The organism is Micromonospora sp. NPDC023633, from assembly GCF_040640035.1.
In the GTDB taxonomy this organism is placed as follows: Bacteria; Actinomycetota; Actinomycetes; order Mycobacteriales; family Micromonosporaceae; genus Micromonospora.
Genome location: NZ_JBFABB010000007.1, coordinates 57,672 through 104,026 on the forward strand (window position 1 = coordinate 57,672; position 46,355 = coordinate 104,026).

37 protein-coding genes and 1 pseudogene (1 of these 38 only partly in view) are annotated in these 46,355 nt (G+C 73.0%); 20 read left to right on the forward strand and 18 right to left on the reverse strand.

Annotated elements, in window-relative coordinates; all coding sequences use genetic code 11:
• Positions 1-11, reverse strand: partial view of a DUF5987 family protein gene (locus tag AB0G13_RS03820; RefSeq protein ID WP_357868436.1) — the 5' end (the start) only. Its footprint begins 559 nt before the window's first position; the window shows 11 of its 570 coding nt (coding positions 1-11); its start codon is at positions 9-11; the stop codon falls past the left edge of the window.
• 386 nt (positions 12-397) lie between these two features.
• Positions 398-1,459: an SDR family NAD(P)-dependent oxidoreductase gene (locus tag AB0G13_RS03825; RefSeq protein ID WP_357868439.1), complete on the reverse strand. Its 1,062-nt coding sequence runs from the start codon at positions 1,457-1,459 to the stop codon at positions 398-400.
• A 197-nt stretch (positions 1,460-1,656) separates the two neighbouring features.
• On the opposite strand from AB0G13_RS03825, the gene AB0G13_RS03830 reads away from it, so the two are divergent.
• The 9 genes from AB0G13_RS03830 to AB0G13_RS03870 all read left to right on the forward strand — a co-directional run bounded on the left by AB0G13_RS03830 (position 1,657) and on the right by AB0G13_RS03870 (position 14,630).
• Positions 1,657-2,730 carry a carboxymuconolactone decarboxylase family protein gene (locus AB0G13_RS03830; protein WP_357868441.1) on the forward strand — a complete coding sequence of 358 codons (1,074 nt, stop codon included), beginning with the start codon at positions 1,657-1,659 and terminating at the stop codon, positions 2,728-2,730.
• 113 nt (positions 2,731-2,843) lie between these two features.
• A complete protein-coding gene (locus AB0G13_RS03835; protein WP_357868443.1) occupies positions 2,844-3,422 on the forward strand; it encodes a hypothetical protein in 579 nt (192 codons plus the stop codon).
• On the forward strand, positions 3,419-4,024 hold the full coding sequence (locus AB0G13_RS03840; RefSeq protein ID WP_357868446.1) for a copper resistance CopC family protein: 606 nt from the start codon (positions 3,419-3,421) through the stop codon (positions 4,022-4,024). Before AB0G13_RS03835 ends, AB0G13_RS03840 begins: the two co-directional genes overlap by 4 nt.
• 192 nt (positions 4,025-4,216) lie before the next feature.
• Positions 4,217-5,212, forward strand: coding sequence for a DUF1702 family protein (locus AB0G13_RS03845; RefSeq protein ID WP_357868449.1), 996 nt, complete (start codon positions 4,217-4,219; stop codon positions 5,210-5,212).
• Positions 5,213-5,412: 200 nt separating this feature from the next.
• Entirely contained in the window at positions 5,413-6,375 is a 963-nt protein-coding gene (locus AB0G13_RS03850; protein WP_357868451.1) for a DUF1702 family protein, read from the forward strand.
• A 73-nt stretch (positions 6,376-6,448) separates the two neighbouring features.
• The gene (locus AB0G13_RS03855; RefSeq protein WP_357868454.1) at positions 6,449-12,274 is read left to right on the forward strand and encodes a type I polyketide synthase; all 5,826 of its coding nucleotides are present in this window, start codon (positions 6,449-6,451) and stop codon (positions 12,272-12,274) included.
• A 3-nt stretch (positions 12,275-12,277) separates the two neighbouring features.
• Positions 12,278-12,718 carry an acyl-CoA thioesterase gene (locus tag AB0G13_RS03860; protein WP_121401404.1) on the forward strand — a complete coding sequence of 147 codons (441 nt, stop codon included), beginning with the start codon at positions 12,278-12,280 and terminating at the stop codon, positions 12,716-12,718.
• 59 nt (positions 12,719-12,777) lie between these two features.
• Positions 12,778-13,272, forward strand: coding sequence for a flavin reductase family protein (locus AB0G13_RS03865; protein WP_357868528.1), 495 nt, complete (start codon positions 12,778-12,780; stop codon positions 13,270-13,272).
• The gene (locus AB0G13_RS03870) at positions 13,269-14,630 is read left to right on the forward strand and encodes a cytochrome P450 (protein WP_357868456.1); all 1,362 of its coding nucleotides are present in this window, start codon (positions 13,269-13,271) and stop codon (positions 14,628-14,630) included. Before AB0G13_RS03865 ends, AB0G13_RS03870 begins: the two co-directional genes overlap by 4 nt.
• A 221-nt stretch (positions 14,631-14,851) precedes the next feature.
• On the opposite strand, the gene AB0G13_RS03875 is transcribed toward AB0G13_RS03870, so the two are convergent.
• A complete protein-coding gene (locus AB0G13_RS03875) occupies positions 14,852-15,616 on the reverse strand; it encodes an AraC family transcriptional regulator (protein WP_357868459.1) in 765 nt (254 codons plus the stop codon).
• Between the two features lie 463 nt (positions 15,617-16,079).
• Here AB0G13_RS03875 and AB0G13_RS03880 point away from each other — a divergent pair, with 463 nt between their 5' ends.
• From AB0G13_RS03880 to AB0G13_RS03895, 4 genes are all read left to right on the forward strand, one after another.
• Positions 16,080-16,706: a MerR family transcriptional regulator gene (locus AB0G13_RS03880; protein ID WP_357868461.1), complete on the forward strand. Its 627-nt coding sequence runs from the start codon at positions 16,080-16,082 to the stop codon at positions 16,704-16,706.
• Positions 16,707-17,146: 440 nt separating this feature from the next.
• Positions 17,147-19,054 (forward strand): CRTAC1 family protein, encoded by a 1,908-nt coding sequence (locus AB0G13_RS03885; protein WP_357868531.1) that lies wholly within the window; start codon positions 17,147-17,149, stop codon positions 19,052-19,054.
• Positions 19,051-20,106 carry an enediyne biosynthesis protein gene (locus AB0G13_RS03890; RefSeq protein WP_357868464.1) on the forward strand — a complete coding sequence of 352 codons (1,056 nt, stop codon included), beginning with the start codon at positions 19,051-19,053 and terminating at the stop codon, positions 20,104-20,106. Before AB0G13_RS03885 ends, AB0G13_RS03890 begins: the two co-directional genes overlap by 4 nt.
• A gap of 138 nt (positions 20,107-20,244) precedes the next feature.
• Complete coding sequence (locus tag AB0G13_RS03895; RefSeq protein ID WP_357868467.1) at positions 20,245-21,141, forward strand: hypothetical protein; 897 nt, start codon at positions 20,245-20,247, stop codon at positions 21,139-21,141.
• Between the two features lie 65 nt (positions 21,142-21,206).
• Here the strand turns inward: AB0G13_RS03895 and AB0G13_RS03900 are convergent, their stop codons facing one another.
• From AB0G13_RS03900 to AB0G13_RS03925, 6 genes and pseudogenes are all read right to left on the reverse strand, one after another.
• Entirely contained in the window at positions 21,207-21,875 is a 669-nt protein-coding gene (locus tag AB0G13_RS03900; RefSeq protein ID WP_357868470.1) for a lysoplasmalogenase, read from the reverse strand.
• On the reverse strand, positions 21,872-22,723 hold the full coding sequence (locus tag AB0G13_RS03905; RefSeq protein WP_357868473.1) for a sterol desaturase family protein: 852 nt from the start codon (positions 22,721-22,723) through the stop codon (positions 21,872-21,874). The genes AB0G13_RS03900 and AB0G13_RS03905 overlap by 4 nt, the downstream gene beginning before the upstream one ends.
• Positions 22,720-23,445 (reverse strand): GntR family transcriptional regulator, encoded by a 726-nt coding sequence (locus AB0G13_RS03910; protein ID WP_357868476.1) that lies wholly within the window; start codon positions 23,443-23,445, stop codon positions 22,720-22,722. Before AB0G13_RS03910 ends, AB0G13_RS03905 begins: the two co-directional genes overlap by 4 nt.
• Positions 23,446-23,558: 113 nt before the next feature.
• Positions 23,559-23,909: a VWA-like domain-containing protein gene (locus AB0G13_RS03915; protein ID WP_357868533.1), complete on the reverse strand. Its 351-nt coding sequence runs from the start codon at positions 23,907-23,909 to the stop codon at positions 23,559-23,561.
• A 108-nt stretch (positions 23,910-24,017) separates the two neighbouring features.
• Positions 24,018-24,739, reverse strand: a pseudogene (locus AB0G13_RS03920) (hypothetical protein); the annotation flags it as partial.
• Positions 24,736-24,888: a hypothetical protein gene (locus tag AB0G13_RS03925; protein WP_357868478.1), complete on the reverse strand. Its 153-nt coding sequence runs from the start codon at positions 24,886-24,888 to the stop codon at positions 24,736-24,738. The gene AB0G13_RS03925 and the pseudogene AB0G13_RS03920, both read right to left, overlap by 4 nt.
• Between AB0G13_RS03925 and AB0G13_RS03930 the strand changes: the two genes are divergently transcribed.
• The gene (locus AB0G13_RS03930; protein ID WP_357868481.1) at positions 24,878-25,267 is read left to right on the forward strand and encodes a hypothetical protein; all 390 of its coding nucleotides are present in this window, start codon (positions 24,878-24,880) and stop codon (positions 25,265-25,267) included. The two genes, AB0G13_RS03925 and AB0G13_RS03930, sit on opposite strands and share 11 nt — an antisense overlap.
• A gap of 62 nt (positions 25,268-25,329) precedes the next feature.
• Here AB0G13_RS03930 and AB0G13_RS03935 read toward each other — a convergent pair whose 3' ends face one another.
• The 9 genes from AB0G13_RS03935 to AB0G13_RS03975 all read right to left on the reverse strand — a co-directional run bounded on the left by AB0G13_RS03935 (position 25,330) and on the right by AB0G13_RS03975 (position 39,782).
• On the reverse strand, positions 25,330-26,772 hold the full coding sequence (locus AB0G13_RS03935; protein ID WP_357868484.1) for a hypothetical protein: 1,443 nt from the start codon (positions 26,770-26,772) through the stop codon (positions 25,330-25,332).
• A gap of 230 nt (positions 26,773-27,002) precedes the next feature.
• On the reverse strand, positions 27,003-29,543 hold the full coding sequence (locus AB0G13_RS03940; RefSeq protein WP_357868486.1) for a right-handed parallel beta-helix repeat-containing protein: 2,541 nt from the start codon (positions 29,541-29,543) through the stop codon (positions 27,003-27,005).
• Positions 29,544-29,664: 121 nt separating this feature from the next.
• Positions 29,665-31,293, reverse strand: coding sequence for a pectate lyase (locus AB0G13_RS03945; protein ID WP_357868488.1), 1,629 nt, complete (start codon positions 31,291-31,293; stop codon positions 29,665-29,667).
• Positions 31,294-31,405: 112 nt separating this feature from the next.
• Positions 31,406-32,794, reverse strand: a complete 1,389-nt coding sequence (locus AB0G13_RS03950; protein ID WP_357868491.1) for a polysaccharide lyase family 1 protein — start codon at positions 32,792-32,794, stop codon at positions 31,406-31,408.
• A 184-nt stretch (positions 32,795-32,978) separates the two neighbouring features.
• Positions 32,979-34,220 (reverse strand): Gfo/Idh/MocA family oxidoreductase, encoded by a 1,242-nt coding sequence (locus AB0G13_RS03955; RefSeq protein ID WP_357868494.1) that lies wholly within the window; start codon positions 34,218-34,220, stop codon positions 32,979-32,981.
• Positions 34,217-35,707 carry a mannitol dehydrogenase family protein gene (locus AB0G13_RS03960; RefSeq protein ID WP_357868497.1) on the reverse strand — a complete coding sequence of 497 codons (1,491 nt, stop codon included), beginning with the start codon at positions 35,705-35,707 and terminating at the stop codon, positions 34,217-34,219. Before AB0G13_RS03960 ends, AB0G13_RS03955 begins: the two co-directional genes overlap by 4 nt.
• On the reverse strand, positions 35,698-37,002 hold the full coding sequence (locus tag AB0G13_RS03965) for an enolase C-terminal domain-like protein (protein WP_357868500.1): 1,305 nt from the start codon (positions 37,000-37,002) through the stop codon (positions 35,698-35,700). The genes AB0G13_RS03960 and AB0G13_RS03965 overlap by 10 nt, the downstream gene beginning before the upstream one ends.
• Positions 36,999-38,423: a glucuronate isomerase gene (uxaC, locus tag AB0G13_RS03970; protein ID WP_357868503.1), complete on the reverse strand. Its 1,425-nt coding sequence runs from the start codon at positions 38,421-38,423 to the stop codon at positions 36,999-37,001. Before uxaC ends, AB0G13_RS03965 begins: the two co-directional genes overlap by 4 nt.
• A 30-nt stretch (positions 38,424-38,453) precedes the next feature.
• Positions 38,454-39,782 (reverse strand): Gfo/Idh/MocA family oxidoreductase, encoded by a 1,329-nt coding sequence (locus tag AB0G13_RS03975; RefSeq protein ID WP_357868505.1) that lies wholly within the window; start codon positions 39,780-39,782, stop codon positions 38,454-38,456.
• A 238-nt stretch (positions 39,783-40,020) separates the two neighbouring features.
• Between AB0G13_RS03975 and AB0G13_RS03980 the strand changes: the two genes are divergently transcribed.
• From AB0G13_RS03980 to AB0G13_RS04005, 6 genes are all read left to right on the forward strand, one after another.
• Entirely contained in the window at positions 40,021-41,148 is a 1,128-nt protein-coding gene (locus AB0G13_RS03980; RefSeq protein ID WP_357868508.1) for a LacI family DNA-binding transcriptional regulator, read from the forward strand.
• A 19-nt stretch (positions 41,149-41,167) separates the two neighbouring features.
• Positions 41,168-42,514 (forward strand): extracellular solute-binding protein, encoded by a 1,347-nt coding sequence (locus AB0G13_RS03985; RefSeq protein ID WP_357868510.1) that lies wholly within the window; start codon positions 41,168-41,170, stop codon positions 42,512-42,514.
• Between the two features lie 28 nt (positions 42,515-42,542).
• Entirely contained in the window at positions 42,543-43,526 is a 984-nt protein-coding gene (locus AB0G13_RS03990) for a sugar ABC transporter permease (protein WP_357868512.1), read from the forward strand.
• Positions 43,527-43,660: 134 nt separating this feature from the next.
• The gene (locus AB0G13_RS03995) at positions 43,661-44,422 is read left to right on the forward strand and encodes a carbohydrate ABC transporter permease (RefSeq protein WP_357868536.1); all 762 of its coding nucleotides are present in this window, start codon (positions 43,661-43,663) and stop codon (positions 44,420-44,422) included.
• Complete coding sequence (locus AB0G13_RS04000) at positions 44,419-45,057, forward strand: hypothetical protein (RefSeq protein ID WP_357868515.1); 639 nt, start codon at positions 44,419-44,421, stop codon at positions 45,055-45,057. The genes AB0G13_RS03995 and AB0G13_RS04000 overlap by 4 nt, the downstream gene beginning before the upstream one ends.
• Complete coding sequence (locus AB0G13_RS04005) at positions 45,054-45,929, forward strand: PmoA family protein (protein WP_357868518.1); 876 nt, start codon at positions 45,054-45,056, stop codon at positions 45,927-45,929. The genes AB0G13_RS04000 and AB0G13_RS04005 overlap by 4 nt, the downstream gene beginning before the upstream one ends.
• Positions 45,930-46,355 lie beyond the last annotated feature (426 nt).

Consider the following 46,355-nt stretch of genomic DNA (forward strand, 5'->3'; position numbering starts at 1 on the left):
TCCGGTTGCACGGCGCTACCTCCTTCTGGGGCGGGCGCGTCGGTCTCTAGTCCCGCCGATTCGTTTTCGGGCAGCCTTTGCCAGCGCCGGTAAAGGCGACGGAAGCAAGGGGTGAAATGGTGGTCGCCCGGAATTACTCCGTGCGGCGCGGATGGTGCGCGAAGTTCGGCATAATCCTGGCTACCGACGCAGCTGGGACGCATCTCCTGTTTTGCTGAGACTATTACCGGGCGGCCGGGAAAGGTCAGCGAAAACTGCGCGCGGTAGCGCGTCACACAAATGTGCGGACCACGTCGACCGGCGCCCGGGTCACCCCGAGCTCCTTCTCCGGCGACGCCGGCCGCGCCGACCGGTCCGCCCGACGGGTCCGACGGGGCCATCGCCGGTCGCGGTCGGGTCAGCCCGGGTCGGCGGCCCGGCGCGGCGCGGCGGTCGCCGGGAGCGCGGCGAGCCCGGCCTGGCGCCGGCTCAGCCGCCCGGTCCGGTGCAGCCAGCGCACGGTGTCGGTCATCGTCTCGTCCAGCGACCGGCTCGCCGGCCCGATCAGCTCGTCGGTGGGTGTTGCGTCCATCGGGCGGGCGGTGGCGCAGAGGTAGATGGCGCCGTGCTCGGCGGGCAGGTGCATGGGCGACAGCCGCTGCGCCGCGCTGACCAGGTGGCCCATCGGCAGCAGAGCCGACGCCGGCAGCCGCAGGGTGGGCAGGGTCCGCCCGGTGACCCGGCGCAGCGCGTCGACGAACTCGCGGGTCGTGACGTAGCGGCCGGGGGCCGGGAAGCGGCGGGGACCGCGCCCGGGTTCGAGCACCGCCGCGTGCAGCCGGGCCACGTCCCGCACGTCGCCGACGGGGAAGCCTCCGGTCGGCCACAGCGGCATGAGCCCGCGCAGCACGTTGCGTACCCGCGTCGTCTGGTCGCCCAGGTGGGGGTCGTCGGGCCCGAGCGAGGCCAGCGGGTAGGTGACGACCACCGGCGCGCCGTCGTCCTGGTGGCGGCGTGCGACGTGCTCGGCGGCGGCCTTGCTGCGCAGGTACGCCTCCCGTGGCGCGCCGACCGGCGAGTCGACGGTCAGCGGCGACCGTGCGGCCGGCAACAGCGCCCCGAAGGTGGAGACGTGCACGATCGGGTCGAGGCCCGCCGTCCGCGCGGCCCCGAGCACCACCTCGGTGCCGCGGAGGTTGACCGCCGCCATCCGCGCCCGGTCCCGGGAGTCGAAGCTGTAGACGCCCGCGGCGTGCAGCGCGGCGGCGCAGCCGTCGGCGGCCCGGGCCACGGCGGCGGGATCGGTGACGTCGCCGGTGACCAGCTCGACCCGCTCGGCGTGGGCGCCCAGCGCGGTCAGCATCCGGCGGGCGCGGGACGGGTCACGCACGAGCATCCGGACGCGGTGACCACCACCGAGGATGGCGGCCGTCGAGTGGGAGCCGATGAATCCGGTGCCACCGGTTATCAGGACCAGCATCGCGACTCCCGCGGGTGGGGGACTGGGGTCGTCGCCCATCATCGGCAGGCCCCGCCGGCGGGGCCGTCTCCGAAGGTGCTCAACCGGTGCCGACCGCGTTGTCCGGGCCGCCGGACTCCCAATACTGGCATTGCCGCAGTCGTCGGGAGCCGTCGCCGTGCCCCGTCCGACGGGGTGGCGCAGAGCAGGAGGCAGTCATGATCGCTCGTCGGGTGGCCTCGTCGGTGGTCCAGCGTCAGGTCAGCTACGTCACGCCGGTCCCGCCGGGAGCCGCACGAGGGCTGGTGGAAACGGTCTACACGCAGGTTGCGCAGGAGATGCAGCTTGTCGTGCCGCCCGCGCAGCTGCACTCCCCGTCGCCGGAGGTGCTGGCCGCGTACTGGATGGTCATGCGGGAGCCGCTGCTGCCGACGGAGCCCCTGGACCGGGCGACCAAGGAGGCGGTGGCCGCCGCCGTGTCGGTGGCGAACATCTGCCCGTACTGCGTGGACATGCACAGCGTCGGGCTCTACGAGCTGTCGACCGAGCACGACGCGGAGGCGATCGTGGCCGACCGGCTATCCGAGATCACCGACCGGCGCATCCGCGAGGCGGCCGAGTGGGCCCGTACGGCGCACCAGCCGCAGACCCAGCGGCCGGTCCCGCCGTTTCCGGAGCGTGACCGCCCGGAGCTGGTCGGCGTGGTCGTGGGCTTCCACTACGTCGCCCGCGTGGTCAACGTGTTCCTCCCCAACTTCCTGCTCCCCCCGGGGCTGACGCCACGGGCACGGCGGCGCCTGAAGCGTGGCATCGGCTGGATCCTGCAGGGCACGCTGCGTGACCCCCGGGCGCCGGGCCGCTCGGTGCGGCTGCTGCCGCCGGCGCCGCTGCCGGCGGAGGCCGGCTGGGCGGCCGGAAGCCCGCACGTTGCCGGGGCGATGGCCCGCGCCTACGCGGCGTTCGAGGCGGCCGGCGAGCGGGCGGTCCCGCCAGCGGTTCGGGAACTGGTCGCGGAACGTCTCGACGCCTGGCGGGGGGAGGAGACCGGCCTGAGTCGACAGTGGTGCGAACGGCTGATCGCGCCGCTGCCCGAGGCGGAGCGGGCCGCCGGTCGCCTCGCCTTGCTGACCGCGTTCGCCTCCTACCAGGTCGACGAGGAAGTGGTCACGGAGTTCCGCCGTTACCAGCCGGGCGACGCGGCCCTGGTCGACGCGGTCGCCTGGGCCAGCTTCGCGGCGGCCCGCCGGGTCGGCGCGTGGTACGCCCCCGCCAGCTCGCCGGAGCCGGTCTGACGGATTCCCGACCCCGAAGTGAGCAACATCGGAGACGTGTCCGCGTGGCCGAGTCGACACGCTGAGTCAAGGTGAGGCGCTCTCACGCGCCCGTCACCCCTCGAGGAGGAAACGTGACCAGCAACCAGACGACCCTGCCCGGCGCGTCCGGGCGTTGGGCGGCCCTGAACGGAGCGCACCACCGGACGGCGCTGAACCTCTTTCTCCTGGTCGTGTTGGCGCACTGGGCCGAGCACCTGGTGCAGGCGTACCAGATCTGGGGTCTGGGCTGGTCGCGGCCGGAGGCGCGCGGGGTGCTCGGCATGCCCTTCCCGTGGCTCGTCAGCTCCGAGTGGCTGCACTACGGCTACGCGATCGTGATGCTCGTGGGGATGTGGATGCTGCGACCCGGCTTCGTCGGGCGTAGCCGGGGCTGGTGGACCACCGCCCTGGCGATCCAGTTCTGGCACCACATCGAACACCTGCTGCTGCTGTTGCAGGCGCAGACCGGCCGGCACCTGTTCGACAGCCCCGTGCCCACCAGCCTGCTGCAGGTCGTGATTCCCCGGGTCGAGTTGCACCTGTTCTACAACACGGTCGTCTTCGTGCCGATGGTGATCGCGATGTACCTGCACCTGCGGCCCTCCGCGGCGGAGGCGGAGCGGATGTGGTGCAGCTGCCGGCAGCCCGAAGCCGCCGCGCAGCCGTCGTGACCACAGTGGACGACGCCCGCCCGTCCGGACCGCCGATGTCGGTCGGGGCGGTGCAGCGGGCGGCGATCGTCGTGGCGGCCGGTGTCGTGCTGTCGGTCCTGGTGCTGCTCGCCTTCGGCAGCCCGGCCGCGAGGCGGGAACTGGTGCTGGACCCGGGCGACGGGTCGGTCGTCGGGGCCGCGCCCGCCGAGGTGACGCTCACGCTCGGCGGCGCCGAGTCGGCCGAGAACGTGCACCTGGCCGTCACGGGACCGACCGGGGCGACCGTCTCGACCGGGAGACCGGCCGTCCGCGACGGCCGCCTGGTCGTGCCGGTGCGCGACGCCGGCCCGGGCACCTACCGGGTGGCCTACCGCGCCGGGCTGCCCGACGGTCGGCAGGTCGCCGGCCTGGCCGGCTTCACCGTGACCCCCGGCGCCGTACCGGCCGGGCCCGTCGCCGCGCCGATCGACGACACGGCGGCGAGCGCCGGGCACGACCATGCGCGCATCGACGGCATCAACGGCGTGCTCCTCCTGCTGGACCTGGGTCTCGTCGGGGTGGCCCTGCTGTTGATGTTCCTGCGGCCACGGCGCGGGGCGGGCCCCGTCGAGGGCCCGTGATCCGGCCCGGACGGCGACCACGTCGGCGGCGTCGGCAGCGGCTGGCGGCGGCCAGGGCGGCAGCCCCGACCCCCCGCTGCGGCGGCGGCGGATGAGCGCACAGCGGAAGAGGCGGCCCCGGCCGGCGCGCGGCGACGATGAAGTCACCCGCCGGCCGGGGCCGGCGTCGTCGTACCGACAGGGGGATCTGCCATGCCGACGCTACTGGGCTCCGTACGTCGACTGCTGATGGCGCCGACGCTCGCGGATGTGACCTTCGCGCGTCGGGGTTTCCCCGGCCCCGCCACGGAGGTCACCCGCATGCTGGAGGCGGTTCCGCAGTCGGTGGTCTGCGGGTTCGAGTGGGGGATCGACACTCGCGACCCGTGGGAGCTGGAGCGCCGGCTCGCGCTCGTGGACCGGGAACTGCTCGGCTTCGCCTACGAGGGCGCCACGATGGCCTGCACCATCCTCGATGTCATGGGGCCCCGGCGCGGCACCCGCACCCGCGACCTGCTCCGGGGACCTGGCGCGCCCCACCTGTTCCTCGCCTACATCGGCATCGGGTTCGCCATGGCGCGCCTGCCGCGGCCCCTCTGGCGGCACGTGGTGCCCGACCTCACGGGCTCCCCGTACCACCCGACGATGACCTGGCTGGCCGTGGACGGCTACGGGTTCGACCGCGCCTACTTCGACCTCGACCGGTGGGTGACCCGGCAGGAGCGGCTGGCGGCGTACCCGTGGCAGGGGCACGGGGACTACTTCGCACGGGCCACCGACCAGGGCCTCGGGCGGGCGCTGTGGTTCATCCACGGCGGCCGCACCGCGGAGGTGGCCGGGGCCGTGCGGGCCTTTGCCGCCGACCGGCACGGCGACCTGTGGAGCGGGGTGGGGCTCGCCGCCACCTTCGCCGGAGGCGCCGACGCCGAAGCGCTCGTGGCACTGCGCGCCGAGGCCGGCCCGTGCGCGCCGGACCTGGCCCAGGGCGCGGTCTTCGCCGCCAAGGCCCGCAGCCACGCCGGGCACGTGCCGGCGCACAGCGAGGCGGCCACGCACGCGCTCGGCGGGTGCTCCGTGGCCGCCGCCGCGGCCCTCGCCGACGACGTGGCGGTCCGCGCGGAGGCGGCCGGGCGGCTGCCGGCGTACGAGATCTGGCGGCGCAACGTACGCGCGCACTTCGAGCCGGCCGGCGTCGGTCGCGACCACTGAGAGCCGCCTGCGTCGTCCACGGTGGTGGCGCCGTGCGCCCGTGCACGCCATGGGCCCACGGAGTCCTTCCGACGTGAACGTTTCGAATAGTTGCGATGGATGCGCAAGGTTGAAGAAATCAACCCATCACGCTCTTGTCATCATCGAAATAGATGTCATCCCTGTTCGACGGAAACACCGACCCTTTGGGGGAACATGCGATGCAGAGCCTGCGTGATCTGCGGCGCAGAATCCTGACGCCAGATATCTCCGACACCAAAATGGACGTACGCGGATTCCACGTCAAGGACGAGGAATCGAAGGCGCTGCTCGAAACCGTCGGCGCCTCATTTCTCACCGGTTACGGATACGCCGCCGAGGCCCCGACCGTGGCGGCCGCCGAACGCCGCCTGGAAACGGTGCCGACGCGTTTTCGTGGCTTCGCGTACGAGGGCGCCGGGATGGGCTTCGCCGTCCGGGACGCGCTGCGTCCGGGCCGCCCCCGGCACGTGGCGAACCTGCTCGCGGGCCTGGGTGACGCGCACGTCTACATGATCTACGTGGGCGTGGGCTGGGCGATGGCCCGGGTGCCCCGGTTGCGCTGGGGCCGGCTGCACGCCCCGGATCCGCTGCTGCGCTGGCTGGTGCTCGACGGCTACGGCTTCCACCAGGCGTACTTCCACACCGACCGGTACGTGTACGGGCAGTACCGCCACCCGCGGTTCCCCTGGCCGGCCGACGGTCCGCGCGGGTACGCCGACCGGGTCATCGACCAGGGCATCGGTCGGGCCACCTGGTTCGTCGGCGGCACCGACGTGGACCGGGTCACGGAGATCTTCAGCGCGTTTCCGGCGCACCGGCGGGCCGACCTGTACGCCGGGGCCGGCCTGGCCGCCACCTATGCCGGGGGGGCCACCGAAGCGGACCTGCGCCGCTTCCGCGACCGCGCCGGCGACTACCGCGTGGACCTCGCCCAGGGCAGTGCCTTCGCGGCCGGGGCCCGGGTACGAGCGGGTCTGGTCGTTCCGCACAACGAGATCGCCACCCAGGTGTTCTGCGGCGTGTCCACCGCCGAGGCGGCGAAGGCCACCGACGTCACCGTGCCCGCCGAACCGCAGGGCGCGGAAACCGCCTACGAGCGATGGCGACGTGCCATCGCCGCGGAATTCGAGGGGTGGTGCTGAGCGTGGCGCCCCGAGCCCCGATCGAGTCCATGCCCCGGCGATCCACCATTACGCGCGACAACGGAGAAACCTCGTGACCAGGATCGCTGTCGTGGGGATGGCATGCCGCTACCCGGATGCCACATCCCCGCGGGAACTGTGGGAGAACGCCGTCGCCGGTCGCCGCGCCTTCCGGCGACTGCCCGATGAACGGATGCGACTGGACGACTACTTCGATCCCGACCCCGCCACGTCCGACCGTTTCTACGCCCGCAACGCGGCGGTGATCGAGGGCTACGAGTTCGACCGGATCGCGTACAAGGTCGCCGGTAGCACCTACCGATCCACCGACCTCACCCACTGGCTCGCCCTCGACATGGCGGCCATGGCGCTGGCCGACGCCGGGTTCCCGATGGCGGAGGGACTGCCCCGCGAGCGCACCGGCGTGGTCGTCGGCAACACGCTGACCGGCGAGTTCTCCCGGGCCAACCAGCTGCGGTTGCGCTGGCCGTACGTGCGCCGCATGGTCGTCGCCGCGCTCAAGGAACAGGATTGGGACGACGACCAGCTCGCCGGCTTCCTCGACGACTTCGAGGCGACGTTCAAGGGCCCGTTCCCGGAGGTCGACGAGGACACCCTCGCCGGTGGCCTCTCCAACACCATCGCCGGGCGCATCTGCAACCACTTCGACTTCAAGGGCGGCGGCTACACCGTCGACGGCGCCTGCTCCTCGTCCCTGCTCTCCGTCGCCACCGCGTGCAAGGCCCTCTCCGACGGCGAGGTCGACGTGGCGATCGCCGGCGGCGTGGACCTCTCCATCGACCCCTTCGAGATCATCGGCTTCGCCAAGACCGGCGCGCTGGCGCGGGGCGAGATGCGGGTCTACGACCGCGGCTCGAACGGCTTCTGGCCGGGCGAGGGCTGCGGCATGGTGGTCCTGATGCGTGATGCGGAGGCCCGCCAGGCGGGACACCGCATCTACGCCACCATCGCCGGCTGGGGCATCTCCTCCGACGGCAAGGGTGGGATCACCCGACCGGAGGTCGCCGGCTACCAGCTCGCCCTGCGCCGCGCGTACGACCGGGCCGGGTTCGGCATCGAGACCGTCGGGCTCTTCGAGGGCCACGGCACCGGCACGGCGGTGGGCGACGCCACCGAGCTGCAGGCGTTGTCGCTGGCCCGGCGCAGCGCCGACGGGAACTCCCCGCAGGCCGCGATCAGCTCGATCAAGGGCATGATCGGGCACACCAAGGCGGCAGCCGGCGTCGCCGGCCTGATCAAGGCGGCGATGGCGGTCCACCACGAGGTGCTGCCGCCCACCATCGGCTGCGTCGACCCGCACGAGATCCTCACCGCCGAGCAGTCCGCGCTGCGGGCCCTGCGCAAGGCCGAACCGTGGCCGCGCGACGTGCCGGTGCGCGCCGGCGTGACGGCGATGGGCTTCGGCGGCATCAACACCCACATCGTGTTGGAGAACGAGCACCCTCGGCGGACCCCCCGGCTGGACAGCCGTTTCCGCAACCTCGCGGCGTCCATGCAGGACGCCGAACTCCTCCTCGTCGACGGCGGCAGCCCGCAGGAGCTGCGCGAGCGGCTGCAACGCCTGGTCGAGTTCGCGCCGACCGTGTCGTACGCCCAGCTCGGCGACCTCGCCGCCACCCTGCACCGCGAGCTGCGTGACCTGCCGTACCGCGCGGGCGTGGTGATCTCCTCACCCGAGGAGGCCGAGCGGCAGTTGCGCCGGGTCTGCGACGCCCTCGACGCCGGTGAGGTGCGCCTGTTCTCCTCCGACGGCCGCTGCTTCCTGGGCCACGTGAGCGGTCCGGGCCGCATCGGCTTCCTCTTCCCCGGGCAGGGGTCCGGCCGGGGCACCTCCGGCGGCGCGCTGCGCCGCCGCTTCGCCGACGTGGAGGAGGTGTACCAGCGGGCCGCGCTGCCGCTCAGCGGTGACATGGTCGCCACCGCGGTGGCCCAGCCGCGGATCGTCACCGGCTCGCTGGCGGGCCTGCGTGCCCTGTCGTTGCTCAACCTCGACGCGACCGTCGCGGTCGGGCACAGCCTCGGTGAGATCGCCGCCCTGCACTGGGCCGGTGCGTTCGACGAGGAGGCGCTGCTCCGGATCGCCGGCGTGCGCGGGCGGACCATGGGGGAGCACAGCGCCTCCGGCACGATGGCCAACATCAGCGCGCCGCCCGAGCGGGTCGCCGGGCTGATCGCCGGCCTCCCCGTGGTGATCGCGGCGTACAACGGGCCGGAGCAGACCGTGATCGCCGGGTCGGAGACCGCGGTGCAGGACGCCTGCGAGCGGGCCCGCTCCGCCGGCCTGCGCACCACCCGGCTCTCGGTGTCGCACGCCTTCCACTCCCCGCTGGTCGAGCCGGCCGCGGACGCCTTCGGCGAGGCGTTGGCCGGGGAGCGGTTCGGGCCGGTGTCCCGGCGGGTCATCTCCACCGTCACCGGCGAGCCGCTCCCCCCGGACACCGACGTCTCGGCCCTCCTGCACCGCCAGATCACCGATCCGGTGCTGTTCAGCCAGGCTGTCGCGTTGGCGGCCAAGGAGGTCGACCTGTTCGTCGAGGTCGGTCCGGGGCAGGTGCTCTCCGGCCTCGCGTCGGCCGGCACCGACCTGCCGGCGGTGGCGCTCGACACCGACGACGAGTCGCTGGCGGGCCTGCTGCGGGTCGCGGCGGCCGCCTACGTCGTGGGCGCCGGCGGCGTGGAGGGCGGTCTCTTCCACGACCGGTTGGTCCGGCCGCTGGAGGTGGGACAGAACTTCCGCTTCTTCGCCAGCCCCTGCGAGTCCGCCCCGGTGGTGGACCTGCCCGGGGGCGCCAGCGTCCGGACGGCAAGGCCCCCGTCGACGGTGGACGGGGGGCGGCCGGAGTCGGCGCAACCGGTCGGCGAGTCGAGCCTGCAGCTGCTGCGCCGGTTGGCCGCCGAGCGGGCCGAGCTGCCGCTGGAGATGGTGCACGACGGCAGCCACCTCCTCGACGACCTGCACCTGAGCTCGATCACCGTCGGGCAGCTGGTCAACCAGGCAGCCCAGCTCCTCGGCGTGCCGGCCGCGCAGACCCCGACGAACTTCGCGACGGCCACCGTCGGGCAGCTCGCCGAGGCCCTGGAGCAGCTCGCCGGCACCGGTCGGGACGCCGACACGGCCGGCCCGGCCTTCGTGCACGGCGTCGCCGACTGGTGCCGGGCCTGGTCGGTCGAGCTCGACGACGCGCCGTCGCCGGTCGTCGCCGGGGCGGAGGCCGACGGTGCCTGGCAGTTGTTCGCCCCTGCCGGGCACCTCATCGCCGAGCCGCTGCGCGCTTCCCTGCAGAGCGCCGGCGTCGGCGCGGGGGTGCTGGTGTGCCTGCCGGAGCGGTGTGCGGAAGCCGATCTCGAACTGGCCCTGCGCGGCGCGCAGGCGGCGGCCGCCGCCGCCCCCGGCACCCGCTTCGTCCTCGTCCAGCAGGGCCCCGGCGCGGCCGGGCTGGCCAAGACGCTACGACTGGAGGCGCCGCACCTGCGGACCACCATCGTGCACACCCCGCCCGTGCCGGAGGCCGTGGCTCGGGTGACGGCGGAGGTCGCGGCCACCGACGGTTTCGTCGAGGTTCACCACGACGCCGCCGGGCGGCGGCGGGTGCCCACCCTGCGCGGGCTGCCGGTGCGCCCGGCCGAGACCCGCCAGCCGTTGGGTGCCGAGGACCTGCTGCTGGTCACGGGTGGCGGCAAGGGCATCACCGCGGAGTGCGCCCTGGCGATGGCCGTGGACAGCGGTGCGGGACTCGCCGTGCTGGGCCGCTCGGATCCCGCCCAGGACGACGAGCTGGCGGCCAACCTCAAGCGGATGGCGGACGCCGGGGTGCGGGTGCGCTACGCCCGGGCCGACGTGGCCGACCCGGAGCAGGTACGGCAGGCCGTCGACGGGCTCGTCGCCGAACTGGGGCCGGTCACGGCGCTGCTGCACGGCGCGGGCCGCAACGAGCCGGCGGCCCTGACGGGCCTGACCATGGACGCCTTCCGCCGCACCTTCGCGCCGAAGGTCGACGGCCTGCGGGCCGTGCTCGACGCGGTGGACCCCGAGCGGCTGCGCCTGCTGGTGACGTTCGGCAGCATCATCGGCCGGGCCGGCCTGCGCGGCGAGGCCCACTACGCGACGGCGAACGACTGGCTGGCCGAGTTGACCGTCGACTTCGGCCGGCGCCACCCGCACTGCCGCAGCCTCTGCCTCGAGTGGTCCGTGTGGTCCGGTGTCGGCATGGGTGAGCGGTTGTCCGTGGTCGAGGCGCTCACCCGCGACGGGATCACCCCGGTCACCCCCGACCAGGGGGTGGCGATGCTCCGACGCCTGCTCGCCGATCCGCAGGCACCGTCCGTCGTGGTGGTCAGCGGGCGGACCGAGGGCATCGACACGGTCCGGATGGACCTTCCGGAGCTGCCGCTGCTGCGGTTCGTGGACCGGCCGCTCGTGCGCTACCACGGTGTCGAGCTGGTCACCGAGGCCGAACTCAAGCCGGTCACCGACCTCTACCTGGACCACCACCGGCTGGACGGCAACCTGCTGTTCCCGGCGGTGTTCGGGATGGAGGCGATGGCCCAGGTCGCCGCCGCGCTGACCGGACGGACCGACACGCCGGTGGTCGAGCGGGCCGAGTTCCTGCGGCCCGTCGTGGTGCCGCCGGACGGCAGCACCACCATCCGGGTCGCCACCCTCGTTGTCGACGACGGGGTCGTGGACGCGGTCATCTACAGCGCCGAGACGGAGTTCAGCGCCGCGCACTTCCGGGCGCGGCTGCACTTCACCGGGGCGCGACCGCCGGCGGGCCCGCCCGAACAGGTGCCCGCCGGGCTGCCGAGCGTGCCGCTGGAGCCCGCCACCGACCTGTACGGCGACATCCTGTTCCAGGGCGGACGGTTCCAGCGGCTGCGCCGCTACCACCGTTCGGCCGCCCGGCACGTCGACGCCGACGTCGTCACGGCGCCGCAGACCCGGTGGTTCGCCGACTACCTGCCGGCCACCCTGCTCCTCGGCGACCCCGGCGTACGGGACGCCCTCATGCACGGCAACCAGGTCTGCGTCCCCGACGCGACGCTGCTGCCGGCCGGGATCGAACGGCTGCACCCGGCGGGGAGCCGGCTGACCGAGGCGGAGGAGCTGCGCTACTGCGCCGAGGAGCGCAGCCGTGACGGCGACACCTACGTGTACGACATCGCGCTGCGCGCCGCCGACGGTGCGGTCGTGGAGCGGTGGGAGGGCCTGCGGTTGCGGGCGGTGCGCAAGAGGGACGGCCGCGGACCGTGGGCGGCACCGCTGCTCGGGTCGTACCTGGAGCGGGCCGTCGGCGACCTGGTCGGCGGTGCCGTGGCGGTCGCGGTCGAGCCGAGCCCGGCGGAGCCGTCCGGGCCCGGCGGGCAGGCCGGGCAGAGCACGGCGGACGAGACCCGCAGGCGGCGGGCACGCACGGCCCTGGCTGCCGGCCGGGCGGCGGGCGGGCCGGTCGAGGTGGCGTACCGGCCGGACGGCCGCCCCGAGCTGGCAGACGGGCGGTCCCTGTCGGCCGCGCACAGCGAGAACCTGACGCTGTGCGTGGTGGGGACCGGACCGCTCGCCTGCGACGTGGAGGCGGTACGGGCCCGGGAGGAGTCGGTCTGGCACGGGCTTCTCGGCGCGCACGTCGACCTCGCCCGGCTCTGCGCCGCCGACGGCGGTGAGTCCCTGGACGCGGCGGCCACGCGGGTGTGGGCGGCGATCGAGTGCCTGCGCAAGGCGGGGCTGTCGCACCGGGCGCCGCTGGTCGTGGTGCCTTCGGACCGGGCCGGGTGGCTGGTCTTCGCCTCCGGCGACCTACGGATCGCCACGCTCGTTGCGACCGTGCGGGACCTGCCTGAGCCGATGGCGTTCGCGATCCTCACGGAAGGACGGGCCTAGTCGATGGACAAGTACTTCGAGTACCTGCACACGGTGGGTTTCGAGGAGACCAACCTCGTCGGCAACGTGTACTACGTCAACTACCTGCGCTGGCAGGGGCGCTGCCGGGAGATGTTCCTCAAGGAGCGGGCCCCGGACGTGCTGGCCGACGTACGCGACGACCTGAAGCTGTTCACCCTGCGCGTCGACTGCGAGTTCTTCGCCGAGATCACGGCATTCGACGAGTTGTCCATCCGGATGCGCCTGGAGGAGCTGGCGCAGACCCAGCTCGAGTTCAGCTTCGACTACGTCAAGCTCGACCGGGACGGCGGCGAGACGCTGGTGGCCCGGGGCCGGCAGCGCATTGCCTGCATGCGCGGCCCGAACACCCGCACCGCGCCGGCGAGGGTGCCGGAGGCGCTGGTGACGGCGCTCGCGCCGTACACCTCGGCGCGGCGCTCCTGACGGCGCGAGAAGGAGACGTCGTGGACGTACAGCGAACACTCACCGTCGAGACCGCCGACGTGACGGCACTGCGGCGGGCGTACGGCGCCTTCGCCACCGGCGTCACGGTGGTGACCGTCGGCGGCGCCACCCCGCACGGGATGACCGCCAACTCGTTCACCTCGGTGTCGCTCGATCCGCCGCTGGTGCTGGTGTGCGTCGACCGGAACGCGTTGATGCACGCCTGTCTCTCCGAGACCCGGGAGTTCGCGGTCTCGGTGCTGACCGACGACCAGGAGACGGTGGCCCGCTACTTCGCCGACGGGCGGCGGCCGCTCGGCGGTGAGCAGTTCGACCAGGTCGACTGGCGGCCGGGCGCGACGACGGGTGCGCCGCTGATCAGCGGCGCACTCGCCCACTTCGAGTGCGAGGTGTGGCAGTCGTACGACGGCGGCGACCACACCATCTTCCTCGGCCGGCTGCTCTCCCTGGAGCGCCGGGCGGACGGGGAGGCACTGCTCTTCCTCTCCGGGCGGTTCCGTCAGGTCGAGCGGGAGCGGAGTGAGGCGGCATGACCACGATCGAGGGCGCGGCCCGGCGCACGCCGCCGGGCCCGCCCCGCCCCGCCGGCCTGCCCATGCTGGTCCTGATGGGCCGGGACCGGCTGCGGATGATGACGCTGGCGGCGGAGCGGTACGGCGACGCCGCGCGGCTGCCGGTCGCCCACAAGCAGCTCTACTTCTTCAACCACCCCGACCACGCCAAGCACGTCCTGTCCGACAACAGCGCCAACTACCAGAAGGGCATCGGCCTGGTGCACGCCCGCCGGGCGCTCGGCGACGGCCTGCTCACCAGCGAGGGTGAGCTGTGGCGCAAGCAACGTAAGGTGATCCAGCCGGCGTTCCAGAACCGACGGCTCGCCCACTACGCGGGGGTGATCGGCGAGGAGGCCGCGCTGCTGGTCGAGCGGCTGGTGGCGCGGGCCGACGGCCCTCCGGTCGACGTGCTGGAGGAGATGACGACGCTGACCCTCGGGGTGCTCGGGCGGACCCTGCTCGACGCCGAGCTCAGCGGCTTCCACGGTGTCGGCGGGTCGTTCGCCGCCGTGCAGGACCAGGCGATGTTCGAGCTGGAGACGCTCAGTGCCGTGCCGACGTGGATCCCGCTGCCCCGGCAGCTACGGTTCCGGCGCGCCCGCCGGCACCTCCAGCAGGTCGTCGACGAGCTCGTCGCCGGCCGGGGCCGGGACGTGGACGGGCGCGACGACGTCCTCTCCCGCCTGATCGTCTCGACCCGGCTGGAGAAGGACCCGCGGGTGGCCCGGCAGCGGCTGCGCGACGAGCTGGTCACGCTGCTGCTGGCCGGGCACGAGACGACCGCCAGCACGCTGGGCTGGAGCCTGCACCTGCTCGATCGGCACCCCGCGATCCGGCAGCGGGTCCGCGAGGAGGCCGTGTCCGTGCTCGGCGACCGGCTGCCGGTCTACGAGGACCTGCACCGGCTGCGGTACACGGCGATGGTGGTGGAGGAGGCCATCCGGCTCTACCCGCCGGTCTGGCTCCTGCCCCGCAAGGCCCAGGAGGCCGACGAGATCGGCGGGTACCACGTGCCGGCGGGGGCCGACATCCTCATCTCTCCGTACACCCTGCACCGGCATCCCCGGTTCTGGGACGAGCCGGAGCGGTTCGACCCGGACCGCTTCGACCCGGCGCGCAGCACGGAGCGCCCCCGGTACGCGTACATCCCGTTCGGCGCCGGCCCCCGGTTCTGCGTGGGCAACCACCTGGGGATGATGGAGGCCACCCTCGTCCTGGCCATGCTGATCAGGGACGTGCGCCTGGTCGGGGTGCCCGGTCGGCCGGTGGTGCCCGAGCCGATGCTGTCGCTGCGGGTGCGCGGCGGCCTGCCGATGACGGTCCACAAGGTCAGCTGATCCGCGTCCACCGGTCCCGCGGACGCCCTGGCGTCCGCGGGACCTGCGCTGTCCGTCCAGCCCCGGGAGCCAGCCCGCCTACCCGCGCCCGTCCGTGGTCTGTCCTGCCCGTACCCAACGCGCGGCGACGGGGCAGGCAACGTGCGAGGGCCGCCGACGCCTGTCGGCGCCGGCGGCCCGGTGTGGAAGGCTACCGAAAGCTGTTCGTGCCCTCGGGCGGGTCAGGCGGCGTGCACCTTGGCCTGGTCCTGCCGCTCGAACGCCGCCTTCCGGCTGTCGAGCAGGGCCAGGAGCACCGGTGGATCGATCTTGGACATCTGCTTGAGGTGGACGTCCGCGGTCAGGGTCAGCTGTCCGCGGACGGTCAGCGGGCCCACCGAGGACACCATCACCCTGCCCTGCTGGAGGCGCAGCACGTCTCCCGAGACCGAATGGCACAGCAGGTGCCAGGTGCCGTCGGGCACGTTCGCGAAACGGTAGACGCCGGGCGACTCCAGGATGGCGCACCGCACCGGCGGGCCCTCGGGGATACGGTGCGGAAACAGGCCCATGAAGATGAGCCCCGGTACGGGCCCGTCGAGGGGTGCGGTGATCCGTCCGGTGATGACGCCCTGCGATACGCCCGTCGGGCGTTGCGTGGGAATGCGGGGAGCGAAGCCTCCCATGCGTCGGTAGATGGTGGGAGGCAGGCCGACGCTCTTGGTGAAGCGGGTGCTGAACGTTCCGACGCTGTTGTAGCCCACCCGGAGGCTGATGTCGGTGACGTTGAGCCTTGTCGTGGTGAGTAGCCGTTTGGCCTCCTGCAGGCGGATCGCGGACAGGAATCGGCCTGGGGAGATTCCGGTGACCCGCTGGAAGATGCGCGTGAAGTGGAACTTGCTGAACATGGCCGCTCGCGCCATGTCATCCACCGTCAACTGCTCGGATAAATTGCTCCGCATGGTGTCGATGGCTCGTTCCACTGCCTGCTCTGCTGTGTCGTGCATTTGTCTCCCCCGGATTGCGGACAATCACATTGTGTGGATGTGGCGAATTCGGCCTAATGATTCTTGGGTCTCGACTGCCACCATTCCCCGCTAACCGTAATCGATGCTAGCCGAGGCCGGCCGCCCGGTCAACACTTTCTGCGTTCGAAGCGTAGCCAGGAGTGACGGCCTGGGCTTATCATTTCTTGCCCGAAATTGGCACGTTCCACTGTACGTTCGAGGCGAAGATCGCTAGAATTGCTTATTGTATTGTGGAACTTGCCAGTATCCGTGCTGCTGCTGATTATCAATCTTTAGCATAATTTTCCGGACATCCGGGGCGTGTTCTGGTCTGAGGTGATCGGGCGTCCATGTGGTCCGGTCCGCGTCGTGTCTGCCGCCGCCAGGGGTCGCTATCAATCAATGGCTACCGATCGATCTCTATGGCAAGATTGCCCAAACGTTCGCCAGGGGCGGAGGACGCGTGCGTATCTCGGAACTCAGTCGACAGAGTGGCGTGTCGGTCCCGACGATCAAGTTCTACCTGCGTGAGGGCTTGCTCCCGGCCGGCCTGCCCACCGGCCGCAACCAAGCCGACTACGGCGATCGGCACCTGCGGCGGATCCGCCTGATCCGGACCCTGACCGGGATAGGGGGACTCGACCTGTCCTCTGTCCGGGAGATCCTGGCCGCCATCGACGACGACGACGCCACGTTGCGGGACGCGTACAAGGTCCTGGACCGGACCCTCTACCTGGAAGGCCCGACGACCCTGGGCCAGGCCGCCGTGGACTGCGCACGCACGGAGGTGGCGGACCTCGCCGAGGCTCTCGGCTGGTCCACCGAGGCCACCCCCGCCGGCGAGGTGTTGGCCCATGTCCTGGCGGGGCTGCGCAGCCTCGGTTGCGCGGCCGAGGTGACCTTCTTCGTCCCCTACGCCCGCGCCGCCGAACAGCTCGTCATGACGGAACTCGACCTGGCCGCCGACGAGGGTGGTGTCGAGAAGGGCCCGGCACTCCTCCGCAGCGTCCTGTTCGGCGTCGCCCTGTCCGCCCTGCGTCGCATGGCGCACGAGCGCCACGTCGCGATGCGATTTCCCGATCACGATTGAGTGCGGCGCCTAACGGGTGACGGTCTGATCCCTGAGGTGGTCGCACATCCGGCGCAGTCGGCCACTGAGCAACTTTTGAGAAGAACTCGGGCCGTGCTCCCGCGACCATAAGTGGGTCGGCCGGCGACTTTCGCATACGGTTCGCCAGGCATCGTGAAGGGACCGCACGTCATGCCTCGACTGGTGGAGAATTGGCAGCGCTGACCACGTGAACCGTAGCTCCCCGCGTGGTGGAAGTCCTGATCCGGCGGCAGCAACTGCTGGCGGATGATGGCAGGAAAATCGCGTCACTCTTCAGTCGCCGACAACTGTCCGTCGCCAAACCCGGCCGCACGGCACATCAGCCGCTGCACGAATCCGGGTGGTGGCCGAATCTGAAGGGAAAGCCCTTGCCATCCCAACCCGTCGGCGCGATCCGCCGAATCATTCCCGCCGTCTTCGTGCTGGTCCTCGTGGCCGCGTTCTTCGTCGTCGCCCGACTGCCCAGCGCGTCGGCGGAGGAGCGGCAGACGCTGGCGTCGCGGTTCGGGTTCACCGAGCTGCCGATCGCGCTGCCGCCCGGCCTGCCGGAGCGCACCGTACGCACGGTGAACCCCGAGTACGAGCACATCCGCGCCTGGGTGTCGTCCGTCGGCGCCGCCGTCGCGGCGAACGACCTCGACGGCGACATGATCGCCAATGACCTCTGCCTCGTCGACACCCGCAGCGACAGCGTGGTCGTCACGCCGTCGCCCGACGGGCCCGCCCGTTACGCGCCCTTCGTGCTGGACCCGGCACCGCTGCCCACCCACAAGGCCATGGCCCCGATGGGCTGTGTGCCCGGCGACTTCAACGGCGACGGTCTGACCGACCTGCTGGTCTACTACTGGGGTCGCACGCCGGTGGTGTTCCTGCACCGGGCGTCCGCGAGGGCGCCGCTGACCAAGGGGACCTTCCTGCCCACCGAGCTCGTCGGCCGGCCGTCCGCCTCCTCGGGCGGTGAGTACCAGGGCAAGCTCTGGAACACCAACGCGGTCGCGGTCGCCGACTTCGACGGCGACGGCCGCCCGGACATCGGCGTCTTCAACTACTTCCCCGACAGTCAGGTGCTCGACCCGGCCGGCCAACCGAACGTCGAGATGAACCACTCGCTGTCCCGGGCGCAGAACGCGGGCGGCGCGCACGTGCTGCGCTGGACCGCCGCCACCAGCGGCGACAACCCCACCGTGACGTACGTCGAACAGGCGGCGATCCCGCCGGAGTTCTCCACCGGCTGGACTCTCGGCGCCGGCTCCGCCGACATCGACGGTGACCTGCTGCCGGAGCTGTACCTCGCCAACGACTTCGGGCGGGACCGCTTCTTCCACAACGTCTCCCGCCCTGGCGAGATCAAGTTCGCCCTGGCGGAAGGGCGCCGCGGCGCCCTCACTCCGAAGTCCCTGGTGGTCGGTCACGACTCGTTCAAGGGCATGTCCATCGAGTTCGGCGACCTCGCCGGCTCCGGCAAGTTCGACATCTTCGTCAGCAACATCACCACCTCCTGGGGCCTGGAGGAGAGCAACTTCGTCTGGCGCAACAACTCGTCGAGCATGGCCGACGCCCGCAAGCGGCTGAGCGAGGGCAAGGCCGTCTTCGACAACAAGGCCGCCGAACTCAACATGGCCTGGGTCGGCTGGGGCTGGGACGCCAAGATGGCGGACTTCGACAACAGCGGCGAGATGTCGGTCGTCCAGACCGCCGGGTTCGTCAAGGGCGACATCAACCGGTGGTCGTGGCTGCAGGAGTTGGCCATGAGCAACGACCTGATGCTCCGCAATCCGGCCATGTGGCCCAAGGCCGGGCCGGGCGACGACATCGCCGGCTCCGAACCCTTCGCCTTCTGGGTCCGGGAGAAGAACGGGCGCTACGCCAACATCGCCGCCGAGCTCGGCATGACCGACGGCACCCCGAGCCGCGGCGTGGCCGTCGCGGACACCAACGGCGACGGGGGCCAGGACTTCGCGGTGGCCCGCCAGTGGGCCGCTCCCTCGTACTACCGCAACGACAAGCCCGGCCGCGGTAACTTCCTCGGCCTGCGCCTGTGCCGTCCGGCGGAGGACGGCCGCGGCACGCCCGCCTACGGCGCCCAGGTGCGGGTGAAGACCGCCGACGGTCGTACCCGGATCGCCCAGCTCGACGGAGGCAGCGGCCACTCGGGCAAGCGCAGCTTCGACGTCTTCTTCGGCCTCGGCGACGCCGGCGACAAGCCGGTCTCGGCGGAGATCGCCTGGCGCGACCTCTCCGGTGGCGTACACAAGCAGACCCTCGACCTCGCCGCGGGCTGGCACACGATCATGCTCACGGACAAAGCCCAGGAGATGCCCAAATGACCGACGTCCGAGACAGCGCCCGTACCGGTAGTGACGCGCGGGGGGTGGGGGGCACCGCGGTCGCCGACGCGCCGGTCAGCCCGGTGCCGGCCGTCACCTTCGACCGCAACGCGGCGGTGGCGGCCACGCCCGGAGCGCCCCCGCGGGTCGACCGGCGGGACCCCCGCTACCTGGCCCTGCGCAACTTCGCCATCTCCATGAGCGTCTTCAACATCCTCGGGTACACGGTGCTCGGCTTCGAGCAGCCCTGGACCTGGCCGCTGCTCGCCCTGGCGGTCGGCTACGCCACGGAGATCGCGGTCGAGCTGGTCACCGCGCGGGCGAACAAGCGCCCGCCCGCCTTCGCCGGCAACGGCGCCTGGGGCATGTACACGTTCCTGCTGCCCACCCACATCACCGCGCTCGCCGCGAACATGCTGCTCTACGCCAACGACAACTTCTGGCCGATCGCCTTCGCGGTGGTCGTCGCCATCGGCCAGAAGGCGATCTTCCTGGCGCCGATCAAGGGGCGCATGCGGCACTTCATGAACCCGTCCAACTTCGGCATCACGGTGACGCTGGTCGCGTTCTCCTGGGTCAACATCGCCCCGCCGTACCACTTCACCGAGGACGTCCCGGACATGATCCGGATCCTCGTGCCGTTGGTCATCCTGACGGCCGGCACGGTGCTCAACGGAGTGCTGACCAAGAAGATCCCGCTGGTCGTGGGCTGGGTCGGCGGCTTCGTGATCCAGGCGCTGGTGCGCCACTTCATCTGGGACGTCGCGCTCTGGGCGGCCCTGCTGCCGATCACCGGTGTCGCGTTCGTGCTGTTCACCAACTACATGATCACCGACCCGGGCACGACCCCCAGCTCAGGGCGGGCCCAGTTCATGTTCGGCGCGAGCGTCGCGGCCGTGTACGGCGTGCTGATCACCTTCAACGTCGTCTACACGCTCTTCTTCGCCGTGACGATCGTCTGTCTCGCCCGGGGTCTGCTCTGGTGGGGCATCTGGCTGCGCGACCGCTCCCGGAGTGCGAACACGCCGGCGGCGCGGCCCGCCGTCACCTGATCCACCGTCGGTCCGTCGCCGGCGCGGCCCCGGGTGGGTCCGCCGGCGACGGACCTCGTCCCCACGGCCCGTGTCAGAGACGGAAGCGAGGCGATGAGCGTGCACCCCACCCCCGAGGCCCCACCGCGAGGTGCGTCGGTGACATCCGTACCCCCGCCGGCGGCACGCCCCAGACGGACGGCGGTGATCAGCGCCGCGGCGGGCGTGCTGCTCGCCGTGCTCTGGTCGTTCCACCTGGTCGACTCGGTCATCGGCGACACGGTCGCCGACGCCCTCCTCGGCCACGACGCGAAGGGCACCGCCATCAGCGGTACGGCGGCGGGGCTGCTGTTCGCCTTCGTGTCCGGCTTCGCCGGGACCTTCACCGCCTGCAACATCGCGATGGCGGCCTCGGTCGGCCCGATGAGCCAGGCTGGCGCCACCGGCCGCCGCCACGGCGTGCGGTCGCTGCTGCGGCCCGTCGCCTGGTTGAGCGTCGGCATGCTGGCGGTGTCGGCGACCTACGGCGCCCTGGGGGTGCTGCTCGGCGAGCGTCTGCCGCAGCTCTCCACGGACACCGTCGGCGGGATGCCCGTACGCCTGATCCAGTCCTCGGTGGTCTTCGGCCTGATCGGCCTCGCGCTGACCTACCTCGGGCTGGCGGCCCTCGGCCTGCTGCCGGACGTCTTCGCGAGCCGCCCGGTGGCGCGGGTGGTCGTCATGGGCGCCCTGGTCGGGGGCTTCCTGGTCGGTCGGCCGTACCCGCTGTTCAACAAGCTGTTCCACTGGGCGGTCGACACGGGCAACCCCGGGTACGGCGCCCTCGCCTTCGCCCTGCAGTCGCTGGGCAACGTCCTCATCGTCGCGGCGCTCTTCGCGGTCCTCATCCTGGTCAGCCGGGGGCGGTTCCTCGCCTGGATGGCGTCCCCGCGCCGCGCCGCGACCGTCACCGGCTCCCTGCTGGTCGCGCTGGGCGTCTTCACCGTCGTGTACTGGGACCTGCGGGTGCCGGCCATCTTCGGCATCGGCTGGTTCCCGACGATGCCGTACACCTGACGAGGGCGGCGGACGCGACGACGACGCCCCCGCTCCGGCCTGGACCGGGGGCGTCGTCGGTTCGGCTAGCGAGCGGTGCCGGGCACGGGCCCCGGGGCGGGCGCGGGACTGTCGCCGCCGGCCGCGGGCCGGGCGCGCCCGGCGGTGGCGGCCACCCATCCGGTGGTGATGAGCAGCAGGGCCGCGATGTAGGTGGTCATCACCGCCAGGCCGTGGCCGGGGATCCGGGAGCCGGCGGCGTCCATCCCGATCAGCAGGTCGGAGATCAGGAACAGCCCTCCGCCCAGGGCGACCCGACGGGAGACGCCGGCCGCGGCGGCGGCCATCAGGCTGAGCGCGAGGCTGTAGCCGAGCACCGGCACCCTCAGCGGGCCGAGGGAGTTCCACAGCACCAGGTTGGCCACCGCCCAGCAGGCGAGGTAGCTGGCGACCGCGACGACCGGCGGCCGCCGGTGGCGCAGGAAGGCGGTCAGGAAGGCCACCTGGGTGCCGAGGAAGCACCCCATGCCGACGAGGAACGCCGTCTCGCCCGACACCAGCAGCGCGACGTCGCCGCCGGTCGCGAAGACCAGCCCGACGGCGACGGGGTCGACGCGCCGGCGCGCCCGCAGCAGGTGGACCAGCAGCACCGGTGCGAGCAGGGGCTTGGCCAGCCACTGCAGGACGGTCGAGTCGACCGCGACGCCGATCAGCTCGACGACGGCCACCACGCCGAACGGCCAGAGGCGCCTCACCGGGCCACCGCCGGCTGCGCGTGCGGGGCGGGCTGCCAGCCCGGCCGGCCGAGCACGTAGCCGAGGCGGTGCCGCCAGGACGAGGCGGCCCGGGCGTCGGCCCAGATCGCCCGGTACTCGTGGGTCGCCACCCGCAGCGGGTTGTACGTGTCGATGTTCTTGGTTAGCCCGTAGCGGACGGTGGCCCGCTCGGGCTCGAAGGTGCCGAACAGCCGGTCCCAGACGATCAGGATGCCGCCGTAGTTGCGGTCGAGGTACTCGGCGTTGGCGCCGTGGTGGACACGATGGTGCGAGGGCGTGTTGAAGATCCACTCGACGGGGCGGGGCAGCAGGTTGATCCGCTCGGTGTGCAGGAAGAACTGGTACAGCAGGCTGATCGACTGCTGGAGGAAGATCATCCACGGCGGGATGCCGAGCAGCGCCAGGCCCAGCCAGAACGGTATGGACGTCATCGGGGTCCAGCTCTGCCGCAGGGCCGTGGAGAGGTTGAAGAAGACGCTGGAGTGGTGCACCACGTGCCCGGCCCAGAGCAGCCGCACCTCGTGGTGGGAGCGGTGGAACCAGTAGTAGGCGAGGTCGTCGGCGAAGAACAGCAGCACCCACGTCCAGACGCTGGTGGGGGAGAGCTGGATCGGCGTGACGGTGTACGCGGCGGCGTAGAGGCCGATCGTCGCCAGCTTCCACGGCACGCCGATGACCTGGCTGCCGGCGCCCATGGTCAGGCTGGTGGCGGTGTCGCGCAGCTCGTACCCGCGTTCGTCGTCGTCGGGGGCGAACCGGTAGGAGAGTGCCTCGACGACGATGAGCAGCAGAAACGCCGGTACGGCGTAGAGCACGGCGGGGATCATGCCCGGGCTTCCCTTCTCGGTGCTGCGACGGGGGTGGTGAGGGGGGCGGTGAGCAGGGCCCGTGCCTCGCGGGCGGCGTCGGCGGCCCGGCCGGTCACGACGGCGTCGGCGAGCCGGCGGTGGCCCGCGACGTCGAGCAGTTCCGCGGCGCGCCGCTCCGGGGGCACCTCGCCGACGGCGAGCGCGCCGGCCACGAGGCTGTTGAAGGCCAGCAGGTAGGCGGTGTTGCCGGAGCCGGCGACGATGTGCCGCCAGAGCACGATGGTGGCCTCGCCCATCCCGGGCAGGTCCGGTTCCAGGCCCGCGTACTCCTCGACGGCCCGCAGGATCGCGGCCCGGACGTCCGGGCCGCCGCGCTGCGCGCAGAGCCGGGCCGCGTCGACGCCGATGCAGGCCCGCATCTCCAGCATGTCGCGGACCAGGGTGTCCACCGGGAGGGTGTCGTGGAAGCGGGTGAGGGAGAGGGCGAGGTCGAGCCCGGCGTGCACCCGCCAGTCCAGCACCCGGGTGGCGCCGCCCTGGCTGACCCGCACCAGGCCGAGCTGCTGCAACCGGCGCAGGGCCTCCCGGACGGCGTGCCGGTTGACCCCGAAGGTGGCGGCCAGCTCCCGCTCGCCGGGCAGCGCCTCGTCCGGGCGGTAGACGCCGCTGACGATGGCGTCGCGGATCTGGCCGAAGACGTGGTCGGAGACCGAGGAGCGGGGGACGGGAGCGAAGGCCATGCCGAGGAGTGTGGCGCAGCACACATCAACCCGTCAACTGGTTGGACCAGTGGATGTCGGGGCCGCCGCCCGGTCCGGCGACCGCCGCCCCGGCCAGCGTGAGCGGCCCCCGGTCAGTCGTCGATCGTGACGCTGGTGATCCAGGACGGAGGCTGCGGCGCACCGGCACCGATCAGCCCCGCGACCACCCGGGCCGACTCCGGCGGCGCGGCCGGCCACGGCGTCAACCCGTCGGTCAGCACCACCACGACGTGTGGACGACCCGTCAACGCGGCCTCGATCCCGACCCGCATGTCGGTGCCGCCGCCGCCGGCCAGCCGCACCTCGCCCACGGTGTGCACCCGCCGTACGACGTGCACGGCCGCGTCGCAGGAGAGCACGGTGACCCGGTTGCCGCCGACGCCGACGGCCCGCAGCACCCCGGCGACCTCGGTCAGCGCCGCGGCGAGCTGCGCGTCACCCATCGAGCCCGACGTGTCCACCACGATCGCCACCCGGGGTACCGGCCGACGCAGGCTGGGCAGGACCACCCCGCGCGTGGCGGCGGACCGGCGCGACGGTCTCCGGTAGGTGTAGTCGACCGCGCCGCCGGCCCAGGCAGCGGCCTCGCGTACCGCGCCGGTCAGCGCCCGCCGCCAGTCCACCCGGGGTTCGAGCACCTGGGCGGCCCACCGTTGCCAGCCGGCCGCGACGGTGCCCCGGCTGCGGGCGTGGGCGCGTACCGCGTGTGCCGTCTCCCGGCGGATCGCCCCCGCCTCGACCGCGCTGACCCGCCCGTGCCGCCGCTCTCCCAAGGCCGGTCGAGGCCGTGCGCCCCGGAACCGCAGTCGGGCCCCTCGTGGCCCCGCACCCGCGCGGGCAGCAGCGGCAGGTACGCCTCGAACAGCAGGCCCGCCGGGAGCCCGAAGGTCGCCGGCTCGACCCGGTCGGCCGGCAGCGGCAGCCGGTCCGCGACCAGGTCGTCGTTGATCTCGCAGTCCTGGGCGACGTTGACGCGGTGCCGGTCGCGTTGCTGCCCCGCGGGCAGGCGGTCGGCGCGGCCGTGGTGGTCGCGGAGCAGGTGGGCGACCTCGTGGATCCAGACCGCCGCGAGCTGCGGCACCGGCAGCCGGTCGACGAAGTCCGGTGCGACGTGGCAGCGCCACCGCCGGTCCACCCCCATCGTGGGCACGTCCCGGGACTCCACCACCGTCAGGCTGTACAGCGCGGTGGCCAGGTAGGGCCGGTCCTGCGCCGCCCGGAACCGGGCCGCGAGCAGCTTCGTCCGGTCCAGCCGTCGGCCCTCGGGGCTCATCCGCTCAGGCGCCCCGAGAGCCCCAGCACCTCGGCGAAGGCGTGGATGGCCGGAGGCACCGGCCAGGAGGTGTCGCGCAGCGCCGCGAGGTCCATCGCGGCGCGCGCCGCGACGTCCGGCACCCCGGCCTCGACCTCCTTGCTGGCCAACGTCGCCCGCTTCCGCGAGCAGGCCGACGGCTTCTGCGCGCTGCTGGCCGCCCACGCCCCGGGCGAGGAGCAGCAGCGGGACCTCGACTTCCTGCTCACCCTCGGCCAGCTCTTCGCGTTGGTCGTCTACGGCCACCTGATCCTGGAGCAGGCCGAGCTGACCGGCCTGGACCGCGACGTGCTCGACGAGATCTTCGGCTTCCTGGTCCGCGACTTCTCCGCGTACGCCACCGAGCTGCACGGCCGGGCGGCAACCACCGGGGAGCAGGCCGCCTGGGCGCTGGCGCACGTCCGCCGGCCCGTGGCGGACCCGGAGCGGACGGCGCGGATGTGGGCGCGGGTGGCGGCGCTCAGCGGCGCGTACGAGATGCGCCCCTGACCGGTGCGGGCCGTGGCGGCCGGGCGTCGCGTGCCCGGTGCGGACGGTTGGCCGCCGTCGGCTCAGCCGGCGGCCAGCACCTGGTTCGCCGGCTGCGGTGCCGGCGCCTCGGCCGGGGCGCCCTCGCCGTCGCCGGGCCCGGTCGCCGCCGCGTCGTCGGTCCCGCCCGGCACCGCGTCGTCGGCGGCGCGCTGCACCGCCGCCGGCGCCGGTCGGTCGAGCCGGGACCGGGCCGCGACCTGCGGGTACTCCGCGGTCTCCGCGCCGCCCGTGGCGGCCGCCATGACCGCTGCCGCCGCCAGGTCGGCCACCCGCTTCGCCTCCCGCTTGACCCGGGCGCGGACTTCCTTGGCGTGCTGCTCGGCCGAGTCCGCGGCCCGGCGCGCCTCGTCGAGGCGGTGCAGCTCGTCGGTCAGCTCCTGCCGGGTCTCGGCGAGACGCTGCTGCACCTCGGCGAACTCGCGCTCGATGCTCCCGCTCTCCTGCCGCGCCTGGGCCAGCTGCTGCTGCGCGGTGTCCAGTTCGGACTGCATCCGGGCCAGCGCCTCCCGCCGGTCCCGGATGCCCTGCTGCGCCGCGGCGAGCTGCTGCTGGTGGGTCGCGGCCTGCTCGTCCACGTGCTGGCGCACCTTGGCCGCGTACTGCTGGGCCTCCGCGATCAGCGTCGCGATCTCCTGCTCGGCCGCCGTACGCTGGGCGCCGAGCTCCCGCTCGGCGGACGCGAGCTGCTCGGCGATCTCCTGCTCGGCGGCGGCCCGCCGCTCGTTGATCTCCCGTTCGACGCCGGCCTGCCACTGGCCGAGTTCCTGCTGGGTCTTCGCGCGCGCCGCCTGCACCTCCTGCTGGATCTGGGTGCGGGCCGAGGCCAGGAACGCCTCGGACTCGGCGCGGGCCTGCTCGACCTGCTGGGCGGTCTGCTCGTCGATCCGCTTCGCCTCCTGCAGCGCGTGGTCGTGGGCCGCCTCGCCGGCCGCCCGCAGCCGTTCCGCCGCCTCCCGGATCCGGGTGAGCTCGGCCTGGGCGCCGGCGCGGCGCTCCTCGTGTTCCCGGTCGTGCTCGTCGCGCCGCGCGGCCGCCTCCTCCGTCAGCTCCCGCAGCGTCGTGGCGGCCTGCTCGCGGGCCTCGGTGAGCACCCGCTCCGCCTCGGCCTCCAGCTCGGCGGCCCGCTGCCCGGCGGCGTCGGTGATGGCTGCGGCCTGCTTCTCGGCCAGGGCCAGGATCTGGTCGACCATCGGGCCGAGGTCGCGGAAGGACGCCCGGTCCGGCTGGGCCGGCCGGTCCCGCAGCTCGGTCGCCTCCGCCCGCAGCCGGTGCACCTCGACGGTCAGCTCGCGGAGCTGGGCCGAGGCCCGGTTGCGCTCGGCGGCCCGGGCCGACCGCTCGCCGTCGACCTGCTCGACGAAGCGGTCCACCTGCCGCTTGTCGTAGCCGCGCAGCGCGAGGTCGAAGCTCGGCCGCGAGGCCGCGTCCTCGCGTGCCGCGAACGGGTCGTCGCCGTGGGACATGCATCCTCCTCCGTACGATCGCGAGCGCCACGCCGGCGGGAAGTCCGCGCCACGGGCCGTGCTGTGGCGCCACGCTACCGTCGTGGCCGCGCCCGCCCGCGTAAAGGGTGACCCCACGCGGCGGCCCCGCGGACCGGGGTGGTCCGCGGGGCCGCCGTCGCCCGCCCGTGGCGGTGCCCCGCCCGGGGGGGCGGCGGTCGGGCCGCCCGACCGCCGCCCCCCGGGTCGCCTCAGGGGTTGATCCGACCGGCGCCGGCCCCGGCGGTCACGGCCGCCTTGACCCCGCTCGCGTCGTCGAGCCGGTACGGGTAGGGGATGGGGGCGACGTCCCCGGCGCTCTCCGGCGCGCCGGAGTTGGTGAAGATGTTGTTGCGCTGGACCAGGTCACCCGGGTCCGACTCGGCGTAGCCGACGGCGGTGGGGCGGGTGACGTTCTCGAAGTGGTTGCCCTCGACCAGCACCCCGGCGCCCATGGTGGACGCCACGCCGTAGTCCGCGCCGAAGTAGTAGTTGTTGAACACGTGCACCGGGTCACCGAACCGGACGCGCGGGTGGCGCTCCTTGCTCCCGTCGAACCAGTTGTGGTGGTAGGTGACCCGCAGGTGGCCGATGTCGGCGGTGTGCCCGTCGTCGTGGCCGAGCAGCATGCTCTTGGTGTGGTTCGTGACCCGGTTCCACGAGACGGTCACGAAGTCGGAGGCCCGCTTGACGTCGACCGCGCCGTCGTAGCCGCCGTCGAAGGTGTTGTGGTCGATCCAGACGTTGCGCGAGCCCTGCACGTTGATCGCGTCGTCGTCCCAGCCCCGGAAGGTGAGGTTGCGGACGATGACGTTGCTCGCGCCGCTGATGTTCAGCCCGTTGTCCAGGGTCGCGCCGCCCACGCCGAGCACGGTCTTGTTGCTGCGCACGTCGTTCATCGCGTCGGGCATGGTCAGCGACCCCGTGACCCGGATGACCAGCGGCGACGAGGACTCCAGGGCGTCGGCGAGCGCCTGGCCGTCGGAGACGGTGACCGTCTGGCCGCCGGCGCCGCCGGTGGTGCCGCCGTTCTGGGTGGCCCAGCCGACCAGGTCGCCGGCCGGCGGCGCGGTCGGCGTCGGGGTCGGCGTGGTGCTCGGCGGCGGGGTGGTGGCCGGCGGAGGGGTCGGGTTGCCGGGCGAACCCACCCGGCCGACGCCGGCCTGCGCGGTGACCACGGCCTTGGTGTCGCAGGCCGTGCCCACGGTGTACGCGTACGGCGGGTTGGTCACGCTGCCGCCGGTCTGCCCGGCGCCGGAGTTGACCAGGCAGTTGTTCCGGGCGACCAGCCGGCCGTCGCCGGAGGAGCCCTCCGCCAGGTGGTACGGGTCGTCCACGTTCTCGAAGTGGTTGCCCTCGACGATGACCCCGGCGTTCTGGGTGGACGCGACGCCGTAGTTGCCGGTGTTCAGGTAGTAGTTGTTGTAGACGTGCACCTGGTCGCCGAAGCGCACGCGCGGGTTGCGCTGGTTGGTGTTGTCGAAGAAGTTGTGGTGGTAGGTGACCTTCAGCCGGCCGGTGTCCTGGGCGGCGTTGCCGTCGTCGTGGCCGAGCAGCATGTTCTTGTCGGTGCCGTCGGCGTGGTTGTAGGAGACCGTCACGTACGACGAGCCGCGCTTGATGTCGACGCCGCCGTCCGCCCCGGTGGTCCAGGTGTTGTGGTCGATCCAGACGTGGTGGGTGAACATCTGCACGTTGATCGCGTCGTCCGCCCAGTTCCGGAAGTTCAGGTTCCGGATGATCACGTTGTGCACGGCGTTGGCCGGCGGCGCGGCGACCGCGTTGTCGATCGGCAGGCCGATGTTGAGGCCGCCGCCGGTGAACCCGGAGTTGGCGCCGACGCCGACGATCGTCTTGTCCGAGGCGACCTCGTGCATCGGGCCGGGCAGCGCGATCATCCCGCTGACCTGGATGACCTTCGGACCGCTCGACGCCGCCTCGGTGATGAACTGGCTGGCGGTCGTGACCGTGACGGTCGGGCCGCCGGCGCCGCCGGTGGTGCCGTTCTGACCCCACGCGTCGACCGAGGCCCAACCGTCGGCCACGTTGGGGCCGGGGTTGCCCGGGTCGCCGGTCGGCGTGGGCGTCGGGCCGGTCGGCGTCGGCGTGGGTCCGCCCCCGCCCGAGCTGACCTGCACGTTGTCGAAGTCCGCGCTGGCGTAGTAGGTCGCCACGCCGACCCGGCCGCTGGCGTACTGGGTGTCGGTCGCCTCGGTGAGCGGGGTGCCGTCGACGTAACCCTTGAGCGACCCGCCGGCCACGTCGAGCCGCAGGGTGTAGGTGGTGCCGGCGGCGACCGGCACGGACGCGGTGTCCAGCGTCGTCGAGGAGCCACCGGTCAGCCGCTTGAGCTCGACGGTGTTGTTGCTGCGCAGCGCCAGGTAGTAGTAGCTGGTGCTGCTCTGCACCCGGGCGAGCAGCGCGACGAACCGGTTCGACCCGTTGAACGCGGTCGGCCGGACGGTCGCCTGGACGGAGTAGTCGGTCCAGCTCGACGTGCCCGCCAGCGAGCGGGCGTCGCTGCTGGTGCTGCTCTGCCGCAGTGCCCGCGCGCTGTCGCCGGTCACCGACCAGCTTCCGCCGGAGGCCGTCCAGCCGGACGAGTTGCCGTCGGAGAAGTCGTCGGAGAAGAGCGTGTCGGCGTAGGCCGTGGTGGTCATGCCGACGGCGAGGGCGACCGCGAAAAGCGCGGCCCCGATCGCGGTGAGGAACCCTCGGCGATGCCTCCGCCGACGGGTGTCGGAGTGGTGCACGGGACCTCCCTGGTGGTGATCAAATAATCGATGAACATCGATGCCTTGGGGTGCGGTGCGCCGCGGACCGCCGGGCCGGTGCCCGGCGCCGAACCGGGTCCGGCGGCCCGCGCGGGGCGGGTCAGTAGGGGAGTCTGCCGGTGCCGGCGCCGGCCGTGACGACGGACTTCACGGTGGCCGGATCGGTCAGGGTGTACGGGTAGAACGTGCGCGGCTCCTGGACGGTGCCGCCCGCGTCGCCGGGCTCGCTGGTGCCGGCGAGCACGTTGTCGCGGGCGATCATCCGGCCCCGGTCTCCCGAGTAGCTGATCGACCAGGGCACCTCGACGTCCTCGAAGTAGTTGCCCTCGACCACGCAGCCGGAGTCGAGCTGGCAGGCCACCCCGACGTCGGTGTTGTAGACGAAGTAGTTGTTGAACACGTGCACGGGGTCGCCGTAGCGGACCCGGGGGTTGCGCTGGGGCGTGCGGTCGAACCAGTTGTGGTGGTAGGTGACCTTCAGGTTGCCGACGTCCTGGGCGGCGTTGCGGTCGTCGTGCCCGAGCAGCATGTTCTTCGTGTGGTGGTGGGTGTGGTTCCAGGACACGGTGACGTAGCTGGAGCCGCGCTTGACGTCGATCAGCCCGTCGTAGCCGTACGCCAGGTCGTTGTGGTCGATCCACACGTGGTGCGAGAACATCTGCACGTTGATCGCGTCGTCGACGGTGTTGCGGAAGTTCAGGTTCCGGATGATGACGTTGTGCACGGCGTTCGCCGGCGGGCTGGTCGCGTCGCTGACCGGCAGGCCGATGTTGAGGCCGCCGCCGGTGATGCCGGAGTTGGCGCCGACGCCGACGATCGTCTTGTCCGAGGTGACGTCGTGCATCGGGCCGGGCAGGGCGATCATCCCGTCCACCCGCACGGCCAGTGGGCCGGCCGTGCCGATCGCGGTGAGCAGCTCCGCGGCCGTGTCCACGGTGACGGTCGGGCCGCCCGCCCCGCCGGTGGTGCCGTTCTGGCCCAGCGCGTTCACCGAGGCGAACCCGACCGGCGGGGCGCCCGGGTCGATCGGCGGCCCCGTCGGCGGCAGGGTGGGCGTGGGCCCGCCGGTCGGCGTGCCGGTGGGCGGCGCCCCGGTGGCCGTGTCCACTGCGACGTCGTCGAAGGTGGCGCTGGCGTACGAGGTGGCCAGGCCGACCCGCCCGGCGGCGAACGCCCCGTCGGTGGCCTGCACCCGCAGCGTGCCGTCGACGTAGCCGCGCAGCGAGTTGCCGACCGCCTCCAGCCGCAGCGTCGCCCAGCTGCCGACGGTGATCCCGGCCGGGGCGGAGCCGAGCGACACCGGGTCGCCGCCGGAGCGGCGGACCAGCTGCACCCCGCCGCTCGCGGTCACCGCCAGCGCGTAGTAGCTGCTGCTGCTCTGCGCCCGGGCGATCACGCCGACGTGCCGGTTCGCCCCGGCGAAGCCGGTCGGCCGGACCCGGGCCTGCACCCCGTAGTCGGTCCAGGTGCCGGCGCCGGCCAGGGCGCGGGCGTCGCTGCTGGTGCCGGACTGCCGGTAGGCGTACGAGCCGTCGGTCACCACCGACCAGCTTCCGCCGGAGCGGGACCACCCGTCGGCCGCGCCGTCGGAGAATGTGTCGCTGAACAGGGTGTCGGCGTGCGCCGACGAGGTGGTCGCGAGCACCGTGCCGACGGCCAGGGCGGCGGCGGTGAGCGCCGCGCCGAGCAGTCTCGGTGTACGCGTCCGGGGACGGGGTGTCCGGTTCATGGTGGACCTCCTGGTGGTGGGGTGGGCACCGGTGGGTCGCCGTGCTGAGCGCCGGACACGGCGACCCACCGGCCGTCCGGCCGCCGCGCGGGACGACGCGGCGGCCGGCGTCCTACAGGGGCAGCCGGTCCGCGCCGGCCAGCGTCCCCACGACCGCCGGCACCGCGGGTGCCGGCAGCACGGGGCCGCGTCGCAGGGTCGGCGTCCAGCCGGCGTCCGGGGCCAGGTCCGGCTCATGCGTGGCGTTGTACGCGGCCACCAGGTCGACCGGGCGGGCCGGTTCTCCGGCGGCGCGGACCCAGTTGCCCCGGGTGGTGACGGCGGTGCCGCCCCAGTCGTAGAGCAGGTCGTCGGCCACGACGCCGGCGGCGAGGCTGAAGAAGTTGTTCTCGGCGACCACGGCGGACTGCACCCCGACGCCGATCGCGTACTGGAACCCGTCGCCGGTCAGCCGGTAGTGGTTGTTCCACACGTCGACCTGGCCGAACCGCACCCGGGGCAGCCGCTGGAGCACCCCGTCGAAGAGGTTGTGGTGCAGGCTCACCTTCAGCCGCCCGACGTCCGGGCCGACGGTGTTGGACGAGCCGATCAGCATGACCTTGTCCCGTCCGACGAACCGGTTCCAGGAGAGGGTCACCAGGCTCGCGGTGTGCGTGACGTCCACCGACCCGTCGTGCACCTGGTACGGCCGGCCGAGGTGCACCGGCTGGGCGCCGTCCGGGTTGTCGCCGTCGGTGAAGGTGTTGTGGTCGATCCAGACGTGCTCGCTGCGGCGCACCGAGATCTGGTCGTACTGGGAGTTCCAGTTGCCGGCGGCGCCGTCGGTGGGGGACCAGGCGGGGAAGCAGTCCCGGGCGTCGTCGAAGGTCAGGTTCCGCACGATCGTGTTGTGCGCGCCGTCGAGCATCAGCGTCAGGCCGGTCAGCCGCGCGTCGCGCAGGCCGACGATGGTGGTGTTCGGGCCGACGTTGATCTGGGTCTGCCGGGTCTGGTTCGTCACGGACCGCGCCCGCGCCGCCTCCAGCGGCCCGCTCGGCGCCACCCGCCCCCAGACCGCCGGGTCGTACGCCGCGAGGTACGCCGCCAGCGAGTACTCCGGGTCGGCGAGGTCGGCGCAGTCGAGCGGGGTCCCGTCGGGCCCCTCGAAGCCGTCGACCACGCCCCTGACGTAGATGATCTTCGGGGTGGCGTTGCCCCGGTTGGTGGCGTTGTCGCCGCCGAGGGCCGCGACCAGCTCGGCCCGGCTGGAGACCACGTGCACCTGCTCCGGCGTCGCCGCCGCGCCGCCGGTGGTGCCGGTGCCCTCAGCCGCCCAGCCGTCCCCGGCCGGCAGTGCCTGCCGGCCCAGGTGCCGGGCGGCCCAGGAGAGCCCGCCTCCGGTCGCGGCGGCCGTGCCGTCCGGAACCGGAGCGGCCCCGCCGTCCGGGGTCGCCGCCGCGCTCCCGGATGTCGCCGCGAGCGCGACGACGATCGTCGCCGCGCCCAGTGTCTGCTTCCACATCTATCGGACCACCTGTTCGTCGCCTGTTTGATATGTGGCAACGGTAGGTTTCGCGATTTATGCGAGTCAATGACAAACGTGTGCAGAAGTGTTGCAATTGATCAAATCGGCCGGTACCGTCCCGACCGCTCTCGGTCGGGATGACGCCGCTATGTCCGGTATGGACCCGCGCCAGGCGGGTGGTTCAGTTGCAGTGCGTTGCGGTCCCCTCCTGCCCGGTCAGGTCCGTGCGGTGCGGCGCCACCGCCCACGGCACCGCCAGCTCCGACAGCAGCGCGCCCTCGTCGGCCGCCCGGCGCAGCAGCCGGTTGATCCCGCGCACGGTCAGCACCCGCTGCGGGCCGTCGCCCGTGGCGGTGACGAGGTCGCCGCCCAGCGGCGCCGGCTCAGGCGCGGTCGTGACCGCCTCCAGCACCGCGGTGAACCCGGCGGTGCGCGCCAGGGACGCGAGCAGCGGCACCGCCGGGTCGGCCCGGTGGTCGAGGAGGTTCTCCAGCAGCCCGCGCCGGCCCGGCACCTCGCGCGGGTCGGCGTCGCCGGGCAGCAGCAACCGGTCGGTCGGGTACTCCAGCACGGCCCGGCCGGCGGTGCCGGTCACGATCACCTCCCCGGCGACGAAGTCCTCGCCCGCCAGGGTCACCGCCGCGACGATCGGCGGCCCCGAGCGGGACAGCACCCGCAGGGTCGCCGTGTCGTCCACCTCGATCGGCCGGACCCGGTAGCGCTCCACCTCGATCCGCGCGGGCTCCACCGGCCCGTCCCCGGCGGCCTCCGCGACCGCCAGGCACTGCATGACGGCGTGCGCCAACGGGTTGGCCAGCGCGCCGTCCAGCACCGGCCGGCCGTGCAGCGTCCGCCGCCCGGCCCACGGCGCCCGCGCGTAGTAGGCGTCGGAGCGCTGCCAGGCCGCCACCGTTGCGATGCCGGTGACGGTCCCGAGCCGCCCGGCCCGGACCGCGTCGGTCAGCTCCGTCAGCGCCGCCGAGCCGAGCGCCTGGAAGCCCACCTGGCAGGCCCGGCCCGTCGAGGCGAGGGCGGCGGCCAGCGCCCGGTGCTCGGCGGTGGACAGCACCGGGGGCTTCTCCAGCAGCAGGTCGGCGCCCGAGGAGAGCACGTCCAGGGCGATCGGCAGGTGGGTGTGCGGCGGGGTGCAGACCACCACCACGTCCGGCCGGGCCGTCCGCAGCATCTCCCGGTGGTCGGTGTGGACCAGCGTGCCGTCCGGCACCGGCGCCGCCGGGTCGTCCTCGACCGGGCGTACGTCGACCAGGGCGACCAGCCGCAGTCGCCCGGCGGCGTGCAGCGGGGCGACGACCCGCCGGTGCCAGCGCCCGTGCCCGTTGGCCCCGACGACCGCGACCCGGGGCCCGGCGCCGGGCGGGAGCGACCCGGCCCGTCCCGCCGCGGCCTGTGCGGCGGCCGTCACCGGGCACCCGCCAACGTCGCGGCCGCCCCGTGCCGTTGCAGGGCGGCCAGCCACCCGGTCACCTCGGCGCGCACGTCGTCGTCCTCGGCCACCTCGGCGGGGAAGACCTCGCGCAGCGCGAACACCGCGTCGACCGCCCCCGCCGGGGTCCCCGGGCCGGCGGCGAGCGCCGCCCGGATCTCCTCGGCGAGCGGATCGGCCAGCGGCAGGAGACTCCCGTCGTCGGCGTGGCCCTGGGCGAAGCGCAGCCAGGCGGCCACCACCAGCGTGGCCCAGTGCGCCGGCCGCCCTGCCGCCCGCAGGTCGGCGATGGTGTGCAGGATCCGCTGCGGCAGCTTCTGCGAGCCGTCCATCGCCACCTGGAGGGTGCGGTGGTGGATCGCCGGGTTGGCGAACCGGGTCAGCACCTCCTCGCCGTACGCGACGACCGAGACGCCCTCGGGCGGGCTGAAGCTGGCCGCCACGTCCTCGGCGACCAGGTGCCGCAACACCGTCGTCAGGTGCGGCAGGGCCAGCGCGTCGGCGATGGTCTCCCGGCCGGCCAGCGCGCCCAGGTAGGCGGCGGCCGAGTGCACGCCGTTGAGGGCGCGCAGCTTCAGCCGCTCCCAGGGCCCCGCGTCGGCGGTGAGCACCGCGCCGGCCCGCTCCCAGGCCGGCCGGCCGCCCGGGAAGTCGTCCTCGACCACCCACTGCCGGTACGGCTCGGCGACCACCGCCGCCAGGTCGGCCACGCCCAGGGCCCGCTGGGCGTCGGCGAGGGTCTGCGCCGTGCTGGCCGGCACGATCCGGTCGACCATGGTGCCGGGGAAGCTGACGCACTCCCGCACCCAGCCGGCCAGCGGCTCCGGCACCCCCGCGTACGCCACCGACTGCTCGACCAGGCCGCGCAGCCGGCGGCCGTTCGCGGGCAGGTTGTCGCAGCTGACGAGGGCCAGCGGCGGGCCCTGCGCGGCGGCGCGGGCGAGCAGCCCGCGCAGCAGCAGGCCGGGTACGGTGACCGGCGCCCGGTCGGTGCGCAGGTCGGCGGCGACCTCCGGGTCCGGCCGCAGCCGCCCGGTCACCGGGTCGAGCTGGTACGCCTTCTCCGTCACGGTGAGGGTGACCACCCGGATCGCCGGGTCGGCCAGCAGCGCCACCACGCCGGCGGGGTCCCCCGCGGCGTGCCGCGTGCCCGCCAGCGCGCCGACCACCCGGGTGTGGCACCCCTCGGCGCTGGTGGTGGTGACGCTGAACAGATTGTCCTGCGCGGCCAGCGTCGTCACCACGTCGGGGTTGCGCGGCGCCACGCCGACGATGCCCCAGTCACCCCCGGCGCGCGCCATCGCCTCCTCGGTGTACACCGCCTGGTGGGCGCGGTGGAACGCGCCCAGTCCGAGGTGGACGATGCCCGCCGGCACGCTGCCGGGGCGCAGCAGCGGGCGGCTGTCGGTCGGCAGCCGGCGCAGTGTCGCGAGACCGAGCCGCGCGGCGCCGACGGTCACCGCCACACCGGCCCGTCCGGGAAGCGGAACTCGGCGATCGACTCCGCCTTCATCGTGGAGCTGTAGCCGGGGGCCTCCGGCAGCAGGTAGCGCCCCTCGCGGGTGCGCACCGGGTCGACGAAGTGCTCGTGCAGGTGGTCGACGTACTCCACCATCCGGCCGTCGAGGCTGGTGCCGACCCGCAGGTAGTCGAAGACGGCCAGGTGCTGGACGTACTCGCACAGGCCCACGCCGCCGGAGTGCGGGCAGATCGGCACCCCGAACTTCGCCGCCATCAGGATCTCGGCGAGGACCTCGTTGACGCCGCCGACCCGGCAGGCGTCGATCTGCATCACGCCGATCGCCTCGGCCTGGAGCAGCTGCTTGAAGATGACCCGGTTGGCGGCCACCTCGCCGGTGGCGACCCGGCACCGGCCGTCGGTCAGCCCGGTCACCGCCCGCGCGATGCGGGCGTGCCCGAGGATGTCGTCGGCGTGTGTCGGCTCCTCGATCCAGTACGGGTCCACCTCCGCCAGGGCGGTCATGTTGGTGATCGCCTCGTCGACGTCCCAGACCTGGTTGGCGTCCATCATCAGCAGCGCGTCCGGCCCGATCACCTCCCGGATGATCCGCGCCCGCCGCAGGTCGTCGGCCGGCGGCCCGCCGACCTTCATCTTCATCGCCCGCCACCCGTCGGCGTACGCCTGCCGGGTCAGCGCCCGGACCTTGTCGTCGGGGTAGCCCAGCCACCCCACCGAGGTGGTGTACGACGGGAACCCGTCGCGCTCCAGTTCGGCGCGGCGCTCGTCCAGCCCGACCAGCCCCTTGTCGAGGATGGCCGCCGCCTCGTCCGGCGTGATGGCGTCGGTGATGTGGTGGAAGTCGACGCTGGCCACCAGCTCCTCGGTGGGCAGCTCGGCGAGCAGCTGCCACATCGGCTTGCCGGCCAGCTTGGCCCGCAGGTCCCAGACCGCGTTGACCAGCGCGCCGGTGGCCATGTGGATGACCCCCTTCTCCGGGCCCAGCCAGCGCAGCTGCACGTCGGCGCTGAGCGAGCGCCAGAACGCCACCGGGTCGGCGAAGATCTCCTCGACGGTGCGGCCGGTCACGTGGTGGGCGAGGGCGTGGATCGCCGCGCAGGTCAGCTCGTTGCCGCGACCGTTGGTGAAGGTGAACCCGGCCCCGGTGACGCCGGCGTCGGTGCGCAGCTCGACGTAGCTGGCCGAGTAGTCGCCCCGGTTGATCGCGTCCGAGCCGTCGCCGGCCGCGGCCGTCGGGAACCGCACGTCGTGCACGTCGACGGCGGTGACGGTGACAGTCACAGGACATTCTCTCCGATCTTGAAGACCTTCTTCGGGAGCCGGTACGCCAGGTCGACGATGGTCTCGGCGGCCTCGTCCTCGCCAAGGCGGTGCTCGGTGACCAGCCGGGCCAGGTAGGCGGCGTCGACCCGGCGGGCCACGTCGTGGCGTACCGGGATGGAGCAGAACGCGCGGGTGTCGTCGACGAACCCGGCGGTGTTGTAGAAGCCCGCGGACTCGGTGACCGACTCGCGGAACCGGCGCAGGACCTCCGGCGAGTCCAGGAACCACCACGGCGCGCCGAGGTAGAGGGCGGCGTACCCGCCGGCCAGCGGCGCGAGTTCCCGGCTGAAGGTGTACTCGTCGAGGGTGTAGAGCACCACCCGCAGCCGCGGGTCGTTGCCGTACGCGTCCAGCAGCGGGGTCAGCGCGTGCAGGTACTCGGTGGCCTGCGGCAGGTCGCCGCCGACGTCCCGGCCGTGCCGCGCGTACAGCCAGCGGTTGTGGTTGCGCACCGCGCCGGGGTGCAGCTGCATGACGAGGCCGTCGTCCAGCGACATCCGGGCGAACTCCAGCAGCATGTGTGCCCGGAACGTCTCCGCGTCGGCCGCGTCGGCGACCCCCCGCAGGCCCTTGTCGTAGAGGCGCGCCGCCTCGTCCGCGCCGAGCGCCAGCGTGCGCGCCGTCGGGTGGCCGTGGTCGGTGCAGGTGGCGCCGGCCGCGATGAAGGCCGCCCGCCGCTGGCGCAGCGCCGCCAGGTAGCCGGCGTACGTGCCGGTGTCCTCGCCGGTGATCTCGCCGAGCCGCGCGACGTTCCCCGCCCAGCCGTCGAACTCCATGTCGGCCACGTTGTCCGGCCGGAACGTGGTGATCACCCGGCCGCCCGGCCCGCCCCAGCCGTCGGCGGCGAGCTTGGCGTGCTGCCCCAGGTCGTCCAGGGGCGACTCGGTGGTGGCGAGCACCTCGATGCCGAACCGCTCGAACAGCGCCCGGGGCCGGAACTCCGGCTCGGCGAGCCGGGCCGCGAGCTCGTCGTAGACGGTGTCGGCGGTGGCCGGCGAGAGCGGGGTCCGCACCCCGAACACGTCGGTGAAGGTCTGCTCCAGCCAGAGCCGGGAGGGGGTGCCGCGGAACAGGTGCCAGTGCGCGGCGAAGCGCCGCCAGATGGTGCGCCCGTCGGCCTCGGAGGGGCTGCCGTCGACGGTGGGCACGCCCAGGTCGGCCGGGGGGACGCCCTGGCTGAGCAGCATCCGGGTGAGGTAGTGGTCGGGCACGATGAGCAGCCGCGCCGGGTCGGGGAACGGGCGGTCCTCGGCCAGGATCGCCGGGTCGACGTGCCCGTGCGGGGAGATGATCGGCTGGGGCGCGGCCAGCGCGTACAGCCGACGCGCCACCGCGCGCTGCGCGGGGTCGGCGGGGAAGAGCAGGTCGGTCGTGGGCACGGATGGGGCTCCTCGGAAGGTGTTCGCGGCTCAGGGGAGGTCGAGCAGGTCGGCGACCCGGACCGGGGCACCGGTGGTGAAGGACCGGTTCGCGGCCAGCCCGGTGAGCAGGGCGAGGGCGCCGTCGCGGGCGGTCGCCGCCCGCCCCATCGGGTCCGGCTCGCCGCCGATCAGGACCCGGGCCATCCGGGCGTCGGCGCCGCCGTGCCCGGAGCGGGTGTGCCCGGACACGGGTACGACCTGCGGCGGCGCCCAGAACGGCCGCAGGGTCAGCGTGGCGGAGCCGGCCTCGGCGGCGGCCTCGTCGCCGTGCAGCGCCGCGCCCTTCAGCGCGCCGGCGGACGCGGGGCTGACGTGGTCGCTCTCCACGACCTCCAGCTCCAGCCGGCCCCGGCTGCCGTTGACCATGACCCGGTAGCCCTCGTACGGGGCGTACGCGGTGAGGTGGTAGGTCATCGTCGCGCCGCTGGAGTAGCGGGCCAGCACCGCCATGTCGTCCTCGATGTCCACGCCGGGGGCGAAGACGTTGCGGTCGCGCTGGTAGCCGTCCTCGGCCTCGGCGTCGAGGTAGAGCTCGCGCAGTTTCGGGTGCGCGTCGAGCCGCAGCGCGAACGGGTCGTCGTCGGCGGCGGGGGAGCCGTGCGCCCGGTCGTAGTCGCGGGCGTAGCCGTGCCGGCGGCCGGCCTCGCCGTAGAAGAACAACCGGCCGGTGGCGTACACCTCGACGGGGGTGGCGTCCAGCCACCAGTTGACCAGGTCGAAGTGGTGCCCGGCCTTGTGCACCATCAGCCCGCCGGAGTGCGCCTTGTCGCGGTGCCAGCGGCGGAAGTAGTCGGCGCCGTGCCGCACGTCGAGCAGCCACTCGAAGTGCACCGAACCCACCTCGCCGGCGGCGCCGTCGGCGAGCAGCTCGCGCAGCTTCTCGTGCAGGGGGTTGTAGCGGTAGTTGAACGCCACCCGCACCTGCCGGCCGGTGTCGGCGACCGCGTCGAGGATCTGCCGGCAGCCGGCGGCGTCGACGGTCATCGGCTTCTCGGTGATGACGTCGCAGCCGGCCCGCAGCGCCGTGTCGACGTGCGCGGCGTGGGTGTCGTCCACGCTGGTCACCACCAGCACGTCGACGCGCTCCTTGCCGAGCATGGCGGCCAGGTCGTCGGCCCGGTACGTCGGCACCGGCGGGTGCCCCAGCTCGCCGAGCCACCGGTTGTGGGCGTCCATGCGGGCCTGGTTGACGTCGGCGAACGCGACGAGTTCGGCGGTGTCGGCGTGGTCGCGCACCAGCGCCCGGACGAACATCTCGGCCCGGGACCCGGTGCCCACGAGGGCGTGGCGGACCCGCTGACCGGTGCTGGACGACATGGCGACCGCCTCTCGGTTGCTGCAAAGGTTTGCAGCGAAATAACCACGAGCCGCGCGGCGTCGTCAACGATCGATGCCAAACCGGCGGCATAGATCCGTTTTGATGCGTATTTGAGCACATGATGGGAGCGTGGCCGAAACGCATCTGTAACCATCGACCGTTGACACCGGCACAACCGTTTGCATTAATTGGCGACACCTGACGTGACCCCAGCCACACTGGACGAAGGGCCCCGCCGTGCCAGCCACCATCCGAGACGTCGCCCGGGCCTCCGGCGTGCACATCTCCACGGTCTCCCGCACGTTCTCGGCCCCGCACCTGGTCAACCCGGAGACCCGGGGCCGGGTGCTGGCCTGCGCCGAGGAGCTCGGCTACCGGCCCAACCGCGCCGCCCGCGCCCTGATCACCGGCCGTACGCACAACATCGGCCTGATCATCGCGGACATCGCCAACCCGTTCTTCCCGCCGCTGATCAAGGCGGCGGAGAGCCAGGCCCGGCAGCGCGACTACCACGTGTTCGTGGCCGACACCAACGAGGACCCGATCGCCGAGGAGGAGCTGGTCCACGCGCTGGCCAAGCAGGTGGACGGGGTGCTGCTGTGCAGCCCGCGGATGAGCAACAGCATGATCGAGCAGCTCAGCCGCGAAGTGCCGCTGGTGGTGATAAACCGGCAGGTCGCCGGCCTGCCGTGCGTCACCATGGACGTCGGGCAGGGCGCCCGGTCGGCCATCGAGCACCTGCTCGGCCTCGGGCACCGGCGGATCGCGTTGCTCAGCGGGCCGCGCGGCTCGTGGACCAGCCGGGAGATCCGCCGGGCGGCCGGCGTCGCGGCACGGGCCGGCGGCGCCGAGTTCACGGTGCTCGGGCCCAACCAGCCCACCGAGACCGGCGGCGCGGCCCTCGCCGAGCAGGTCCGCCGCAGCGAGGCCACGGCGGTCCTCGCCTACAACGACCTGATGGCGATCGGCCTGATCGAAGGGCTCGACGCCGTCGGGGTGCGCGTCCCGCAGGACGTGAGCGTCGTCGGCATCGACGACATCGCCCTGAGCCGGCTCACCCGGCCCAAGTTGACGACGGTGGCCACGCCCAACGCGGCCGCCGGCCGGACGGCCGTCGACATGCTCCTGCAACACGACACCGTCGCCGCCCGTGGCTCACGTGGCGGCCGGGGTGTCACGAGTGACGACCGTCGTACCACCGCACAGGTAATGCTCCAGACCGAACTGGTCATCCGCGACTCGACCGCCGCCGCGCCGGCGGACGGTCGGAACCGCCCCGACGCCGAGTTGGTCACCCCGGGCCCGCATCGCCTTGCGGGCCCGGGTCGCCCGACCGCGGCCACCGGTGGCGTCGTCGCCTCCTAACGCCAAGGAGTGAGCGCACATGCACCCCGCAACGCCCCCCACCACTGGCACGCACGCCGTGCCCGTTCACCGTACCCCCGTCCGCCGACGGCGGCTGATCCGCGGCCTGCTCGCCGCAGTCGTCGCCCTGCCCCTGGTCCTCGGTGCCGCCGGCTGCGGCGACGACGAGGCCAGCACCGACCCGAACGCCCCGGTCAAGCTCTCGGTCTTCTGGTGGGGCGGTGAGGCGCGGGCGAAGCTGACCGAGGAGGCCCTCGCGCTCTACACCAAGAAGCACCCGAACGTCACCTTCGAGAAGACCTGGCAGGCCAACCAGGGCTACTTCGACAAGCTGGCCACCCTCACCGCCGGCGGCAACCCGCCGGACCTCTTCCAGATCGACGACAACTACCTCGCCGAGTACGCCTCCCGCAGCACCACCCTCGACCTGACGTCGTACAAGGACTCCGGCGACCTCGACGTGTCGAAGTTCCCCAAGAGCCTCTGGCAGTACGGCGTGGTCGACGGCAAGCTCGCCGGCGTGGCGGCGGGGGAGAACACCCAGGGCCTGGTCTACAACAAGACGCTGCTGACCAGGAACGGCCTGCCCGAGCCGACCACCGGGATGACCTGGGAGGAGCACATCGCCTGGGCCGAGCAGGTCGCGAAGAAGACCAAGGTGCCCGGCACCCAGGACCCGAGCGCCGACTACAAGGCGTTCTGGGTGTGGCTGCGCCAGCAGGGCAAGGACCTCTACAAGGGCAAGGAACTCGGCTTCACCGCCGAGGACGTGACCAAGTGGTTCGACCTGTGGAAGGGGGCCCGGGACCGGGGCGCCACCCCCACCCCCGACGTCATCCACGAGGGCAACGCCACCGACATCACCAAGCAGCTCGTGGTCACCGGCAAGGCCGGCACCAGCTGGGTCTGGGTCAACCAGATGCCGGAGCTGAAGAAGAACACCAAGGACGAGCTGGGGGTCATCGCCTACCCCGGTGACCCGAGCGCCCAGTGGGCCCGCGCCTCGATGTACTGGTCGGTGTTCAAGGGCAGCAAGCACCGGGACGTGGCGGCGGACGTCATCAACTTCCTGGTCAACGACCCCGAGGCCGTCAAGATCCTCGGCACCGACCGGGGGCTGCCGTCCAACCTGGACCTGCGCCGCGTGGTCAGTGACGACGTCGCCGACCCGGCGATGAAGCAGTCGATCCAGGTCGAGTCCGACCTGGCCCAGAAGTTCGGCGAGGCGCCGCAGGTCCCGCTCAAGGGCCACAGCAAGGTCCGCGCCGAGCTGATCAAGGCCGCCGAGAACGCCCAGTACGGCCGAATCAGCTCCGCCCAGGCGGCGGAGCAGTTCATCGCCGCCTGCAAGTCCGCCATCGCCTGACCTGAGGCCTACGGAGAGGAACCGGCTCGTGGCTCTGACCACGGCGCCCGACCCGACCCGACGACGTACCGGATCCGTCCCGACCCCCGCCGGCAGGCGCGGGGTCGGGCGGGACCGGCACGGGGACGGTCTGGCCGGCTACGTCTTCCTGTCGCCCTGGCTGCTCGGCCTGCTGGCCGTCACGGCGATACCCATGCTCCTGTCGCTCTACCTGAGCTTCACCAACTACGACATCCTCACCCCCTTCTCCGAGGTGGAGTGGGTCGGGTTCGCCAACTACGAGCGGATGTTCACCGCCGACCCGTCGTACTGGCACTCGGTGCGCGTGACGCTCACCTTCGCCCTGATCGCCGTGCCCCTGAAGCTGGCCGCCGCGCTCGGGGTGGCCCTGCTGCTCAACCGTGCCTGGCGCGGCGTCGGGCTGTTCCGCGGCCTGTTCTACCTGCCGTCGCTGCTCGGCGGCAGCGTCGCGCTGGCCATCGTCTGGGTGAACATGTTCAACCGCGAGGGCGCGTTCAACTCGCTCCTGGGCTTCTTCGGCATCGAGGGCAAGCCGTGGGTCAACGACCCCGACTGGGCCCTGGAGACCCTGATGGTGCTCGCCATCTGGCAGTTCGGCGCGCCCATGGTCATCTTCCTGGCCGGCCTCAAGCAGGTGCCCACCGAGCTCTACGAGGCCGCCTCCGTCGACGGCGCCGGCAAGTGGCGGCAGTTCGTCGCCGTCACCCTGCCGATGCTCTCGCCGGTGATCTTCTTCAACCTGGTGCTGGAAACCATCAACGGCTTCCAGGGCTTCACCGCCGCGTTCGTGCTCAGCAACGGCACCGGCGGCCCGGTCGACTCCACCCTGATGTACACGCTGAACCTCTACATCACCGGCTTCACCGACCTGGAGATGGGCTACGCCTCGGCGATGGCCTGGGTCTTCCTGGTCGCCATCGCGATCATCACAGCGATCTTCTTCAGCACCGGGCGGTTCTGGGTGCACTACTCCGACGGGGAGGACCGGTGACGGCGACGGCAACCCCGGCGGCACCGGCGGCGGCGACCGGCCCACGCCGCCCGCGCCGCGCGGGCGGCGGGCAGGCCCTGCGCCTGCTCATCCTGATCGCGATCGTCGCGGTCGTGCTCTACCCGCTCTTCTGGATGATCGGTACGTCCCTGAAGAGCCAGGAAGAGATCGTCAACAACATCGGCCTGCTGCCGAACGAGTTCACCCCGGGCAACTACGCCGACGGGTGGACGAACTTCGACTTCAGCTTCGGCCGCTTCTTCCTCAACAGCGCGATGGTGAGCCTGCTGACCGTGATCGGCAACGGCATCTCCTGCCTGCTCGCCGCGTACGCCTTCGCCCGGCTGCGGTTCCGGCTGCGGGGCGTCTGGTTCGCCGTGATGATCGGGACGTTGCTGCTCCCCGGCCACGTGCTGATCGTGCCGCAGTACATCCTGTTCCGCAGCCTCGGCCTGGTCGGCGGCGAGTGGCCGTACCTGCCGCTGCTGATCCCACAGTTCCTGGCCACCGAGGCGTTCTTCGTCTTCCTGATGGTGCAGTTCATGCGGGGCATCCCCAAGGAACTCGACGAGGCCGCCAAGATCGACGGGGCGAACGCGTTCGGGATCTTCCGGCACGTGATCCTGCCGCTGAGCCGCCCGGCGCTCGTCACCACGGCGATCTTCTCGTTCATCTGGACCTGGAACGACTTCTTCCGCCAGCTCGTCTTCCTCTCAGACCTCGAGGACTACACGGTGCCGGTGGCGCTGACCCTGTTCATCGACTCGACGAGCCAGAGCGCCGTCGGCCCGATGTTCGCCATGTCGGTGCTGTCGCTGCTGCCGGTGTTCCTGTTCTTCGTGGCCTTCCAGCGGATGCTGGTGGAGGGCATCAACACCAGCGGGCTCAAGGGATGAGGCCGCAGCGGGACGACGGGCCGGGCCGGGACGACGGGCCGGCCCGCCGCGACTGGCGGGACGTGCTCACCGACGCCACGGACCTGGCCGTGCTCGGCATTGCGCTGACGCTGGCGGCGCTGCCGGTGGTCACCGCGGCGGCGGCCGTCGGCGCCGCGAGCGCGGCGGTGCACGACCGGTACAGCGTCGGGTCGTGGCCCCCGGCCCGGGAGAGCCTGACCCGGTACGGCCGGGGGCTGCTGCCCGGCGCGGGGGTGGGCGTGCTGGCCGTCGCGGCCTTCGGCCTGCTCGCGGTGGACGTGGCCGCGCTGGCCGGCGGCCGGGTGCCCGGCGGGGCGCCGCTGCTCCTGGTCACCGTCGCGGTGGCCGCCGCCCTGGCCGGGTACGCCGCGCTGGTCGTGGTGGAGGTCGGCCGCCGCGGCGGGCGCGGCTGGCGGGACGCCGCCCGCGCCGCCGCCGGCGCCTGCCGCGCCCGCCCGGGCACCTGGGCCGCCGCCGGCGGGGTCAGTGCCGTCGCCGCGCTGCTCGCCGTCCTGGTCACCCCGGTCGCGGTGCCCATCCTCGCCGGGTACGTGATCGCGGCCCTGCACGCGGTCGCCCGGCGGGTCGTGCTCACCCCGGTGGGCCAGTCGTGACCGGCGACGACCGGCAGCGCGCCGGCACCGGGAGCGACCGGCAGCTCAGCGTCGACGACGTGCCGGTGGCCCGGTACGTCGTCGACCCGGCGATCGACCCCCGGCACGGCCCCCGCCCGTACCTGCACCCCGTGCGGACCCTCGGCGGGACGGTGGTCACCGACGCGTTCCCGGCCGACCACGTCTGGCACCTCGGGGCGTCCCTGGCCGTGCAGGACGTGGACGGCACCAACCTCTGGGGCGGGCGCACCTACGTCCGCGACGCCGGCTACACCTGGCGCGACGACCACGGCCGGATCGCGCACACCCGCTGGGAGACCCTCGCCCCGCAATGCCTGGCGCACCGCCTGGAGTGGCGCGACCGGGCCGGGGCGGTGCTGCTCACCGAGCGGCGGGAGCTGGCCGCGCAGCGGGTCGGCGAGCGAGCCTGGGTTCTGGACGTCGGGTACACGCTGACCGCTCCCGCCGACCGGGACGTGACCCTGGGCAGCCCGGCGACCAACGGACGCCCGGGCGGCGCCGGCTACGGCGGCTTCTTCTGGCGGGCCGTCAGCGCGACGCCCGCGCGGGTGTGCACCGCCACCGCCGCGGGGGAGGAGGCGGTCAACGGCAGCGCCGCGCCGTGGCTGGCCTTCGCCGGCACCGGGCCGGACGGGGCCGCGTACACGCTCGTGCTGGCGGGGCTCGCGGAGGGCGACCGCTGGTTCGTCCGCACCGCCATGTACCCGGGCGTCTGCGTGGCGTTCGCCTTCGAAAGGCCCAGGACGATCGCCGCGGGTACGAGCCGCGCGGGGCGGCACCGCGTGGTCGTCGCCGACGGCGCGCTCGACCAGTCCGGGGCCGCCGCGCTGGCCGCCGGGGAGACGGTGTGACGCGGCCCGCCCGCCCCCGGATTTGACGATCTTGTCGCGTGGGCGTAACTTTCTCTCTGCCAGCGCGGAACGGACGAAACGGGGCGATGCTCCGAGAGGCCGGGCGCGGAAACGAACGTCGGGGCCCAGGGGTCGTACTCCTCGGCTCCCGGACCGGGCGGTGCCCCGGATCCGCCGCGAGGCGGATTTGGCGAGGCGGAACCGACCGGGTAAGGTTCACGGTCGGCAGGGAGCCGGGCGGGCTCGCGGGAAACCGCGGAGCGGCCGGTCTGCTGAACTTCCCGAGAATCGTCGGCGAGAGCCGGCGTTGTCGGGATGCCCGGAAATGGGTTTGAAGTGGTGCGGATCGCTGCGAAGCGGTTTGACACGGCGGAAACCAGCGGGTAACGTAGTAAAAGTGCCCGGCGCGGGATGCGGCGGGGATGT

Coding starts and splice junctions, on each gene's coding strand:
- AB0G13_RS03905 (WP_357868473.1), bottom strand. CDS start 22,723: ATGATCCCCGCCGTGCTCTACGCCGTACCGGCGTTTCTGCTGCTCATC.
- AB0G13_RS03985 (WP_357868510.1), top strand. CDS start 41,168: ATGCACCCCGCAACGCCCCCCACCACTGGCACGCACGCCGTGCCCGTT.
- AB0G13_RS03910 (WP_357868476.1), bottom strand. CDS start 23,445: ATGGCCTTCGCTCCCGTCCCCCGCTCCTCGGTCTCCGACCACGTCTTC.
- AB0G13_RS03845 (WP_357868449.1), top strand. CDS start 4,217: ATGCCGACGCTACTGGGCTCCGTACGTCGACTGCTGATGGCGCCGACG.
- AB0G13_RS04000 (WP_357868515.1), top strand. CDS start 44,419: ATGAGGCCGCAGCGGGACGACGGGCCGGGCCGGGACGACGGGCCGGCC.
- AB0G13_RS03935 (WP_357868484.1), bottom strand. CDS start 26,772: ATGTCCCACGGCGACGACCCGTTCGCGGCACGCGAGGACGCGGCCTCG.
- AB0G13_RS03830 (WP_357868441.1), top strand. CDS start 1,657: ATGATCGCTCGTCGGGTGGCCTCGTCGGTGGTCCAGCGTCAGGTCAGC.
- AB0G13_RS03915 (WP_357868533.1), bottom strand. CDS start 23,909: ATGGGTGACGCGCAGCTCGCCGCGGCGCTGACCGAGGTCGCCGGGGTG.
- AB0G13_RS03890 (WP_357868464.1), top strand. CDS start 19,051: ATGACCGACGTCCGAGACAGCGCCCGTACCGGTAGTGACGCGCGGGGG.
- AB0G13_RS03825 (WP_357868439.1), bottom strand. CDS start 1,459: ATGCTGGTCCTGATAACCGGTGGCACCGGATTCATCGGCTCCCACTCG.
- AB0G13_RS03995 (WP_357868536.1), top strand. CDS start 43,661: ATGATCGGTACGTCCCTGAAGAGCCAGGAAGAGATCGTCAACAACATC.
- AB0G13_RS03870 (WP_357868456.1), top strand. CDS start 13,269: ATGACCACGATCGAGGGCGCGGCCCGGCGCACGCCGCCGGGCCCGCCC.
- AB0G13_RS03860 (WP_121401404.1), top strand. CDS start 12,278: ATGGACAAGTACTTCGAGTACCTGCACACGGTGGGTTTCGAGGAGACC.
- AB0G13_RS03945 (WP_357868488.1), bottom strand. CDS start 31,293: ATGAACCGGACACCCCGTCCCCGGACGCGTACACCGAGACTGCTCGGC.
- AB0G13_RS03850 (WP_357868451.1), top strand. CDS start 5,413: ATGCAGAGCCTGCGTGATCTGCGGCGCAGAATCCTGACGCCAGATATC.
- AB0G13_RS03950 (WP_357868491.1), bottom strand. CDS start 32,794: ATGTGGAAGCAGACACTGGGCGCGGCGACGATCGTCGTCGCGCTCGCG.
- AB0G13_RS03875 (WP_357868459.1), bottom strand. CDS start 15,616: ATGCACGACACAGCAGAGCAGGCAGTGGAACGAGCCATCGACACCATG.
- AB0G13_RS03975 (WP_357868505.1), bottom strand. CDS start 39,782: ATGTCGTCCAGCACCGGTCAGCGGGTCCGCCACGCCCTCGTGGGCACC.